This window comes from Streptomyces sp. MAR4 CNX-425 (assembly GCF_048656465.1).
Lineage (GTDB): Bacteria > Actinomycetota > Actinomycetes > Streptomycetales > Streptomycetaceae > Streptomyces.
Genome location: NZ_JBMDLF010000006.1, coordinates 513,903 through 560,731, shown reverse-complemented (window position 1 = coordinate 560,731; position 46,829 = coordinate 513,903). Strand labels below are relative to the sequence as shown.

Annotated in this window: 36 protein-coding genes; 19 read left to right on the top strand and 17 right to left on the bottom strand. The window is 75.4% G+C overall.

Going from position 1 to position 46,829, the window contains the following annotated elements:
• The first annotated feature begins 326 nt into the window (after positions 1-326).
• Positions 327-1,364 (top strand): 4-hydroxythreonine-4-phosphate dehydrogenase PdxA, encoded by a 1,038-nt coding sequence (gene pdxA, locus ACHZ99_RS20215; protein WP_420306050.1) that lies wholly within the window; start codon positions 327-329, stop codon positions 1,362-1,364.
• A 60-nt stretch (positions 1,365-1,424) separates the two neighbouring features.
• A complete protein-coding gene (locus ACHZ99_RS20210; protein WP_420306049.1) occupies positions 1,425-2,213 on the top strand; it encodes a DeoR/GlpR family DNA-binding transcription regulator in 789 nt (262 codons plus the stop codon).
• Positions 2,214-2,233: 20 nt separating this feature from the next.
• Here ACHZ99_RS20210 and xylB read toward each other — a convergent pair whose 3' ends face one another.
• Positions 2,234-3,655 (bottom strand): xylulokinase, encoded by a 1,422-nt coding sequence (xylB, locus tag ACHZ99_RS20205; RefSeq protein ID WP_420306048.1) that lies wholly within the window; start codon positions 3,653-3,655, stop codon positions 2,234-2,236.
• Positions 3,656-3,757: 102 nt separating this feature from the next.
• On the opposite strand from xylB, the gene xylA reads away from it, so the two are divergent.
• From xylA to ACHZ99_RS20190, 3 genes are all read left to right on the top strand, one after another.
• Positions 3,758-4,921 (top strand): xylose isomerase, encoded by a 1,164-nt coding sequence (gene xylA, locus ACHZ99_RS20200; RefSeq protein ID WP_420306047.1) that lies wholly within the window; start codon positions 3,758-3,760, stop codon positions 4,919-4,921.
• Positions 4,922-5,250: 329 nt separating this feature from the next.
• On the top strand, positions 5,251-5,724 hold the full coding sequence (locus ACHZ99_RS20195; RefSeq protein ID WP_420306046.1) for a hypothetical protein: 474 nt from the start codon (positions 5,251-5,253) through the stop codon (positions 5,722-5,724).
• Between the two features lie 45 nt (positions 5,725-5,769).
• Complete coding sequence (locus tag ACHZ99_RS20190) at positions 5,770-6,660, top strand: alpha/beta hydrolase family esterase (RefSeq protein ID WP_420306045.1); 891 nt, start codon at positions 5,770-5,772, stop codon at positions 6,658-6,660.
• Positions 6,661-6,706: 46 nt separating this feature from the next.
• Here ACHZ99_RS20190 and ACHZ99_RS20185 read toward each other — a convergent pair whose 3' ends face one another.
• From ACHZ99_RS20185 to ACHZ99_RS20165, 5 genes are all read right to left on the bottom strand, one after another.
• The gene (locus tag ACHZ99_RS20185; RefSeq protein ID WP_420306073.1) at positions 6,707-7,501 is read right to left on the bottom strand and encodes an amino acid ABC transporter ATP-binding protein; all 795 of its coding nucleotides are present in this window, start codon (positions 7,499-7,501) and stop codon (positions 6,707-6,709) included.
• Positions 7,502-7,506: 5 nt separating this feature from the next.
• Entirely contained in the window at positions 7,507-8,331 is an 825-nt protein-coding gene (locus ACHZ99_RS20180) for an amino acid ABC transporter permease (RefSeq protein ID WP_420306044.1), read from the bottom strand.
• Entirely contained in the window at positions 8,328-9,122 is a 795-nt protein-coding gene (locus tag ACHZ99_RS20175; protein WP_420306043.1) for a basic amino acid ABC transporter substrate-binding protein, read from the bottom strand. Before ACHZ99_RS20175 ends, ACHZ99_RS20180 begins: the two co-directional genes overlap by 4 nt.
• Positions 9,123-9,298: 176 nt before the next feature.
• The gene (locus tag ACHZ99_RS20170; protein ID WP_420306042.1) at positions 9,299-10,663 is read right to left on the bottom strand and encodes an SWF or SNF family helicase; all 1,365 of its coding nucleotides are present in this window, start codon (positions 10,661-10,663) and stop codon (positions 9,299-9,301) included.
• The gene (locus ACHZ99_RS20165) at positions 10,660-13,641 is read right to left on the bottom strand and encodes a DEAD/DEAH box helicase (protein ID WP_420306041.1); all 2,982 of its coding nucleotides are present in this window, start codon (positions 13,639-13,641) and stop codon (positions 10,660-10,662) included. The genes ACHZ99_RS20170 and ACHZ99_RS20165 overlap by 4 nt, the downstream gene beginning before the upstream one ends.
• Before the next feature lie 242 nt (positions 13,642-13,883).
• Between ACHZ99_RS20165 and ACHZ99_RS20160 the strand changes: the two genes are divergently transcribed.
• The 7 genes from ACHZ99_RS20160 to ACHZ99_RS20130 all read left to right on the top strand — a co-directional run bounded on the left by ACHZ99_RS20160 (position 13,884) and on the right by ACHZ99_RS20130 (position 20,856).
• Complete coding sequence (locus tag ACHZ99_RS20160) at positions 13,884-14,933, top strand: fatty acid desaturase family protein (protein ID WP_420306040.1); 1,050 nt, start codon at positions 13,884-13,886, stop codon at positions 14,931-14,933.
• A gap of 121 nt (positions 14,934-15,054) precedes the next feature.
• Positions 15,055-15,237 (top strand): hypothetical protein, encoded by a 183-nt coding sequence (locus ACHZ99_RS20155; protein WP_420306039.1) that lies wholly within the window; start codon positions 15,055-15,057, stop codon positions 15,235-15,237.
• Between the two features lie 195 nt (positions 15,238-15,432).
• Entirely contained in the window at positions 15,433-16,212 is a 780-nt protein-coding gene (locus tag ACHZ99_RS20150; protein WP_420306038.1) for an MHYT domain-containing protein, read from the top strand.
• Between the two features lie 426 nt (positions 16,213-16,638).
• The gene (locus ACHZ99_RS20145; RefSeq protein WP_420306072.1) at positions 16,639-19,389 is read left to right on the top strand and encodes a nitrate- and nitrite sensing domain-containing protein; all 2,751 of its coding nucleotides are present in this window, start codon (positions 16,639-16,641) and stop codon (positions 19,387-19,389) included.
• Complete coding sequence (locus tag ACHZ99_RS20140) at positions 19,386-19,823, top strand: roadblock/LC7 domain-containing protein (RefSeq protein WP_420306037.1); 438 nt, start codon at positions 19,386-19,388, stop codon at positions 19,821-19,823. The genes ACHZ99_RS20145 and ACHZ99_RS20140 overlap by 4 nt, the downstream gene beginning before the upstream one ends.
• An 18-nt stretch (positions 19,824-19,841) precedes the next feature.
• Entirely contained in the window at positions 19,842-20,261 is a 420-nt protein-coding gene (locus ACHZ99_RS20135; RefSeq protein WP_420306036.1) for a DUF742 domain-containing protein, read from the top strand.
• Positions 20,242-20,856, top strand: coding sequence for a GTP-binding protein (locus ACHZ99_RS20130; protein ID WP_420306035.1), 615 nt, complete (start codon positions 20,242-20,244; stop codon positions 20,854-20,856). The genes ACHZ99_RS20135 and ACHZ99_RS20130 overlap by 20 nt, the downstream gene beginning before the upstream one ends.
• 33 nt (positions 20,857-20,889) lie before the next feature.
• On the opposite strand, the gene ACHZ99_RS20125 is transcribed toward ACHZ99_RS20130, so the two are convergent.
• Complete coding sequence (locus ACHZ99_RS20125) at positions 20,890-21,318, bottom strand: PPOX class F420-dependent oxidoreductase (protein ID WP_420306034.1); 429 nt, start codon at positions 21,316-21,318, stop codon at positions 20,890-20,892.
• Positions 21,319-21,423: 105 nt separating this feature from the next.
• Here ACHZ99_RS20125 and ACHZ99_RS20120 point away from each other — a divergent pair, with 105 nt between their 5' ends.
• Positions 21,424-22,383 (top strand): DUF6397 family protein, encoded by a 960-nt coding sequence (locus tag ACHZ99_RS20120; protein WP_420306033.1) that lies wholly within the window; start codon positions 21,424-21,426, stop codon positions 22,381-22,383.
• 151 nt (positions 22,384-22,534) lie between these two features.
• Here ACHZ99_RS20120 and ACHZ99_RS20115 read toward each other — a convergent pair whose 3' ends face one another.
• Positions 22,535-25,063: a DEAD/DEAH box helicase gene (locus tag ACHZ99_RS20115; RefSeq protein ID WP_420306032.1), complete on the bottom strand. Its 2,529-nt coding sequence runs from the start codon at positions 25,061-25,063 to the stop codon at positions 22,535-22,537.
• Positions 25,064-25,210: 147 nt separating this feature from the next.
• On the opposite strand from ACHZ99_RS20115, the gene ACHZ99_RS20110 reads away from it, so the two are divergent.
• Positions 25,211-26,005 (top strand): metal-dependent hydrolase, encoded by a 795-nt coding sequence (locus ACHZ99_RS20110; protein WP_420306031.1) that lies wholly within the window; start codon positions 25,211-25,213, stop codon positions 26,003-26,005.
• A gap of 72 nt (positions 26,006-26,077) precedes the next feature.
• Here the strand turns inward: ACHZ99_RS20110 and ACHZ99_RS20105 are convergent, their stop codons facing one another.
• The gene (locus ACHZ99_RS20105; RefSeq protein WP_420306030.1) at positions 26,078-27,859 is read right to left on the bottom strand and encodes an ABC transporter ATP-binding protein; all 1,782 of its coding nucleotides are present in this window, start codon (positions 27,857-27,859) and stop codon (positions 26,078-26,080) included.
• On the bottom strand, positions 27,856-29,757 hold the full coding sequence (locus tag ACHZ99_RS20100) for an ABC transporter transmembrane domain-containing protein (protein ID WP_420306029.1): 1,902 nt from the start codon (positions 29,755-29,757) through the stop codon (positions 27,856-27,858). The genes ACHZ99_RS20105 and ACHZ99_RS20100 overlap by 4 nt, the downstream gene beginning before the upstream one ends.
• A gap of 188 nt (positions 29,758-29,945) precedes the next feature.
• Between ACHZ99_RS20100 and ACHZ99_RS20095 the strand changes: the two genes are divergently transcribed.
• The gene (locus ACHZ99_RS20095; RefSeq protein ID WP_420306028.1) at positions 29,946-30,695 is read left to right on the top strand and encodes a hypothetical protein; all 750 of its coding nucleotides are present in this window, start codon (positions 29,946-29,948) and stop codon (positions 30,693-30,695) included.
• A 28-nt stretch (positions 30,696-30,723) separates the two neighbouring features.
• Here ACHZ99_RS20095 and ACHZ99_RS20090 read toward each other — a convergent pair whose 3' ends face one another.
• The 3 genes from ACHZ99_RS20090 to ACHZ99_RS20080 form a co-directional block, all read right to left on the bottom strand.
• Positions 30,724-32,181: a Gfo/Idh/MocA family protein gene (locus ACHZ99_RS20090; RefSeq protein ID WP_420306027.1), complete on the bottom strand. Its 1,458-nt coding sequence runs from the start codon at positions 32,179-32,181 to the stop codon at positions 30,724-30,726.
• A gap of 137 nt (positions 32,182-32,318) precedes the next feature.
• Positions 32,319-35,249 (bottom strand): FAD-binding and (Fe-S)-binding domain-containing protein, encoded by a 2,931-nt coding sequence (locus ACHZ99_RS20085; protein WP_420306026.1) that lies wholly within the window; start codon positions 35,247-35,249, stop codon positions 32,319-32,321.
• Positions 35,250-35,262: 13 nt separating this feature from the next.
• Positions 35,263-35,718, bottom strand: coding sequence for a MarR family winged helix-turn-helix transcriptional regulator (locus ACHZ99_RS20080; protein ID WP_420306025.1), 456 nt, complete (start codon positions 35,716-35,718; stop codon positions 35,263-35,265).
• A gap of 88 nt (positions 35,719-35,806) precedes the next feature.
• Between ACHZ99_RS20080 and ACHZ99_RS20075 the strand changes: the two genes are divergently transcribed.
• Entirely contained in the window at positions 35,807-37,645 is a 1,839-nt protein-coding gene (locus ACHZ99_RS20075; protein WP_420306024.1) for an ABC transporter ATP-binding protein, read from the top strand.
• A 151-nt stretch (positions 37,646-37,796) separates the two neighbouring features.
• Positions 37,797-38,549 (top strand): YqjF family protein, encoded by a 753-nt coding sequence (locus ACHZ99_RS20070; protein WP_420306023.1) that lies wholly within the window; start codon positions 37,797-37,799, stop codon positions 38,547-38,549.
• A gap of 45 nt (positions 38,550-38,594) precedes the next feature.
• Here the strand turns inward: ACHZ99_RS20070 and ACHZ99_RS20065 are convergent, their stop codons facing one another.
• From ACHZ99_RS20065 to ACHZ99_RS20055, 3 genes are all read right to left on the bottom strand, one after another.
• Positions 38,595-39,263: an HNH endonuclease family protein gene (locus ACHZ99_RS20065; RefSeq protein ID WP_420306022.1), complete on the bottom strand. Its 669-nt coding sequence runs from the start codon at positions 39,261-39,263 to the stop codon at positions 38,595-38,597.
• A gap of 322 nt (positions 39,264-39,585) precedes the next feature.
• Positions 39,586-40,344, bottom strand: coding sequence for a S1 family peptidase (locus ACHZ99_RS20060; protein ID WP_420306021.1), 759 nt, complete (start codon positions 40,342-40,344; stop codon positions 39,586-39,588).
• A gap of 258 nt (positions 40,345-40,602) precedes the next feature.
• Positions 40,603-41,568 carry a transcriptional regulator TrmB gene (locus ACHZ99_RS20055; protein WP_420306020.1) on the bottom strand — a complete coding sequence of 322 codons (966 nt, stop codon included), beginning with the start codon at positions 41,566-41,568 and terminating at the stop codon, positions 40,603-40,605.
• Between the two features lie 87 nt (positions 41,569-41,655).
• Between ACHZ99_RS20055 and ACHZ99_RS20050 the strand changes: the two genes are divergently transcribed.
• Both ACHZ99_RS20050 and ACHZ99_RS20045 read left to right on the top strand, forming a co-directional pair.
• A complete protein-coding gene (locus ACHZ99_RS20050) occupies positions 41,656-45,054 on the top strand; it encodes a S8 family peptidase (protein ID WP_420306019.1) in 3,399 nt (1,132 codons plus the stop codon).
• A 134-nt stretch (positions 45,055-45,188) separates the two neighbouring features.
• A complete protein-coding gene (locus tag ACHZ99_RS20045; protein ID WP_420306018.1) occupies positions 45,189-46,055 on the top strand; it encodes an alpha/beta hydrolase in 867 nt (288 codons plus the stop codon).
• On the opposite strand, the gene ACHZ99_RS20040 is transcribed toward ACHZ99_RS20045, so the two are convergent.
• Positions 46,029-46,679, bottom strand: coding sequence for a TetR/AcrR family transcriptional regulator (locus tag ACHZ99_RS20040; protein ID WP_420306017.1), 651 nt, complete (start codon positions 46,677-46,679; stop codon positions 46,029-46,031). The genes ACHZ99_RS20045 and ACHZ99_RS20040 overlap by 27 nt on opposite strands.
• Positions 46,680-46,829: the final 150 nt, after the last annotated feature.

Here is a 46,829-nt window from a genome sequence, read left to right as displayed (position 1 = left end):
CACGAGGAGGAACCACCGTTGACCTCTCCCCCGGCTGAAGCAGGGGGATTCAGCCCTCGCGGGTTGAGCTTTCTGCTTCATCGACAGCAGCTGCCCCGAACTAACGGCGGGGGACGTGGGTACGCCCAGCAGTCTTACGCCAGCTCCACAGACCTGACATCCCGCCAGCCCGGCGGTAGGCCCCGCCAGCTTGGTTGCCGCCGACCGGGCGGCGCCGATGCTACACGCCTGTTCACCCGAGGGGCGAACCGGCTTTTCCTGCCCTGCTCTGCAGGGGTCCGATTCTTCCCCCGCCTGGAGGCGGGCGTATCCACGGAGGAAACCCGATGACCCGCCCCGTCCTCGCCGTCACCCTCGGCGACCCCGTCGGGATCGGCCCGGAGATCACGGCGCGCACCCTCGCCGAGGTCGCCGGGCAGACCGGGCACCACGGCGTCGCCGTCGGCGACGCCGAGGCGCTGCGCCGCGGCGCCCGCGCCGCCGGCCTGGACGTCGAGGTACGCCCGGTGACCGGCTTCGACGCCGAGCCCGCGGGCCCCGGCGTCATCGACGTCCACGACACCGGCGAACTCGGCGCGGACGTACCCGAGTGGGGCCGGGTCGACGCCCGCGCCGGCCGGGCCGCCGTCACCGCCATCGAGGTCGCCACCCGCGCCGCGCTCGACGGACGGGTCTCCGGGATCGTCACCGGCCCCATCAACAAGGAGGCCATCTGGCAGGCCGGTTCGAAGCACCTCGGCCACACCGAGATGCTCGGCGAACTGACCGGCGTGACCCGCCAGGACACCATGTTCGTCGTGCGCAACACCGCCGCCGAGGGCCACCACCTGCGCATCTTCTTCACCACCCGGCACGTCGCCCTGCGCACCGCGCTCGACCAGATCACCGCCGAGCGGGTCGGCGCGTCGATCCGCGAGGCCGTCACCGCGCTCCAGGTCTTCGGCACCGAGTCGCCCCGGCTGGCCGTCGCCGCGATCAACCCGCACGGCGGCGAGAACGGCGCGTTCGGCGACGAGGAGATCGTGCACATCGGCCCCGCCTGCGAGGCGGCCCGCGCCGAGGGTCTGGACGTCAGCGGCCCCGTCCCCGCGGACTCGGTGTTCCACCAGGGCCTCGTCGGCCGCTACGACGGCGTGCTGTCCCACTTCCACGACCAGGGCCACATCCCCGCCAAGACCTACGACTTCGACGGCACCATCTCCGTCACCGTCGGCCTGCCGATCCTGCGCACGTCCGTCGACCACGGCACCGCTTTCGATATCGCGGGCACCGGCCGCGCCGATCACGGCACAATGCTCTCGGCGTATCTCGCGGGCGTGGACTACAGCCCGTTCGCGGAGCGGATCCGCCGGACGTACGGCTGACCCACCCCGCCCGCCGCCGGCGTGGCGCGCGGCGGGCGGACCCGATGGACGGAGGCACGTGTGGCCCACCCGACGGCGCGGCGCGGCACCCGCGAGCGGCACGAAGCCCTGCTGCGGCTGCTCCGCGAAGGCACCACGCAGGTGGAGGAGCTGGCCGCGGCGCTCGCCGTGTCACCGTCCACCGTGCGGCGCGACCTCGGCCGGCTCACCGAGGGCGGCCGGGTGACCCGCACGTACGGCGGCGCGGTGGTGCCCGAGGCGTTCGCCGAGCGCCCGGTCGGGGAGAGCGCGCTGGTACGGCTGCACGCGAAGGCGGCGATCGCCGAGTCCGCTTTGGCGCTGGTGCCGGAGAGCGGCGCGGTGTTCGTCGACGCGGGCACGACCTGCGCGGCGCTCGCCCGCCAGCTCCTCGACACCGACGTGCCCGCGGGCGGCGTCGTCGTCACCCGCGGCCTGGAGACCGCGCAACTGCTCGCCGGCGCCCCGGACGTCGACGTGGTGATGCTCGGCGGCAGCGTCCGGCCGCTGAGCCACGGCCTGGTCGGGCCGCTCACCGACCTGGCGCTGGAGCGGCTGTCGTTCTCGGTGGCGTTCCTCGGCGCGGACGCGGTCGACCCCGGACGCGGCGTCGGCGAGCCGACGCTGGAGGAGACGGCGGTCAAGGAGCGCGTCGCGGCCCGGGCGCACCGCGTCGTGGTCCTGGCCGACGCCACGAAGCTCGCGGTCGCCGACGCGCCCGCCTGGGCCCGGCTGCCCGCCGGCTGGACCCTGGTGACCGACGCCGAGGCCCCGGACGGGCTGGACGCCCGCTGCGCGGCGGCGGGCGTCACCCTCGTCCGGGCCGGCTGAGCCGGCGCGGCCGTACGGGCTCAGCCCGCCCGGCGCAGCAGCGCGCCCGCGTCGGCCAGCACCGCGCCGATCCGCTCCAGCGTGGCGTCGTCCCGCGCCACCGGCTCGTACGCCCGCCCCTCCGAGGTCGACCAGCGCCGCGCCACCGCCGCCGGGTCCTCGTTCAGCAGCAGCCCCGCCGCCTGCGCCGCCGCGCCGAGCGCCACCAGCTCCTGCGCCCGCGGCACCTGCACGGCCCGCCCCGACAGCCGCCGCACCGTCTCGCGCCACGCCGAGCCCTGCGCCCCGCCGCCGATGAGCAGCAGCGGCGCGTCCGGGTCGGCGTCCGGCCCGGAGACCTCCGCCAGCGCCGTCAGCAGCGCGTGCACCGCCCCGTCGTACGCGGCCTGGAGCACCTGCCCGGGGGTGGTGTCGTGGCGCAGCCCGTGGATCACGCCGGAGGCGTGCGGCAGGTCGGGGGTGCGCTCGCCGTCGAGGAAGGGCAGCACGACGGCCGAGCCGCCCGGGCGCACCTCCTCGCGGAAGCGGCCGAGCAGCGCGGCGATCCGGTCCACGGCCTGCGTGCAGTTGAGGGTGCAGGCCAGCGGCAGCCAGTCGCCGCGGGCGTCGGCGAAGCCGGCGACGGTGCCGGTGGCGTCGGCGGGACGGTGCCGGGAGACCGCGTAGACGGTGCCGGAGGTGCCGAGGCTGAGCACCGGCTGCCCGGGCTGGAGGCCCAGGCCCAGCGCGGCGGCCATGTTGTCGCCGGTGCCGGCGGCGACGAGCGCGCCGCGCGGGACGGGCAGGTCGTCGCCGCGGACGGTGCCGGCCGCCTCGCCGGGCCGCAGCACCCGCGGGAGCAGGGCGGGGGAGAGGCCGACGCGCTCCAGCGTCGCGGCGTCGTAGTCCTCCGTCCCGGCGTCCCACCAGCCGGTGCCCGAGGCGTCGCCGCGGTCGGTGACGGCCGCGCCGGTGAGCCGCTCGGTGAGGTAGTCGTGCGGCAGCCGCACGGCCGCCGTGGCGGCGGCGGAGTCCGGTTCCTGGGCGGCGAGCCACGCCCACTTGGTGACGGTGAACGAGGCGGCCGGCACGCTGCCGGTGCGTTCCGCCCAGCCCTTCGGCCCGCCCAGCTCCGCGACCAGCCGGTCGCGCTCGGCCGCGGAGCGCACGTCGTTCCAGAGCAGCGCGGGACGCACCGGACGCCCGCGGGCGTCCAGCGTCACCAGCCCGTGCTGCTGCGCGCCGACGGCGACGGCCGCGGCCTCGCGCGCCGGGTCGCCGCAGGCGGCGAGGGCGGCGCCGAGCGCCTCCCACCACTGGTCCGGATCGCTCTCCCGCCGGCCGCCGGTGCTGACGGCGTGCGCGGCCTGGCCGTGCGCCACCACCTGCCCGGTCTCGCTGTCGACGACCAGCGCCTTGGTGGACTGCGTCGAACTGTCGACGCCGATGACGAGGGGCCCCATGCTTTGTCCTCCGCGACTCGTGGGCCGGCTCTTCCCTCCGGCCCGGTCGGCATCCTATTTTGTAAAGCGGCCTTACGAAATAGATCCGCCGAAGGAGCCAGCATGTCGTACACGCCTACCCCCGAGGACAGGTTCAGCTTCGGTCTGTGGACCGTCGGCTGGCAGGGGCGCGACCCCTTCGGCGACGCGACCCGCGCGGCCCTCGACCCGGTCGAGAGCGTGCAGCGCCTCGCCGAGCTGGGGGCGTACGGCGTCACGTTCCACGACGACGACCTCATCCCCTTCGGCGCCTCCGACACCGAGCGGGAGTCGCACGTCAAGCGCTTCCGGCAGGCGCTCGACGCCACCGGGATGGCCGTCCCCGCGGCCACCACGAACCTCTTCACCCACCCGGTCTTCAAGGACGGCGCCTTCACCGCCAACGACCGCGACGTCCGCCGCTACGCGCTGCGCAAGACGATCCGCAACATCGACCTGGCGGTGGAGCTGGGCGCCAAGGTCTACGTCGCCTGGGGCGGCCGCGAGGGCGCGGAGTCCGGCGCCGCCAAGGACGTGCGCGTCGCGCTCGACCGGATGAAGGAGGCGTTCGACCTCCTCGGCGAGTACATCACCGGCCAGGGCTACGACCTGCGCTTCGCCATCGAGCCGAAGCCCAACGAGCCGCGCGGCGACATCCTGCTGCCCACCGTCGGCCATGTGCTGGCCTTCGTCGAGCGGCTGGAGCGCCCGGAGCTGTACGGCGTCAACCCCGAGGTCGGCCACGAGCAGATGGCCGGGCTCAACTTCCCGCACGGCATCGCCCAGGCGCTGTGGGCGGACAAGCTGTTCCACATCGACCTCAACGGCCAGAACGGCATCAAGTACGACCAGGACCTGCGCTTCGGCGCGGGCGACGTGCGGGCCGCGTTCTGGCTGGTGGACCTGCTGGAGTCGGCCGGCTACGCGGGCCCGAAGACCTTCGACTTCAAGCCGCCGCGCACCGAGGACAAGGAGGGCGTGTGGGCGTCGGCCGCCGGCTGCATGCGCAACTACCTGATCCTCAAGGAGCGCGCCGCCGCCTTCCGCGCCGACCCCGCCGTGCAGGAGGCGCTGCGCGCCTCCCGCCTCGACCAGCTCGCGCAGCCCACCGCCGACGACTCGGGCCTCGCCGGGCTGCTCGCCGACCGCGGCGCGTACGAGGACTTCGACCCGGAGGCGGCGGCGGGGCGCGGGATGTCCTTCGAGCACCTGGACCAGCTGGCGATGGACCACCTGCTGGGCGTCTGAGCCACGCACGCCGCGGCCCGTCCCCGGACCGCGCACGGGCGCCGCCCCGGACCGCGCACGGACTGATCCCACCCCACCCGTCCCCTCACGCCCGCCCAAGGGTACGAGCCCCCACTGACAAGGCCGGGCGGGCCCGTACGCGGCCGTGGGCCCGCCGTTACCGCCCCCGGGCCGCCGTACCGCCCAGGGGCCGCCCCGGGCCGCGTACGGCGCCGTGGGCCGCCCCGCGGGCGGCCCGACCCGCTCTGACCGGCGGCGGAGTGTCGCAACCCTGTCACGACCCCGGCGGAGCCGTCCCTTCCGCCGCTGCGCCGGGTGAAGCTGGGGCCATGAGTTTCCCGCCGCCCGAAGACACGCCGCCGCCGGGCCACACCCCGCCGGACGGCAGCACCCAGCAATGGCCCGCGCCGCCCCCGCCGCCGCCCGTGAGCGGCGGCAGGAACCGGAACAAGCTGATCCTGGCTGTGGCCGCGTCGCTCGTCGTGCTCGGCGGCGGCGTCGGCCTGACGTACGCGGTCGTCGGCGGCGGCGGCGAGGACGACGACCCGCCGTGCGCGTGCACGCCCGCGCCCACCGAGAGCCCCTCCGCCGGTACGGACGACCTGCCCAGCGGGCTGGACCCCGAGGACATCCCGACCGAGCTGCTGCCCAGCGGCCTGGACCCCGAGGACCTGCCCAGCGGTCTGAACCCGGAGGACATCCCGACCGAGCTGCTGCCCAGCGGCCTGGACCTCGACGAACTGCCCAGCGGCCTGGACCCCGAGGACATCCCGCCCGGGCTGCTGCCGGAGGAGGTTTCCTAGACCGCCGCGGCCCGCCGCCCGTACCCCGCCGTAGGATCGATCGTCATGACCACCCCGGCGGACATCGTACGGCGTGCCGAGCGGCACGAGTTGACGTTTCGCGGGCGCCGCCGGCGCTTCCTGCTGCTCCGCCCCGGGCCCGGCAGCGGCACCGCCGCGCGGCCCGCGCCGCTCGTCGTCGACCTCCACCCCAGCGCCCTCGGCCCCGCCGCCCAGCTGCGCGGCAGCGGACTCGGGGAGCTGGCCGCGCGCGGGTACGCCGTGGCGGCGCCGCAGGGCGCCCTGCCGTACCTCGGCGGCTGGGCCTGGTCGCTGCCCGGGGTGCCGCTGGCGGGCGAGGAGCGGATACGGGACGAGGCCGCCGGCGTCGACGACGTGGCGTTCCTCGGCGCGCTGCTCGACACCCTCGACGGGATGCTCCCCGTCGACCCCGCCCGCCGCCACCTGGCCGGCTTCTCCGGCGGCGCCCGGCTCGCCGGCCACGCCGCCGCCCGCTTCGGCGACCGCCTCGCCTCGGTGGCCTGCGTCGGCGGCGTCCGCCGGCCGGGCGGCGCCGACGACCCCGCCCCGCCGCTGCTCGCCGTCCACGGCCTGCGCGACGACACCAACCCGTACCGCGGCGGCGCCGGTCCCCGCTGGGACGAGCCGGTGCCGGACGCCGTCGCCCGCTGGGCCGCCGCCGCGGGCTGCGCGGCCGATCCCGTACGGACCGAACCCGCCCCGGGCGTCACCGAGTTCCGGTACCGCGACGGCGCCGGGCGGGAGCCCGTGCGCCTCGTCGCCGTCGCCTCGCTGGGCCACGCCTGGCCGGGCACGCCCGACCCGCTGCTCGGCGGGCACCTGAGCGGCGCGGGCAGCGACGCCTACGACGCCTCCGCGGCCGTGCGCCGCTTCTTCGAGGAGACCGGCCGCGCGCCGGCCGCGGGCACGCCCTGAGCCGTACGGCCGCGGCGGTGCACGCCCGCGCCCGTACGCCCCGCCCCTACCGCTCTCCGACCTCCGCCGCCGCCGGGTCCAGCACCCGCGCCAGGAACGTCCGCGTCCGCCGGTGCTGCGGGCTGCCGATCACCTGCTCCGGCACCCCCTGCTCCACGATGGCGCCCTCGTCCATGAACACCACCCGGTCCGCCACCTCCCGCGCGAAGCTCATCTCGTGCGTGACCACCAGCATCGTCATGCCCTCGTCCGCGAGGTGCCGCATCACCGCCAGCACGTCGCCGACCAGCTCCGGGTCGAGCGCCGAGGTCGGCTCGTCGAAGAGCATCAGCTCCGGCTCCATCGACAGCGCCCGGGCGATCGCCACCCGCTGCTGCTGCCCGCCGGACAGCTGCGCCGGATAGGACTTCTCCTTGTCGGTGAGCCCGACCCGCACCAGGTTGGCCCGCGCGACCTTCTCCGCCTCCGGCCGGCTGCGGCCGAGCACCCGCCGCTGCGCGATGGTCAGGTTGTCCAGCGCCGTCAGGTGCGGGAAGAGGTTGAACGACTGGAAGACCATGCCGATCCGGCGGCGCACCCGGTCGATGTCGACGTCCGGGTCGGTGACCTCCGCGCCGGCCACGAAGATCCGCCCCGCGCTCGGCTCCTCCAGCATGTTCACGCAGCGCAGCAGCGTCGACTTGCCCGAGCCGGAAGGGCCGATCACGCAGACGACCTCGCCGCGCGCGACGGTCAGGTCGATGCCGCCGAGCACCTCCAGGTCGCCGAAGGACTTCCGCAGCCCCTCGATGCCGATCGCCGGGGCGTCCGGGGCGGCGGCCTGCGCCGCGTCCTTGTCCAACGAGGTCACTTGGCCTTCGCCGCCTTCGCCTCTAGCCGCCGGACGAGATGCCCGAGCGGAATGGTGATGATGAGGTAGCACAGCCCCGCGACGAGGATCGGCGTCAGGCTCAGGTTGTCGTTCAGCGCGTCGCGCCCGAACTTCGTCAGCTCCTGCTCGTCCACCGACAGCCCCAGCACGTAGACCAGCGACGAGTCCTTGGTGAGGAGGATCAGCTCGTTCGTCAGCGGCGGCAGCACGATCCGGAACGCCTGCGGGATCACGATCGTGACCATCGCCCGCGTCTGCGACATCCCCAGCGACCGCGCCGCCTCCAGCTGCCCCTTCGGCACCGCCTGGATGCCCGCGCGGATCGTCTCCGCCATGTACGCGGCCCCGACCAGGCCGAGCGCGAGCATCGTGGTGAAGAGCAGGTTGATGTTCACCTGGAAGGCCAGCGGCACGCCGTAGCCGAGGGCGATGAACACCAGCAGCGCGGGCACGCCGCGGAAGAACTCGATGTACACCGTCGCCAGCCACCGGTTCGGCGGCACGGACGACAGCTTCATCAGCGCCAGCAGCAGCCCGAGCGCCAGCCCGAAGGCGAAGCCGAGCGCGGTGTACGTGACCGTGTTGACCAGCGCGGTGGTGAGGACGTCGGGGAACTGGTCCCGGGCGACGTCGAGGTTGAAGAACGCGTCCTTGACCTCGCCCCAGTCCGCGAGCAGGCCGACGGCGGCCGCCGCCGCGAGCAGCACGCCGTACTGCGCGCCGCGCGCCGCCTTCGCCCGCTGACGGGGGCTGAGGGACCGGCCGCGGCCGCCGTCGCGCTTGGTGCCGGACTCCTTCACTGCGGCGCCTCGCCGAACCACTTCTTGTAGATCTTGTCGTAGGTGCCGTCGTCCTTCGCCTTCGCGAGCACGTCGTTGATCACCTTGAGCAGTTCCTTGTTGTCCTTGCCGACGCCGATGCCGTACTGCTCGCCGGTGTCGAACTCGGTGGAGACCTCGAAGTCCGGGCGGTCCTTGACCCAGTCGTAGAGCACGCCGTTGTCGTTGATCGCCGCCGGGATCTGCCCGCCCTCCAGCGCCTGCAGCAGCAGCCCGAGGTCCTCGTAGTCCTTGACCTGGACGTCGTCCGCGTTGTCCTCCGCGTACTCCTGGCCCGTGGTGTCCATCTGCACACCGAGCCGCTCGCCCTTCAGCGACTCCAGCGAGTCGAAGCCGGAGCCCTTCTTCGTCGCCAGCGCCTGCGTGGCCTCGAAGTACGGGTCGGAGAAGGCGAACTTCTTCTTGCGCTCCTCCGTGATGGTCATGCCGGCCGCGGACAGGTCGCACTTGTTCGAGGCGAAGACCGCGCCGGACTCGATGCCCTCGAAGGGCGTGTCGATGACCTCCTGCTCGACGCCGAGCTCCTCCGCGACCAGATCCATCAGCTCGATGTCGAAGCCGACGATGTCACCGCTCTCCTTGTCCTTGAACTCGAAGGGCTCGTACGGCAGTCCGGTGCAGTTGAGGAGCTTCCCGTCCTCGACGAGCGACACGTCGCCGCTCGATCCGGACTTCTCCGTGCTGCTGCACCCGGCGAGGAGTACGGCCGCCGCGCCAATGGCTATGAGCGGCAGCGGGGGGCGGTACGACACGATGCCTCCTGGGCAGGGCGGCGCTGGTTGCGCGCTGCTGGAATGCGCATCCTGCCACCGGTCTACGCGCGTGTCTCCGCCCCGGTCATTTCGAGCGGGTAACGGACCCGGGCGCATGATCCCGAACGCTCCCTATGGGAGGGGTTGTGCGGGGGCGGCGGGCCGTGCGGTGCGGGTCAGCCGTCCTCCAGCACCGCCGCCAGCGCCGCCGCCGGGTCCGGGGCCGGGGGGCCCGCCGGGGACCAGGCGGTGCCCTCCTTGCGGTACGGCCACCAGCGGCCGTCGCGGCCGTAGCGGAGCTGGGCGCCGGTGCCCACCGCCGTCCAGCGGGCGCCGGCCGCGCGGAGGCGGGGGCGGGTGCCCGGCTCCCAGGCGGCGGCCAGCTGGTCCGTGGCGCGGGCCAGCGCCGCCGCGTCCGGCGTCCAGTCGTCCTCCAGCACCGCGAGCCCCGCGGCGCCGCCGTGCCGCCAGGCCCGTACCGCCCGCTCCATCGCGCCCCGGTCGCGCCCGCTGCCGCGGGCGAGCCGGACGGCGATACGAGCCCCCGCACCGCCGCCCGCCGCCGCTCCGGCCCCGGCCCCCGCTCCGGCCGCCCCGCCGTCGTCGGCGCCGCCGCCCGCCGCGGGCGGGGTCGCGGGCCGTGCCGCCGCCGCCATCCGCACCGCGTCCTCGGCCACCGTCAGCTCCCCCGGCGGCGGCGCCCCGGCGTGGCCCGGGGCCAGCGCGTCGGCGAGCAGCCGGCGGGCCCGTACCGCCGTGTCCGCGACCAGGAACTCCAGCGCCGCCACGTCCACCCCCGGCGCCGGCTCCGCGCCGCCGGTGAGCACCGGGGGTGTCCCCGGCTCCGCGACCGGCCCGAGCGGCGGCGGCACCGGCGGCAGCGAACCCGCCGCCGCGTACGCCTCGTCGGCGCGCACGCCCGGCGGCTTTGGCCGCGCCCCCACGGCACCCGCGGGCACCGCGGAAGCCCGCGCCGAGCTCCGCTCCTGGAGGTCCGTCAGCAGCCGCGCCTCGCCCCGCCCCCGCATCAGCAGCAGCACGAACGGATCCGCGTCCAGCAGCCGCGCCACGTGGTAGCTCAGCGCCGCCGTGTGCGCGCAGTGGTCCCACTCCCCGCAGCCGCACTCCGGGTGCAGGTCCCCGATCCCCGGCAGCAGCGCCACCCCGGCCGCCGCCGCGTCCTCGTCCAGCTCCGGCGGCATGTCCCGGTCCAGCAGCGCCGCGATGTGCCCGGCGCGGTCCGCGATGGTGTCCAGCAGCCGATCCCAGTCGGCGTCGTCGAGCTGCTGCACCAGCACGTCCGTGCGGTACGGGGTACGGTCCGCGCCCAGCACCCGCGCCGTGATCCGCCCCGGCCGCACCGCGACGGCGCCCACCGCGCCCGCGCGCGCGTGTCCCCGCCCGCGCCGCAGCAGCGTGCCGTCCAGCACCGTGTCCTCCAGCGCCTTCAGCCACGCCCGCCCCCACCAGGTCCGGGCGAACCCGCGGCCCCGGCTCGGCGGCAGCGCCTCGAACGTCAGCTCCTCCGGCTCCGTCATCACTCGCCCCCTCGCGGCCCGGCCAGCCGGACCAGCTCCGCCAGCTGCTCGTCGGACAGTTCGGTGATCGCGGCCTCGCCCCCGCCGCCGAGGACGGCGTCGGCGAGGCCCTGCTTGTGCTGAAGCATCCGGGCGATGCGGTCCTCGATCGTGCCCTCGGCGATCAGCCGGTGGACCTGCACGGGCTGGGTCTGCCCGATGCGGTACGCGCGGTCGGTGGCCTGCGCCTCGACCGCGGGGTTCCACCAGCGGTCGTAGTGCACGACGTGGCCGGCGCGGGTGAGGTTGAGGCCCGTGCCGGCGGCCTTCAGCGAGAGCAGGAAGACCGGCGGGGCCTCGCCCGGGGGGCTGTCCTGGAAGCGCCGCACCATCTCCTCGCGCTCCGGCACCGGTGTGCCGCCGTGCAGCAGCTGGGTGTTCACCCCGCGGGCCGCGAGGTGGGCCCGGAGCAGCCGGGCCATCTGCACGTACTGGGTGAAGACCAGCACGCCGCCGTCCTCGGCGAGGATCACGTCCAGCAGCTCGTCGAGGAGTTCGAGCTTCCCCGAGCGGCCGGGGATGCGCGGATCGTCCTCTTTGAGATATTGCGCGGGATGGTTGCAGATCTGCTTCAGCGCGGTCATCAGCTTCATGATCAGTCCGCGCCTGGCCATGTCGTCCGCGCCCTCGATCGCCGCGAGCGTCTCGCGCACCACGGCCTCGTACAGCCCGGCCTGCTCGGCCGTCAGCGCCACCGCCCGGTCGGTCTCGGTCTTGCGCGGCAGCTCCGGCGCGATGCCCGGGTCGGACTTGCGGCGGCGCAGCAGGAAGGGCCGGACGAGCCGGGCGAGCCGCTCCGCGGCGTCGGCGTCCCCTTCGCCCCCTTCCACCGCGTCGGCGTAGCGCGTGCGGAACCGCCGCAGCGGGCCCAGCAGTCCGGGGGTGGTCCAGTCGAGGATCGCCCACAGCTCGGAGAGGTTGTTCTCCACCGGCGTGCCGGTCAGCGCGACCCGCGCCCGGGACGGGATGGCGCGCAGCGCCTTCGCGGTCGCGGAGAAGGGGTTCTTGACGTGCTGCGCCTCGTCGGCGACGACCAGCGACCAGCCCGCCTCCGCCAGCCGCTCGGCGTCGAGCCGCATCGTCCCGTACGTCGTGAGCACGAACCCGCCGTCCGCCGCGTCCGCCAGCGACCGGCCGGCGCCGTGGAAGCGGCGCACGGGGGTGCCGGGGGCGAAGCGCTCGATCTCCCGCTGCCAGTTGCCGAGGAGGGAGGCCGGGCAGACCACGAGCGTCGGGCCCGCGGTCTCCTCGTGCTCCTGCCGGTCGAGGTGCAGGGCGATGAGCGTGATCGTCTTGCCCAGGCCCATGTCGTCGGCGAGGCAGCCGCCGAGGCCGAGGGAGGTCATGCGGCGCAGCCAGCCGAGGCCGCGCAGCTGGTAGTCGCGCAGGGTGGCGGCGAGGGCCGCGGGCGGGGCGGCCGGCCCGTCCGTGCGCTCCGGGTCGGCGATGCGCTCGCGCAGCGTGTCCAGCCAGCCGCTCGCGGCGACCCCGACCCGCCCGCCGGGCACGGCCGGGTCGTCGACCTCGCCGGTGAGCGCCGCGCCGAGGGCGTCGACGGGGGTCAGCTCGGCGTCCTTGCGGTCGAGCGCGCGGCGCACCGACTCCGGGTCGACCAGCACCCAGCGGTCGCGCAGCCGCACCACCGGGCGGGCGGCCTCGGCGAGCCGGTCCAGCTCCGCGCGGGTCAGCTCCACGTCGCCGACCGCGTAGCGCCAGCCGAACGCGACGAGGGCGTCGGCGGACAGGTAGGAGGGCCCGGCGGACCGGCCGGCGGGATCGTCGGTCCCGCCGGCGGGGCCGACGACGGCGCGGGCGGTGAGGTGGCGGGTGAGGTCGCGGGGCCAGTGGATCTCGACGCCGGCGGCGGCCAGGCCGCGGGCGCCGGGGCCGAGGAGGGCGGCGAGGTCGTCGTCGCCGAGGTCGACGGCGTCCGGTACGGCGGCCGAGAGCAGCGGGGCGAGGGCGTCCCAGGCGTGGGCGGCGCGGCGCAGGGTGAGCAGGGCCTGCATGCGGGCGCCGGGGCCGAAGTGCGCGGCCGTGCCGGCCCACACGTCGGCGGCGTCGGCGAGGAGGGTGGGGTCGGCGGTGCCGTGCAGCTGGACGACGGCGCGGAAGGCGGGCCGGGCGCCGGTGGTGTCCATCTCGACGCGCAGCGAGACCCGTACGCCCGCGTCGTGCCCGGCGGCCACGTCGTCGGCCCAGGCGCGCTGCTCGGGGACGTGCCGCGGCTCGGGCGCGGCGAAGGCGCGGCCCCCGGCGGCGAGGACGGCGGCGGGGGAGCGGGGGAGGCCGTCGGCGACGGCGTCGAGGAAGGCGCGCAGCAGCAGTCCGGGCTCGGGGAGGAGTACGGGGGTGTCCGCGCCGGAGCGCGCGCCGTGCGCGCTTCCGCCCGCCGCCTCCGCACCGTACGGGCCGGGCGCTCCGCCCGCCGCCGCCTCCGCCTCGGCCGCCGGCCGCGGCGCCGCGTGCGCCTCCGGCGGCATCGCCGCCGCCAGCTCCCGCAGCTGCCGCACGTCGTCCTCGCCCAGGGGGCCGCAGCGCCAGGCGTCGTAGCTGCCCTCGCTCAGCCCCGGCAGCAGCTTGCCGCGAGCCGCGAACCGCAGCGCCAGCAGCGCGGCGGTGCCCCAGAACACCGCCGCCGGGTGCACGCCGTCCGCGCCGGCGGCGTGCGCCGCCCGGGCGCGGGTGAGCACCGGAACCGCGTCCGCGGCGGGCAGCAGCAGCGCGGGCACCTCGCGGGTGCCGCCGCCCGGGACGGCGACGGTCAGCGGGGCGCGGGTGCCGCGGGCGTGGCCCGGCGGCCCGGCGGCGGAGGCGCCGTCCGCCGCGGGGCCGCCGCGTCCGCCGGGCTCCGGGAGCCAGAAGGCCATCCGGCCGGTGCGGGCGGGGTCGGCGGGCAGGAAGACGGCGGCACAGCGGGAGAGCGGGGGAAGGGCGGTCACGAACGGACGCACTCCTCAAGTTTGACTACCGGGCGGTCGAGAGTACCCCAGGCCAGGCGGCCCCGGACGCCGTCCCGGCGTGATCAACTTCACTTTTCCGCGAGCGTTTCCGCAAGGGGTGTATCTGGCACTACCTTGTGCCGGGTGGATTGCACCCGGGCGTTCCGGGTGCTGACGTCATCGCGCCGCGCTGTCCGGTTCCCGTAGCGTCGAGGTCCTCGCACCGAGAGACCGGAGGCGCCATGCAGCAGGCCACTGCCACACCGTCCGCCAAGGGGGCACCGAACCGCAGGAGTTCGGAGTTCACCCCGCTGCTGCGGGAGGTGAAGGCCGCCGGGCTGCTGCGGCGGCGCCGTGGCTGGTACGCCCGCTGCACGGTGCTGACGCTGCTGGCGCTCGCCGCCACCGGCGTCGGCGTCCACCTCGTCGGGAACACCTGGTGGGTGCTCCTCCTCGCGGTGCCGGCCGCGGTCTTCTCCACCCGCGCCTGCTTCATCGGCCACGACGCGGGCCACGCGCAGATAGCGTCGACCCGGCGGGTGAACGGGCTGATGGGCCTGCTCGGCGGCAACCTGCTGATCGGCATGAGCCGCGGCTGGTGGAACGACAAGCACAACCGTCACCACGCCAACCCCAACCACACCGACAAGGACCCGGACGTCGGCGTCGGCGTCCTGGTCTGGACCCAGCGCCAGGCCGCGTCGCGCGAGGGCTTCTCCTGCTGGCTCACCAGGAACCAGGCCCGCCTGTTCTTCCCCCTGCTGCTCCTCGAAGGCATCAACCTGAAGGTGTCGAGCTGGCGCGACCTGCGGCGGCAGAAGCCGGGCGAGCGCTGGGTCGAGGGTCTGCTGCTGGGCGCCCACCTCGTCGGATACGCGGCCCTGCTGCTGACCGCCATGTCGCCCGGTAAGGCGGTGGTCTTCGCGCTGGTGCAGCACGCCCTCTTCGGCCTGCACCTGGGGATGTGCTTCGCGCCCAACCACAAGGGCATGGAGATGCTCGACGACGGCGACGACTGGGGCTACCTGCGCAAACAGGTGCTGACCTCGCGCAACGTGCGCGGCGGCGCCGTCACCGACTGGCTCATGGGCGGCCTGAACTACCAGATCGAGCACCACCTCTTCCCGAACATGCCCCGCCCCCACCTGCGCCGCGTCCAGCCGCTGGTGCGTGCGCACTGCGCGGCGCTCGGGCTGCCGTACACGCAGACCAGCGCCGTGGAGTCGTACCGGCTGGCGCTGGAGCACATGCACGAGGTCGGCGAGCCGCTGCGCACCCCTCCCGTCCCGTAATGGGTCCCTCATCCACATGTATGACGCCCTCCGGCTCCGGTCATGGGATAAAGGAACCGGGGGAGCGGCGCGACCGTTCCCCAGTCGAGGGCGGTGTGCCGCCGCCGTGGGAGGCAGGAAGATGTCGAATCGAGGAAAGATCGCGGCCGGCGGGGTGGCGGTCGGCCTGCTGCTGTGGGTGCTGACCTCCTTCTGGATCGCCGTGCTGGTGATCGTCGGTGTGCCGGTGGCCGCCTACCTGACCCTGGACTCCGGGCAGCGGCGCCGGCTGCGCCGGGTGACCCGCAAGGAGCTGGGCCGCTGACCGTCGGCGCCGTGGCGCCGACTGCGCCGAGGTGGCCGACGGCGCTGATGGCGCTGGCGGCGCCGTAAGAAAACCGGCAGGGATGTGCCTGATGAGGCCGGTCCTGATCGGCCGAGGGTATGACTCTGTCAAATTCAGTCAGGTTTGGGCGGTGGCCCGGTCATACGCCCCCAACCGGACTAGCGTCCCTGAAATATGGGACACCTCGACCACGCAGCCTACGGGTGGCTGACGCCCGTCCTCTCGTACGGGATGGCGTGCATCGGCGCCGCGCTCGGGCTGCGCTGCACCATCCAGGCGCTGGCGGCCCCCACCGCCCGCTCCCGGCGCAACTGGCTGCTCACCGCCGCGTCCGCCATCGGCACCGGCATCTGGACGATGCACTTCATCGCCATGCTGGGCTTCACCGTCAGCGGCACCGAGATCCGCTACGACATCCCGCGCACGGTGCTCAGCCTCGTCGTCGCCATGGCCGTCGCCGGCGCCGGTGCCTTCGCGATCGGCCACGGCGGCGCCCGCGGCCCCGCCATGGTGGCCGCCGGCCTCGCCACCGGCCTGGGCGTGGCCGCCATGCACTACATCGGGATGTCCGCCGTGCGGCTGCACGGCTCGATCGGCTACGACCTCCCGGCCGTCTCCCTCTCCGTCCTGATCGCGGTCGCCACGGCCACCGCCGCGCTGTGGGCCGCGCTCAACATCCGCACCCCGCTCGCGGTGGGGCTGGCCTCCCTGGTCATGGGGGCGGCCGTCACGAGCATGCACTACACCGGGATGGCCGCCGTGACCGTCTCCGTCGCCCCCTCGGCCGCGGCGCTGGGCGGGGCCACGGCCACGCAGTTCGTCTTCCCGCTGACCGTCGGCCTGGGCTCGTACCTCTTCCTCACCTCGGCGTTCGTCGCGCTCACGCCGACCGCCGCGGAGCGCGCCGCGAGCGTCTCCGCGCAGCGCCTGACCAGAGCGCCCGGCGCGGGCTAGCAGGCCGCGCCGCGCCCGCACACCGGCCGGAACGGACCCGCGGGTCGGACCGGTCCCCGCAAACCCCGACAAGAGGTGGCCATGCGAACACCGGACAGCAACCCGCCGAGCGGCCCGTCCGGTTCCCCGTCCGAGCGGCCGGGCGGGCGCCCCGCGGGCGGGGCGGCTCCGCCGGTGCCGGCGCCGCCGCGGGGCCGCCGGGCGCACGCGGGGCCGCCCGCCGACGAGCCCGGGCCGGCGGGGCCGGGCGTCTGGGAGCGGGCGTATCCGCCGGACGGTCCGGACGGTCCGGGCGCGCAGGACGGGCGGGGCGCGCCGGGCGGCGCGGGGGACGCCGGCGGCCCGGGTACCGCGGCGACGGCCCCCGCGCCCGGGCCCCCCGCGCCCGGGCACCGCGGGCGGCGCCGGCGCCTCGGGCCCCGTACCGTGCGGGCCCGGGTCATCTGCCTGCTGACCGTGCCCGTCGTCTCGCTGATCGCCCTCTGGGGCTACGCCACCGTCGGCACCGCCCAGGACGTCTCCCGGCTCCGCCAGCTCGAACAGGTCGAGCTCCGGGTCCGGCAGCCGCTCGTCGCCGCCGTCGCGGCGCTGCAGGACGAACGCCGCGCCGCCGCGAGCTACCTCGCCCGCCCCGGCGACGACCACCGCGGCGCCTACGGCGAGGCGGCCGCCCGCACCGCCCGGGCCGTCGACCGGCTGCGGCTCGGCGACGGCCACACCGTCGCGGACGGCATCGCCCTGCCCCGGGACGCCGGCCGCCGGCTCGACGAGTTCGTCACCGGGGCGGATTCGCTGGCCCGGCTGCGCGGCGAGGTCGAGGCGGGTACGGCGGGCTGGCGCCGGACGTACGCGCGCTACAGCGGAGTCGTCGACGACGCCTTCGACGTCTCCGGCGCGCTGACGGACGTCCAGCGCGGCGGGTCGGGGTCCGAGGCCCGCGCCCTGCGGGAGTTCGCCCGGTCCGGCGAGATGCTCGCCCGCGAGGACGCGCTGCTGACCTCCGGGCAGCTGCGCGGGTCGCTCAGCGCCGCGCACCACCGCGCCTTCGCCGACGCCGCGTCCGCCCGCGCCGTGCTGGAGCAGGGCTCCGCCGCCGACCTCGACGGCGCCCAGGCGGAGGTCTGGCGCGCGGTCCGCGGCAGCGACGCGTACCGCGTACTCGCCGGGCTGGAGGAGGCCGTGGCCGCCGCGGACTCCGGCGACGCCGCCGTCGCCGCCGCCCCCGCGGGCGCGTGGGCGGGCCCGTACGCCGAGGTGGCCGGCGCCTTCCGGGAGGTGGAGCGGGAGACGGCCGCGGCGGCCGGTGACGTCGACCCCTTCGCGGACGGCGTGCTCACCCCCTCGGGCATCGCCGCGCTCCTCGGCCTCGTCGCGGTGGCCGGCGCGCTCGTCATCTCGGTGCGGATAGGCCGGGAGCTGATCGTCGAGCTCGTGGACCTGCGCAACTCCGCGCTCGAACTCGCCCGCCGCAAGCTCCCGTACGCGATGCGCAGGCTGCGCGCCGGGCAGGAGATCGACATCGCCGGCGAGGCGCCCCGCGGCGAACCGGGCGACGACGAGATGGCGCAGGTCCGCGGGGCGCTGACCACCGTGCACCGGGCGGCGCTGCGCGCCGCCGTGGAGCGCGCCGAGCTGGCGAACGGGATCTCCGGGGTGTTCGTCAACCTCGCCCGGCGCAGCCAGGTCCTCGTCCACCGCCAGCTCGCCCTGCTGGACAGCATGGAGCGGCGCGCCGAGGACCCCGAGGAGCTGGACGACCTCTTCCGGCTCGACCACCTCACCACCCGCATGCGGCGGCACGCCGAGAGCCTGATCATCCTCTCCGGCGCCGCCCCCGGCCGGGCCTGGCGGATGCCCGTGCCGTTGCAGAGCGTGGTGCGCGCCGCGGTCTCGGAGGTGGAGGACTACGCGCGGATCGAGGTGCGGGCGCTGCCCGACACGGCCGTGGTGGGCGCGGCCGTGGCGGACCTGACGCACCTGCTGGCGGAGTTGGTGGAGAACGCGGCGCAGTTCTCGCCCCCGCACACCAAGGTGCGGGTCTACGGCGAGCAGGTCGGCAACGGGTTCGCGATCGAGGTCGAGGACCGCGGGCTCGGCATGGGCAAGGAGGCGCTGACCGCCGCGAACCAGCGGATCCGGCAGTCGGAGGCGCTGGACCTCTTCGACAGCGACCGGCTGGGGCTGTTCGTCGTGAGCCGGCTCGCGGCACGGCACGGCATCCAGGTCAGCCTGCGCGAGTCGGCGTACGGCGGCACGACCGTCGTCGTGCTCCTGCCCACGGCGCTGTTGCAGGCGCCGGTGGAGGGGCCGGCGGAGCCGCCGCCGGGGGCGCCGGGACGGGCGCCGGCGCGGCCGTTCTCGCCGGTGCCGGGGAGTGCGGGGACAACGGGGACTCCGGGGGTCCCGGGAGGGCCGGCGCGCAACGGGGGCGGGGGCACCCGGGTCACGGAGAACGGGCTGCCGGAGCGGCGGTCCGGCCGGGCGCTGCCGGGGCCGCGGAGCGCGCCGCCGGTGCCCCGCGGGCTGGCCGTCGGCCCGGTGGGCGACCGGCCGGCGCTGGCGTCGCGGGAGGACGTCGTGCTGCTGCGGGCCCGCCTCGGCGCCGAGCCCGCCGGCGCCGCGGGGGACGGGCCGGCGGAGGGCGCCGGGGACGGCGCGGAGAGCGCCGCGGAGAACGGCGCGGGGGAGCGTACGGGGGACTGCGCGGTGCCCGGGGCCGGCGCGGGGGCGCTCCCGGACGGGGCGGCGGAGGCGGACGCGTGCGAGACGTACGCGGGCCGCGCCGGGCAGGAGGCCGCCGCCGTCCAGTCGCCCGGGGACGTCAGGCACCTGCCGCGCCGGGTACGGCAGGCGAGCATGGCGCCGCAGCTGCGGCTGGAACCCGCCCCGGCCGACGCGGACGCGGAGGCCGGGGACCGGGTGGCGAACGGAGCGGGGAACGGGGCGGAGAACGGCGACCGGGACGCCGGACCGCGCGGGGAGCCCGGCGCCGCCGGTCCGCCCGCGCCGCGGGAGCGTACGCCGGAAGAGGCGCGCGCACGCATGGCCGCCTATCGCAGCGGCTGGTTACGCGGCGGCGGGCTCCCCGCGGGCCGCCCGTCCGGCGGCGAACCGGACGGCGGGCGCCGGGAGCCGGACGAGACCGCGCACACGTCGACGGAAGGAGATCGCCCATGATCGAGCCGGACACCGTGAACACGCAGAGATCCGGAGGGCTCGACTGGCTGCTGGACGACCTCGTGAAGCGCGTCGCCCACGTGCGTCACGCCGTGGTGCTCTCCGGCGACGGCCTCGCCGTCGGCAACTCCCGGACCCTCGCGCGCGAGGACGCCGAGCACCTGGCGGCGGTCGCCTCCGGCTTCCACAGCCTCGCCAAGGGCGCCGGCCGGCACTTCCGGGCCGGCGGCGTACGGCAGACGATGGTCGAGATGGACGACGGCTTCCTCTTCGTGGCCGCGGCCGGCGACGGCTCCTGCCTCGCCGTGCTCAGCTCCGCGACCGCGGACATGGGTCTCGTCGCATACGAGATGGCCCGTCTGGTCACCCGTGTGGGTGAGCATCTATACACCCCGCCGCGAACGGCCGCAGCGAAGCCGCGGAATCCGGGCTGAGCACGGCGGTGACACGTTATGACTGAAGATATGAGTGGCACCCCTCCGCACCACGGCAGTCACTGGTACGACGCCGAGGCGGGCCCGCTGGTCCGCCCGTACGCGATGACCGGCGGCCGGACCCGGCCGGTGACGACCACGGTGCGGTTCGACCTCATCGCCCTCATCGACCTGGAGGAGGAGACACTTGAGGTCGCGGGGAAGGAGGTCGAGACGCTCGGGCCCGAGCACCGGGCGCTCGTCGACCTCTGCCGGATCGAGACCCAGTCCGTCGCCGAACTGGCGGCGGAGACCGATCTGCCGGTGGGGGTGGTGCGGGTGCTCCTCGGCGACCTGGTCGAACTCGGCTGCGTACGGGTGAGCAGGCCCGTGCCGCCCGCGCAGCTTCCCGACGAGAAGATCCTGAGAGAAGTGATCGATGGACTCCGCGCCCTCTGACCGCAGGGTCGACGACGCGCTGGCGCTGAAGATCCTCATCGCCGGCGGCTTCGGGGTGGGCAAGACCACCCTGGTCGGCTCCGTCAGCGAGATCCGTCCGCTGCGCACCGAGGAGCAGTTGAGCGAGGTCGGCACGGCCGTCGACGACACCGGCGGGGTGGACGAGAAGGCCACGACCACCGTGGCGATGGACTTCGGCAGGATCACGATCCGCGCCGGGCTCGCGGTCTACCTGTTCGGCACGCCCGGCCAGGACCGCTTCTGGTTCCTCTGGGACGAGCTGGCCACCGGCGCGCTGGGCGCGGTGGTGCTGGCGGACACGCGCCGGTTGCAGGACTGCTTCCCGGCGGTGGACTACTTCGAGCACCGCAGCATCCCGTTCATCGTCGCGGTGAACTGCTTTCCCGAGTCGCGCAGCTACGGCGCCCACGAGGTCGCCCGTGCCCTCGACCTCGATCAGGGCACGCCCGTCGTGCTGTGCGACGCCCGCGACCGGGACTCCGGGAAGGAGGTGCTGATCCGGCTGGTCGAGTACGCCGGACGGGTGCACAGCGCCCGGCTGCTCGACACCGTCGGCACGGAGCCGGTGGGCTGAGCCGGGGCCCGCGCGCCGGCGGGCCGGCGGGAGTCAGTCGGCGACGCGGCTCTCGGAGACCACCTTGTCGATGCCGACGCGGACAAGGAGTTCCCCGGGGACGGCGTTGCGCGCGCCGAAGCTCTCGGCCTGCTCTTCGCCCATGTAGCGGGCGGCGATGGCGGTGGCCCAGCGGCGCATCTCGGCGAGGTCCTCGGTGATCCTTGCGCGGCCGGAGAGCACGGCGAACGAGAACGGCGGGTGCTCGTCGTCGACGCAGAGGGCGGCGCGGCCGTCGCGCGCGAGGTTGCGGCCCTTGACGGTCTGCGCGCCGGTGTTGAAGACGAAGTCGTCGCCGTCGAGCAGGTACCAGATCGGGGCCACGTGCGGGCTGCCGTCGGCGCGGACGGTGGCCAGCTTGCCGGTGCGCGTACCCGCGGAGACGAAGGCACGCCACTCTTCTTCGGTCATCTTCTCGCCCATGGGAGCAGGTTATCCACAGGGGGAGGCGGGGAGGGTCGCGACGCGCTAGGCTCGTCACCGAGAGTAATCGAAACGGGTTTTCGAGTGACGACGGGGGAGATGGTCATGGCGGTACGGGCTGATGCGGCCGCGGGTGCGGAGCTGCTGCCGTTCGGGCGCGCGGCGACGGAACTGGGGCTGCTGCCGCGGGAATTGGCGCTGGCCGTGCAGCTGGGGCTGGTGCTGACGGAGCCGCCGCAGCGGGCCGGCGGGCGGCGCCGGGTGGCGCAGGCCGAGGTGGCGCGGCTGCGGGCGGCGGAGGGCGCCGGCGGCTCCGGGGCGGCGGCGGTCGCGCTGCGCGAGCGGCTGCGGCTGGTGGGGACGATGTCGGGGGCGGAGGAGCTGGGCGTCTCGCCCGCGCGGTTCACCCGCCTGGCGCGGGCGGGGTGCTGCACGCCGGCCCGGTTCTACGTGAACCGGTATCGCCGCGTCGTCTGGCTGTATCTCGCGGTGGAGGTGGCGGAGTTCGGGGACCGGGAGCCGGGGCTGCTGCGGGGGCCGCTGCCGCCGGCGATGCGGGCGGAGCTGGCCGACGGCGCGGACGCCCGCGCCCGCGGGTGGCGGCAGCGACGGGTGGAGCAGCTGCTCGCGGAGCGGGTCGGCCCGTGGGAGCGGGCGGGCGCGTATGCGGCGGTGCTGGGCGACGAGGAGCTGGCGGAGGAGGTACCCGACGCCGGGGAGCGGGCGCGTGTCGTCGAGCGGCGGGCGGAGCTGGTCACCCCGGTGCGGGGAGGCAGCGAGACGGCCCGCCGGGTGGTGGAGGGCCTGCTGCTCGCCGGGACCGACGAGGAGTCCCTGGGCTACCGGCTGGGCCTGGCGGTGGAGCTCCAGGCCGCGCGGGCCGAGCACGCGACCCCGCCCGCGAGCCCGGTCCCGGTCCGGGCCCCCGCCGCGGTCGCGCCACCGGGAGGCGCGCCACCGGGGGGCGCGCCGCCGGCGCGGCCGGCGGGTGCGACGCGGCCACGGCGCGGCAGCCTCGCCTGGCTCCGGCGCGGCCGCCGGCGCCGCACGGGGCTGCCCCGCTGAGGCGGGCCCCGGTGCCCGGGGCACGGGTGCGCGGCGTGGAGGCGGCGTTCCAGGGGCCCGCCGGACGGACCGGCCGGGACGCCGGCCCGCGGCGCCCCGCCCGGGGACGGTCAGCTCGCGGGCCTGCCGGCCGGCGGCGCCCCGGGGACGGTCAGCTCGTCGCGCCGCTCAGCGGGCCGACGCCGGTGACGCGGACGACCGCGCGGCCCTCGGCGTCGGAGGCGGTCAGGTCCACCTCCGCGGAGATGCCCCAGTCGTGGTCGCCCTCCGGGTCGGCGAAGGTCTGGCGGACGCGCCAGAGGGCGTGCTGCGGGTCCTCCTCGATCCGCAGCAGCCGCGGTCCGCGGGCGTCCGGGCCGGTGCCGATGTCCTCGTACTCCTCCCAGTACGCGTCCAGCGCCTCGCCCCAGCGCTCCGCGTCCCAGCCGGACTCCTCGTCCAGCGCGCCCAGCTCGTCCGCGTCGTCGAGCGCCGCCAGCTCCACCCGGCGGAACAGCGCGTTGCGGACGAGGACCCGGAAGGCGCGCGCGTTGGTCGTCACCGGCCGCACCTGGTCGGCGTGCTCCAGGGCCTCCTCGGCGGTCTCCTCGGCCGGGTTGGCCAGCTGCTCCCACTCGTCCAGGAGGCTGGAGTCGACCTGGCGGACCATCTCGCCGAGCCAGGCGACGATGTCCTCGAAGTCCTCGGACTTCCGCTCGTCCGGCACGGTGTGGTCCAGCGCCTTGAACGCGCTCGCCAGGTAGCGCAGGACGATGCCCTCGGTGCGGGCGAGTTCGTAGAAGGAGACGAACTCGCCGAAGGTCATGGCCCGCTCGTACATGTCACGGATGACCGACTTCGGGGAAAGGGGGTGGTCGCCGACCCACGGGTGGCTCTTGCGGTACAGCCCGTAGGCGTGGGACAGCAGCTCCTCCAGCGGCCTGGGGTAGCCGATGTCCATCAGCCGCTCCATCCGCTCCTCGTACTCGACGCCGTCCGCCTTCATCTGGGCGACCGCCTCGCCGCGCGCCTTGTTCTGCTGGGCGGCGAGGATCTGCCGCGGGTCGTCGAGGGTGGACTCCACCACGGAGACCATGTCGAGCGCGTAGGAGGGGGACTCGGGGTCGAGGAGGTCGAAGGCGGCCAGGGCGAAGGTCGACAGCGGCTGCTGGAGGGCGAAGTCCGACTGGAGGTCGACGGTCAGGCGCACGATGCGCCCCTGCGCGTCCGGCTCGTCGAGCTGCTCGACCACGCCGCCGTCGAGGAGGGAGCGGTAGATCGCGATGGCGCGGCGGATGTGCCGCAGCTGCTTCCTGCGCGGCTCGTGGTTGTCCTCCAGCAGCCGGCGCATCGCGGAGAAGGCGTTGCCCGGGCGGGCGATGACCGACAGCAGCATGGCGTGGGTGACGCGGAAGCGGGAGGTGAGCGGTTCGGGATCGGCGGCGATGAGCTTCTCGAAGGTGTTCTGCGACCAGTTGACGAAGCCCTCCGGCGGCTTCTTGCGCACCACCTTGCGGCGCTTCTTCGGATCGTCCCCGGCCTTGGCGAGCGCCTTCTCGTTCTCCACCACGTGCTCCGGCGCCTGCGCCACCACCAGCCCGGAGGTGTCGAAGCCGGCCCGGCCGGCGCGCCCGGCGATCTGGTGGAACTCGCGCGCCCGCAGCGTGCGCACCCGGCTGCCGTCGTACTTGGTCAGCGCGGTGAACAGCACCGTGCGGATGGGCACGTTGACACCGACGCCGAGGGTGTCGGTGCCGCAGATGACCTTCAGCAGCCCGGCCTGCGCCAGCTTCTCCACCAGCCGCCGGTACTTGGGCAGCATGCCGGCGTGGTGGACGCCGATGCCGTGCCGGACGTAGCGGGAGAGCTGTTTGCCGAACCGGGTGGTGAAGCGGAAGTTGCCGATGAGGGCGGCGATCTCGTCCTTCTCGGCGCGGCTGCACATGTTGATGCTCATCAGCGCCTGCGCCCGCTCCACCGCCTGCGCCTGGGTGAAGTGCACGATGTACACCGGTGCCTGCCGGTTCTCCAGCAGCTCCGTCAGGGTCTCCGTGAGCGAGGTCGTCCGGTACTCGTACGACAGCGGCACCGGCCGGGTCGCCGAGCGGACCACCGCGGTGGACCGGCCGGTGCGCCGGGCGAGGTCCTCCTCGAAGCGCGAGACGTCGCCGAGCGTCGCCGACATCAGCACGAACTGCGCCTGCGGCAGCTCCAGCAGCGGGATCTGCCAGGCCCAGCCCCGGTCCGGCTCGGCGTAGAAGTGGAACTCGTCCATCACCACCTGGCCGACGTCGGCGTCCCGGCCGTCGCGCAGCGCGATGGACGCCAGCACCTCGGCGGTGCAGCAGATGACGGGTGCGTCGGCGTTGACGGAGGCGTCGCCGGTGAGCATGCCGACGTTCTCCGTACCGAAGATCTTGCACAGGTCGAAGAACTTCTCGGACACCAGCGCCTTGATCGGCGCGGTGTAGAACGAGACCTCGTCCCGGGCCAGGGCCGCGAAGTGCGCACCGGCCGCGACCAGGGACTTCCCGGAGCCGGTGGGGGTGGACAGGATCACGTTCGAGCCGGAGACGACTTCGATCAGGGCCTCTTCCTGCGCCGGATAGAGGGAGATGCCCCGCTCCTCGGTCCAGGAGGAGAACGCCTCGAAGAGGTCGTCGGGGTCGGCGGCGGGCGGCAGCTGATCGATAAGGGTCACCCGTCCATACTGCCTTCCGCCGCCCCCGAAGTGTGAACCCCGCGAACGTCCGAAGATCAACCGCGCTAGGCTGTGCCGCCGACGGGCGGTGTGCGTGGGGCCAACGGACGTTCACCACAGGGGCGTACGAGGGGTGGGGGAGCGTTCATGATGGGTCCAGCGCACTCGCTTTCGGGGGCGGCGGCGTGGCTGGGGGTGGGCGCGGCGGCCACCGCGGCGGGCCACGAGATGCCCTGGCCCGTGCTCGTCGTCGGCGCCCTCATCTGCGCCGGCGCGGCCCTCGCGCCCGACCTGGACCACAAGTCCGCGACCATCTCCCGGGCCTTCGGCCCGCTGTCCCGCCTCCTGTGCGAGGTCATCGACAAGCTCTCCGCCGCCGTCTACAAGGCGACGAAGAAGCCCGGCGACCCGCGCCGCACCGGCGGCCACCGGACCCTGACGCACACCTGGCTCTGGGCAGTGCTGATCGGCGTCGGCTTCGCCGCCCTCGCGGCGCTCGGCGGCCGGTGGGCGGTCCTCGGGATCCTCTTCGTCCACATGGTGCTGGCCATCGAGGGGCTGCTGTGGCGGGCCGCCAGGGTCTCCAGCGACGTGCTCGTGTGGCTGCTCGGCGCCACCAGCGCGTGGATCCTCGCCGCCGTCCTCGACGAGCCGGGCAACGGCTCCGGCTGGCTCTTCACCGAGCCCGGCCAGGAGTACCTGTGGCTGGGCCTGCCCATCGTCCTCGGCGCGCTCGTGCACGACCTCGGCGACGCGCTGACCGTCTCCGGCTGTCCCGTCCTGTGGCCGATCCCGGTGGGCCGCAAGCGCTGGTACCCGATCGGCCCGCCGGACTTCATGCGCTTCCGCGCCGGCAGCTGGATCGAGCTGAAGATACTGATGCCGGCCTTCATGGTGGCCGGCGCGGCCGGCGGCCTCACCGCCATGGGCGTCATCGGCTGACGGCGCCCGGCTGACGGCGGCCCGGCCGCGGCGGCGCCCCGCGGCCGGGGGCCGCCGGACGCGCCGGGCCCGTCAGCCGTGCCAGGAGCGCCACAGCGCGGCGTACGCGCCGTCCGCCGCCACCAGCTCCTCGTGGCTGCCCAGCTCGCTGATGCGGCCGTCCTCGACCACCGCGATCACGTCCGCGTCGTGCGCGGTGTGCAGCCGGTGCGCGATGGCCACCACCGTCCGGCCGTCGAGCACCTTCGCCAGCGAGCGCTCCAGGTGCCGCGCCGCCCGCGGGTCGAGCAGCGACGTCGCCTCGTCCAGCACCAGCGTGTGCGGGTCCGCCAGCACCAGCCGGGCCAGCGCGATCTGCTGCGCCTGCGCCGGCGTGAGCGCCTCCCCGCCGGACCCGACCTCCGTGTCCAGGCCGTCGTCCAGCGCCCGCGCCCACTCGCCCGCGTCGACCGCGGCCAGGGCCGCCCACAGCTCCGCGTCGTCCGCCCCGGTACGCGCCAGCCGCAGGTTGTCCCGCAGCGAGCCGACGAACACGTGGTGCTCCTGGTTGACCAGCGCCACGTGCTCGCGCACCCGCTCGGCCTGCATCCGCGCCAGCTCCGCGCCGCCGAGCCGGATCTCGCCGCGCCGCGGCGCGTAGATCCCGGCGAGCAGCCGGCCCAGCGTCGACTTCCCCGCGCCCGAGGGCCCGACCAGCGCCAGCCGGCTGCCCGGCCGCAGCCGCAGCGAGACGCCGTGCAGCACGTCGGCCCCGGCGCGGTAGCCGAAGCGGACCTCGTCGGCGTGCACGTCCCGGCCGCCCGGCCGCAGCGCCGCGTCGCCGGGGTCCGCCTCGATGTCCCGTACGCCCACCAGCCGGGCCAGCGACACCTGCGCCACCTGCAACTCGTCGTACCAGCGCAGGATCATGCCCACCGGCTCGGTGAGCATCTGCGCCAGCAGCGCGCCCGTCGTCAGCTCGCCGACGCTCATCCAGCCCTGGAAGACGAAGGCGCCGCCGAGGAGCAGCACCGAGCCGAGGACGACGATGTGGGTGGCGTTGAAGACGGGGAAGAACATGCAGCGCAGGTAGAGGGTGTACCGCTCCCACGCCACCCACTCCCTGACCCGCCGGTCGGACAGCGCGACCCGGCGCGCGCCCAGCCGGTGTGCCTCCACCGTCCGGCCGGCGTCGACGGTCTCGGTGAGCGCCGCGGCCACGGCGGCGTACCCGGCGGCCTCCGAGCGGTAGGCGCGGGGGGCCCGTTTGAAGTACCAGCGGCAGCCCGCGAGCAGCACCGGCGCGGCCAGCACCACCGCCACCGCCAGAGGGGGCGCCATCACCACCATGCCGCCCAGCACCAGACCGACCCACACCACCGCGATCGTCAGCTGCGGCACGGCCTCGCGCATCGCGTTCGCCAGCCGGTCGATGTCGGTGGTGATACGGGACAGCAGGTCGCCGGTCCCGGCCCGCTCCAGCACGCCCGGCGGCAGCCCCACGGACCGGACGAGGAAGTCCTCGCGCAGGTCCGCGAGCATCCGCTCGCCCAGCATCGCGCCGCGCAGCCGCACCAGCCGGATGAAGACGGCCTGGAGCGCCAGCGCGACCGAGAACAGCACCACCGCGCGCGTCAGGGGGAGGTCCTCCACCCCCGCCGACAGGTCCTCGACCAGGCCGCCGAGGAGGTACGGGCCGGCCATCGAGGCGATGACGGCGACCGCGTTCACCGCGATGAGCAGCAGGAACGGGGTCCGGTGCCGGCGCAGCAGCTCGGCCACGTAGCCGCGGACAGTCGCGGGCGCGCCCACCGGCAGGGTGGTCGCGGTGCGCGGTGCGGCCGGGTCGTAGTCGGGCGGTCGCACGCCGATCATGCGGTCTCCTCCATCATCCGGGGCACGCCGCCCCCGTCGCGTACGGCGGGGCCGCCGTCGGCTCCGCCCGGTACGCCCCCGGCCGCCGCGGGCGCCTGCTTCTCGTCGTCCGTCTCCCTGGTGACCACCGCGCGGTACGCGGCGTCGCCGTGCAGCAGCTCGCGGTGCGGGCCCTCGGCCACCACCGCGCCGTCCTGGACGAACGCCACCGTGTCGGCCCGGTCCAGCAGCAGCGGGCTGGACGTGAACACCACCGTCGTACGGCCCGCGCGGATCTCCCGCAGGCCCTCGGCGATACGCGCCTCGGTGTGCGAGTCGACCGCCGAGGTCGGCTCGTCGAGCACCAGCACCTCCGGGTCGGCCACCAGCGACCGGGCCAGCGCGAGGCGCTGGCGCTGGCCGCCGGAGAGCGACCGGCCGCGCTCGGTGATCGGCGCGCCCATCGGTTCGCCGTCCGCGTCCGGCACCCCGGCCGCCGCCTGCGCCAGCGCGGCCAGCACGTCGCCGCACTGGGCGGCGGCCAGCGCCGCGGCGGGCGTGACGGCGCCGGAGGCCGGTACGTCCAGCAGGTCGGCGAGCGTCCCGGACAGCAGCATCGGGTCCTTGTCCTGCACCAGCACCGCCGCCCGGGCCCCGGCCAGCGGCAGGTCGTCCAGCGCCGTGCCGCCCAGCCGCACCGACGGCAGCCCGCCCGGCTCGCCCGGATCGGCCGGGTGCCCGCCGAGGCGGTCGGCGAGGCGCCCGGCGGTGTCGGGGTCGCCGCAGACCACGGCGGTCAGCCGGCCGGCCGCGGCGCGCAGCCCGGTCGCCGGGTCGTGCAGCTCCCCGCCGAGCGCCCCCGCGCCGGCGGCACCGTCATCGGCGTCGTCGTCGCCGTCGTCGGTGCCGGTGCCGCCGGTCGCGGTACGGGCCAGGCCCAGCACCCGCGCCGCGCGCTTGGCCGACGGCCGGGAGAAGGAGTACGCCATGGCCAGCTCGGCGAAGTGGTGCATCGGGAAGAGCAGGAACGTCACGGCGCCGTACACGGTGACCAGCTCGCCGACCGTGATCGTCCCGCGCTGCACCAGCCCCACCCCGTGCCCGACGACGACCACCAGCAGCACGCCCGGCAGCGCCACCTGCACGGCGTGGATCAGCGCCCACATCCGCGCGCTGCGCACCGCCGCGGTCCGCACCTCCTGCGACGCCGCCCGGTAGCGGTCCAGGAACAGCTCCTCGCCGCCGATGCCGCGCAGCACCCGCAGCCCCGCCACGGTGTCCGCGGCCAGCTCGGTCGCCCGGCCCGCCTTGGCCCGCTGGTCGTCGGCGCGGCGGGTGGCGTACGGCAGCAGCGGCAGCGGCGCCAGCGCCAGGACCGGCAGCGCGACCGCGACGACGACGCCCAGCTCCGGCGCGTAGACGACCAGTCCGGCGGTGACGGCGAGCGCGGTGACCAGCGCGGCGGTGAACCGCGAGAACGACTCGACGAACCAGCCGATCTTCTCCACGTCGCCGGTGCTCACCGCGACCACCTCGCCGGCCGCCACCCGCCGGGTCAGCACCGAGCCCAGCTCGGCCGCCTTGCGCGCGAGGAGTTGCTGCACGCGCGAGGCGGCGACGATCCAGTTGGTGACGGCCGCGCGGTGCAGCATGCTGTCGCCGAGGGCGATGAGGGCGCCGAAGACGATCAGCAGCGCGCCGGACACCGCCAGCCGCCCGCCGTCCCGGTCCACGACCGCCTGCACCGCCATGCCCACCGGCAGCGGCATCGCGCCGATCGGCAGCATCCACACCAGCCCCCACAGCAGCGCGGCGAGCTGCCCGCCGAGCTGCATGCGGCCGAGCCAGACGAGGAAGTGGCGGCCGGACCGGACGTCCGGTTCTCCGGGGTCCGTATGCGGCAGGTCGCGCAGCTGCATGGCATCCCAACGGGTCGTCTCGGACGGGGGTGAGCCGTGCAAGGCTGTCGGTTTTCGGGGCGTGAATTCAACCCGTTTTCGCCTGTGAGGCGACATGGAGGCCATGCTCGGGGGCGGGTCCGGGCGGTCCCGCCGGTTCCGCCGGACCGCCCGGCCCGCCGCGCGGCGGGGCGTGTGACCATGGGCGTATGGGCGCGTACGGGACGAGGGCGCGGACGGCCGCCGCGGCCGCCGCGCTGCTCCTGCTGGCCGGCTGCGGCGCCGCCGGCGGCGGCGGCGATTCCGGCGGACGTACGGGCGCCGGCGGTGGCTCCGGCGGCGCGAGCGCGTCGCCGAGCGCCCCGCCCGGCCCCCCGCCCGGTGGCCTTCCCGGCGTCGGCGCCCGGCTCAACGACGAGGTGCCCGCCGGCTCCCGTCAGGCCGTCGCCGTGTACGGCGAGGGCCCCGACTCCCCGGACGCCACCGTCGTGCTCTACGAGAAGAGCGGCCGCGACTGGCGGCGCCTGGGCAGCTGGCCCGGGCACAACGGCAAGAAGGGCTGGACCCCCGACCACCGCGAGGGCGACAAGCGCAGCCCGGTCGGGGTGTTCACGCTCTCCGACGCCGGCGGGGTGCTCGCCGACCCGGGCGCGAAGCTGCCGTACACCCGCTCGCCGGCCTTCGCCGCGCCGCGCTCCTGGCCGGAGTCGTACTGGAACGACTTCGACCTCGTCATCGCCATCGACTACAACCGCGTCCGGGGCACCTCGCCGCTCGACCCCACCCGCCCGCGCGGGCAGGAGGAGGGCGGCTCGATCTGGTTCCACCTGGACCACGGCAGCGGCACCTCCGGCTGCGTCAGCATCCCCAGGGCCGGGATGACGGAGCTGCTGACCACGCTGGACCCGGAGAAGGACCCGGTCGCCGTGATGGGCGACCGGGCCTCCCTCGCCGGGTGAGCGGTGGGCTCCGCTCAGCCGGCGGCGCTCACGCCTCCTCGGGCTTCTCCGAGTCGATGCCGGGGCGCTCGTGCCTCCACCCGCCGCGGGTGAAGTCCGGGATCCGCTGCGGCCGCCCGCCCGCCTTGATCGACCGGTGGCTGAGCGGCACCGGCGCGGTCCACACCGCGGCGTCGTAGACGTCGAAGTCGGGGACCAGCCCGAGGCGCATGCACTGCATCAGCCGGAAGACCATGATGTAGTCCATGCCGCCGTGCCCGCCGGGCGGGTTGGAGTGCTCCTTCCACAGCCAGTGGTCGTGGTCCGCGAACTCCGCGAAGTCGTGCCACCGGTCGTCCGTGTGCGCCGGCTCCAGGTAGATGCGCGGCTCGTAGTCCTCGAAGACGCCCTTCGTGCCGCCGAGGGAGTTGATGCGGCTGTACGGGTGCGGGGTCGAGACGTCGTGCTCCAGCCGGATCACCCGCCCCCGGGCCGTCTGGATCATGCTGAAGGTGCGGTCGCCCTTGATGTACGTCTCCTTCCAGCTCGGGTCCCCGGGCGGCATGTTCGCCTCGCGGTACTGGGCGAGGGTCAGGGCCGGGGTGCCGAAGCTGGAGATGTGCGTGACGCGGTCGCCGCGGTTGACGTCCATGTAGTTGGCCGTCGGGCCGAAGCCGTGGTTGGGGTAGAGGTCGCCGAGCAGGCGGGTGTGCCACAGTCGGCGCCAGGGGCCCTCGTAGTAGTCGGGATCGAACATCAGCCCGCGCAGGTCGTGGTTGTACGCGCCGGCGGCGTGCAGCAGGTCGCCGAAGAGCCCTTCGTGCGCCATGCGCAGCACCCGCATCTCGTTCCGGCCGTACGCGCAGTTCTCCAGCTGCATGCAGTGCCGGCGGGTGCGCTCGGAGAGGTCGACCAGGTCCCACAGCTCGTCCAGGCGCATCGCGATGGGGCACTCGACGCCGACGTGCTTGCCGTGGGTCATCGCCGTCTTCGCCATCTCGAAGTGCCAGTCCCAGGGGGTGGCGACGTAGACGAAGTCGATGTCGTTGCGGGCGCAGAGCTGCTCGAAGTCGTGCTCGCCGTTGGTGTACGTGGCGGGCGCCGGCTGGCCGGCCTCGACGACCTTCTTCGCGGCCCGCTCCAGCTTGTCCACGACCGGGTCGCACAGCGCGGTCACCCGCACGCCCTGCTGGGCGAGGAACAGGTCGATCATGCCGCCGCCGCGGTTGCCGAGGCCGACGATCCCGACCCGTACGGTGGCGTGGCGCTCGAACGGCACGCCGATCATCGTCCTGCCGCGCCGCGGGCGTTCGGCGTCGGCGTCGGTGTCGGCGCCGGCCGCCGCCGCGGTCCCCGCGGCCCCGCCCTCCGCCGCGTGGGCCTGCGAGGCGCCGAAGGCGCCCAGGCCGAGCCCGGCGCCGGCGACGCCCGCCGAGCGCAGGACCGATCGGCGGGAGTAGCCGTCGTCGGTTTCGCCGGATCTCGGGGTGGCGTTCTCCTCGCGCATGCGTCCTCCGGATGGTGTGCGGTCGGTTCGCCGCCACCCTCGCCGGACCCGGACGCGTCGACAAGAGGTCTGCACCACTGGGAGGTTGGACTTACGGCGCGGGCCGGATGGACTTCTCGCCGGCCCGGTCCCCGGCCCTATCGGGTGGCCCGCTCCAGCTCCAGCAGCACGGAGCGGTACGAGCGGCCGGTCGCACGGTCCATGCCGATCTCGCACATCCGGTTCGCCGACAGGTGCGCGCCGAAGTCGCGGGCGGTGACCTCCGCGGCCTCGCGCGCGGTCGCGGACGCGGTCAGCTCCTTGTGCAGCATGCCGCGGTCGCCGGCGAAGGCGCAGCAGGCGGCGTCGTCGGGCACCACGACCTCCTCGGCGACCGCCGCGGCCAGCGCGGTGAGCCGGCCGGTGTTGCCCAGGTGGCGCATCGAGCAGGTCGGGTGGACCACGGCGGAGGCGGTCCGCCGCCCGATCGTCAGCCGGGGCAGCAGCTCGTCGGCGGCCCAGTCGAGGGAGTCCAGCACGGTCAGCCGCGCGTGCAGCTTGCGGCTGGACTCCGTCAGGTACGGCACCACCTCGTGCGCCAGGCCCAGCGTGCAGGACGAGGCGTCGACGACGACCGGCAGCCGGGCGCCGTCCGTCCACCGCCAGGCGGCCTCGACGATCCGGTTGGCCATCAGCCGGGTGCCGCCGTCGTAGCCCTTGGAGTGCCAGATGGTGGCGCAGCAGGTGCCGGTGACGTCGTCGGGGATCCACACCGGGCGGCCGGCGCGGGCCGAGACGGCGACGACCGCCTCCGCCAGGTTCGGGCCGTGCGCGTCGCCGGGGCCGCCGAAGATGCGGTTGACGCACGCCGGGAAGTAGACGGCGGCGGCGCCCTCGCGGACGGTGCCGGGCAGCCGGCGCGCGGCCGGGCCGGGGATCTCCGGCAGCCACTCCGGTACGAGGTCGGGGCGCACCGCGCGGCGCGCCAGCCGGGTCGCGGCGCCCGGCACCCGGTCGCCGAGCCGGTGCGCCGCGGCGACGGCCAGCCGGGCGGCGCGCTCGACCCGGCCGAAGCGGCGGGCGGCGGCGGTGGCGGCGCGCTCCTCCCGGGCGGAGTGCCGGGCGTGCCGGAAGTCCTTCATCAGCTGTCCGGTGTCGATGCCGACGGGGCAGTCCAGGCTGCACGTCGAGTCGCCGGCGCAGGTGTCGACGGCGTCGTACCCGTACGCCTCCAGCAGGCCGCGGGTGACCGGCGCGCCGGGCGGCTGGCGCAGCATCTCCCGGCGCAGCACGATGCGCTCCCGCGGGGTGGTGGTCAAATCGCGGCTGGGGCAGGTGGGTTCGCAGAAGCCGCACTCGATGCACGGGTCGGCGATGTCCTCGATCCGCGGGATGGTCTTCAGCCCGCGCAGGTGCGCCTGCGGGTCGCGGTCGAGGAGGACCCGCGGGGCGAGGATGCCGCGCGGGTCGACCAGCTCCTTGATCCGCCACATCAGCCCGGTGGCCCGCTCGCCCCACTCCAGCGCCAGGAACGGGGCGATGTTGCGGCCGGTGGCGTGCTCGGCCTTCAGCGAGCCGTCGAAGCGCTCGACGGTCAGCCGGCAGAAGTCGTCCATGAAGGCCGCGTAGCGCTCGACGTCGGCGGGCCGGGCGGCGTCGAAGGCCAGCAGGAAGTGCAGGTTGCCGTGGGCGGCGTGGCCGGCGACGGCGGCGTCGAAGCCGTGCTCCGCCTGGAGTGCGAGCAGCGCCTCGCAGGCGTCGGCGAGCCGGGCCGGCGGCACGGCGAAGTCCTCGGTGATGAGGGTCGTACCGGCCGGGCGGGAGCCGCCGACGGCGGTGACGAACGCCTTGCGGGCCTTCCAGTAGCCGGCGATCCGGCCCGGGTCGCGGGTGAAGGCGTTGCCGCCGTCGGCCACCGACCCCACCGGCGCCACCAGGTCCAGCCCCGCCAGCACCCGGGCGGCCGCCTCCTCGTCACGCTCCTGCGCCGCCTCGTCGGGCGCCCGGAACTCCACCAGCAGCGCCGCCGTCTGTTTCGGCAGCTCCGCCCAGTCGGCGGGCACGCCGGCGACGCTCACCGAGGCGCGCAGCGTGTTGCCGTCCATCAGCTCCACCGCGCGCGCCCCGGCCTCGTTGAACGCCGGCACCGCGGCGGCGGCCGCGTGGAGGGTGGGGAAGAACAGCAGCGCGGTGGAGGTGTGCCGGTCCAGCGGCAGGGTGTCGAAGACGGTGTCGGCGATGAAGCCCAGCGTGCCCTCGGAGCCGACCATCAGCCCGCGCAGGATCTCCACCGGGGTGGCGCCGTCGAGGAAGGCGTCCAGCCGGTAGCCGTTGGTGTTCTTGATCTCGTACTTCGCGCGGATCCGGGCGGTAAGCTCCGCGTCCGCCTCGACCTCCGCCTTGAGCGCGAGCAGTCCGCGGCACAGCTCCGGCTCGGCCGCGGCCAGCCGCTCGTCGGCGTCGGCCGCGGCGGTGTCCACGACGGTGCCGGAGGGCAGCACGAAGGTCAGCGAGGCGAGGGTCCGGTACGAGTTCCGGTCGGTGCCGGCGGTCATGCCCGAGGCGTTGTTGGCGACGACGCCGCCGAGGGTGCAGGCGAGGGCGCTGGCCGGGTCGGGGCCGAGGACGCGGCCGTGCCGGGCGAGGGTGGCGTTGGCCCGTACGACGGTGGTGCCCGGGCCGACCCGGGCGCGCCGGGCGTCGCCGAGGACCTCGACGCCCACCCAGTGCCTGCGGACGTCGACGAGGATGTCCTCGCCCTGCGCCTGGCCGTTGAGCGAGGTGCCCGCGGCCCGGAAGACGAGCTTGCGGCCGTGTTCGTGGGCGAACCGGAAGAGCGCCGAGACGTCCGCGACCGACTCGGCGACGGCCACGGCCCGCGGCACGAACCGGTAGGGGCTGGCGTCCGAGGCGTACCGCACCAGGTCGCTCACGCCCGTCAGCACCTTCTCCGCGCCCAGCAGCGCCGTCAGCTCGCCGCGCAGCGGCTCGGGCGTGCCCGCGGCGAGGTCGTCGGCGACCCGGTCCGGCGCGGGCGCCGCCCCGCGGCCGGGGCGCAGGGCCGAGGGCTTGGGCTGGAGCAGCGGCATGGGAACGGACTCCTCAGCGGGTGTGGCCGTGCGTGTCGACCAGGGGGGCGATGAGCTCCAGCAGCTTCGCACGCTGCTCTTCCGACAGCGGCTTCAGCACGTCCGCGGCGGCGGCGAGCCGCGCCCGGTGCAGCTCGGCGAGCGCGGTGCGGCCCGCCTCGGTGGTCTCGACGCGGATCACCCGCCGGCTGGCCGGATCGGGTACGCGCCGGACCAGGCCGCCCGCCTCCAGCGCGTCCACGTGGGTGGTGACCGCGCGGGGCACGACGCCGAGGTGCTCGGCGAGGTCGGCCATGCGCGGCGGCTCCTCGTGGCGCTCCAGGGTGCGCAGCAGCCTGGACTGGGCCGGGGTGATGCCCAGGGGCTTGAAGTAGCGCTTCTGGGCGTGGTGGATCCGGCGGGTGAGCAGCAGGAGCTGCTCGGCCAGCTGGCCGGTCACGTCTGCGGGGGGCGGGGGCGACTGGGGCACGCCCCGAGACTATCAGGAGGATATTCAGTGTGCATATAGGTAACAGTGAGCTACGCTCTCTTATAGGTCGTATCTTCTGAGGAGGCTCATGCCGCACGATCCCCTCGACGGGTGGACACCCCCGCCCTCCGATCCGGAGCAGCCCGCGCAGGTGCGCCGGATCGTCGCGCTCTTCCGCCCGTACCGCGGCCGGCTCGCCGTGGTCGGGCTGCTGGTGGCCGCGTCCTCGCTGGTGTCGGTCGCCTCGCCGTTCCTGCTCCGCGAGGTCGTCGACACCGCGCTGCCGCAGGGCCGCACCGGCCTGCTGACGCTGCTCGCGCTCGGCATGGTCGGCGTCGCCGTCCTCGGCGGCGTCTTCGGCGTGCTCCAGACCCTCATCTCCACCACCGTCGGCCAGCGCGTCATGCACGACCTGCGCACCGCCGTCTACGCCCAGCTCCAGCGCATGCCGCTGGCCTTCTTCACCCGCACCCGCACCGGCGAGGTCCAGTCCCGCATCGCCAGCGACATCGGCGGCATGCAGGCCACCGTCACCACCACCGCCACCTCGCTGGTCTCCAACCTCACCAGCGTCGTCGCCACCGTCGTCGCCATGCTCGCGCTCGACTGGCGGCTCACCGTCGTGTCGCTGCTCCTCCTGCCGCTCTTCGTCTGGATCGCCCGCCGCGTCGGGCGCGAGCGCAAGCAGATCACCTCGCAGCGGCAGAAGCAGATGGCCGCCATGGCCGCCGGCGTGACCGAGTCGCTGTCGGTCAGCGGCATCATGCTCGGCCGCACCATGGGCCGCTCCGACAGCCTCACCCGGGGCTTCGCCGAGGAGTCCGAGCGCCTGGTGGACCTGGAGGTACGGGCCAACATGGCGGGCCGCTGGCGGATGGCCGTCATCGGCGTGGTGATGGCCGCGATGCCGGCCGTCATCTACTGGACCGCCGGACTCGCCTCCGCCACCGCCGGGCACGGCGTGTCCATCGGCACCGTCGTCGCCTTCGTCTCGCTCCAGCAGGGGCTCTTCCGGCCCACCGTCAGCCTGCTGTCCACCGGTGTGCAGATGCAGACCTCGCTCGCCCTCTTCCAGCGCATCTTCGAGTACCTCGACCTGCCCGTCGACATCGCCGAGCCCGAGAACCCGGTGCGGCTGGCGAAGCCCCGCGGCGACGTGCGCTTCGAGCACGCCGGCTTCGCGTACGAGCCGGGGCGGCCGACGCTGCGCGACGTCGACCTCACCGTGCCCGCCGGCACCAGCCTCGCGGTCGTCGGCCCCACCGGCGCCGGCAAGTCCACCCTGGGCTACCTGGTGCCGCGGCTGTACGACGTCACCGGCGGCCGGGTCACCATCGACGGCACCGACGTGCGCGACCTCGACTTCGACTCGCTCGCCCGCGCCGTCGGCGTCGTCGCCCAGGAGACGTACCTCTTCCACGCCTCCGTCGCCGACAACCTGCGCTTCGCCCGCCCGGACGCCACCGACGCCGAGATCGAGGCCGCCGCCCGCACCGCGCAGATCCACGACCACATCGCCGCCCTCCCCGACGGCTACGACACCCTCGTCGGCGAGCGCGGCTACCGCTTCTCCGGCGGCGAGAAGCAGCGCCTGGCCCTCGCCCGGACGATCCTGCGCGACCCGCCGGTGCTCATCCTCGACGAGGCCACCAGCGCGCTGGACACCCGCACCGAGCGCGCGGTGCAGGAGGCGGTCGACGCGCTGGCCGAGGGCCGTACGACGATCACCATCGCGCACCGCCTGTCCACCGTCCGCGACGCCGACCAGATCGCCGTCCTGGACGACGGCCGGGTCGCCGAACTCGGCACGCACGACGAGCTGATCGCCGCCGGCGGGCGGTACGCCGCGCTCGTCCGGCGCGACGCCGACGCGGCCGCCGGCCACGGCGGCGCACCGGTCGCACCGGACGCGTCGGTCGCGGTCTGACCACGAGGCCACGGGCCGCCGGGACTTCGACGAGGTGCGGCTCGTCCACGTCGGCGACCGGACGTACGAGGCGTTCGTCCGGCGGCCCGGCCGACGGCCCCGCGGCCGGGGCGCCGCTCCGGGCGGCGGCGGGGACTGCCATCCTGGCGTCGTGCAGAAACCCGCGTCCGTCACGCCCGTCGCCCCGCACACCGTACGGTTTCCGCTGCTCACCCAGGAGTGGCTGGACCTCGCCTTCGTCCACTGGGCCGTCGACCCGGCCGCCGTGGCGCCGCTGCTGCCCGGCGGGACGGTGCCCGACACCCACGACGGGGTCACCTACGTCGGGCTCATCGCGTTCCGGATGCACCGCGTCGGGTGGCTCCGGCTGCCCGGCGTGCCGTACCTCGGCACCTTCCCGGAGACCAACGTGCGGCTGTACTCGGTCGACGCGCACGGGCGGCGCGGCGTCGTGTTCCGGTCGCTGGACGCCGCGCGGCTGATCCCGGTGGTCATGGGCCGGGCCGGCTTCGGGCTGCCCTACCTGTGGTCGCGGATGACGGTCCGCCGGGCCGGCGACACCGTCCGCTACACCAGCTCCCGGCGCTGGCCGGGACCGCGCGGCGCGTACAGCCGGCTGGTCGTCCGCCGGGGCGAGCGCATCGCGGAGGCGACCGACCTGGAGCACTTCCTCACCGCGCGCTGGGGCCTGCACAACGTGTTCTTCCGCGGCACGGGTTACCTGCCCAACGACCATCCGCGCTGGCCGCTGTACCGCGCCGAGCTGCTTGAGTGCGAGGAGAACCTGATAGCGGCCGCCGGGCTGCCCGCTCCGGCCGGCGCCCCGGTCAGCGTCCTGTACTCGCCGGGCGTTCCGGTACGCCTCGGCCTCCCGGCCCGGCCCGCCGGCATCCCCACGCCGTAGCGCCCGGGGCACCCCGCGCGGCGGGGTGCCCCGGCGGCGCGGGGGTCAGTAGTAGCAGCGGTCGAGCATGCTCTGCACCGCGGACTTCTCCGCGGAGTCGATCGTCAGGTTCCAGCGGTACTTGGTGTGGATCCAGAACTTCGCGTAGCCGCACCAGGAGGAGGTGCGCGGCGGCCGCCAGTCGGACGGGTCGCGGTCGCCCTTGGAGCTGTTGACCTCGGTGGTCACCGCGATCAGCTGGGGGCCGGTGACGTCGTTGGCGAACGCCTCGCGGCGGGAGGTGCTCCAGCCGCGGGCGCCGGAGCGCCACGCCTCGGCCAGCGCCACGATGTGGTCGATGGAGATCTGCGAGGGCGCGGTGCGGGTGACGCCGTCGAAGTAGCTGTACCAGCTGCCGGAGTCGGGGTAGCAGTCCGCCCCGGTGGTCACGTCGTCGCCGTCGCGGCGGAGGACCCACTCGCGGGTGTTGCAGTTGCCGGAGACGGCGTTCCAGTGGGGGAACTTCTCGCGGTCGTAGCCGGTCATCGAGCCTTCCCGGGCCACGGTCAGGCGGTCGAGTTCGTACTGCACCCGGGCCTTGGACGGCACGTCCGGCGGGAACGCCGACGCCGGCGGCGCCGCGCCGAGCGCGGCGCCGAGGACGAGCGCCAGAAGGGCGAGCACCGCGGTCCAGCCGCGGGGGGATATCGCTGACGATCCGAGCGACCTGAACAAGCTGGCCTCCGAGGGGTGAGGACGAGCACCGGGGGCCGGGCGCGCGCCGGCGGGCCGCGGGCGAACCGCCCCGCGGCGGACACGGGTTGGGCGCACAGGCCCGACTGTCGACGCGTGTAGACATGCCCACGACAAGGGCCTCTATGCACGAAAGTTCGACAACCGCGAGCTGTCGCGCAGGTGTACGGCAGCGCCCCCGGGCGACGGGAGCGGGCCGTCGCGCGGGGGCGCGGGTGCGGGGCGGGCGGTCGGCGGGCGCGGGTGGCGGTGGCGGTGGCGGGTCCGGCGGGGCGGGTGGCGTGGTGCGGTGGGGGCGGACGGGTCAGCGGACGCCGCCGATGATCGCGTCGATCCGCGACTTCACGGAGGTCACGTCGCCGTAGATCGCGGGGGAGACGGCGCAGGTGCCGGCCGTGCCGCGGCTGGTGGCGCCGACGAGCCGCCAGTCGCCGGGCCCGCCGACCACCGCCGGGCCGCCGGAGTCGCCGTAGCACGCGCCCCGGCCGCCGCCGCCGTTGACGCACAGCTCGTACGTGCCCCGGATGCCGGCGCAGGAGAAGTCACCGAGGATCGTGGTGTCGAGCTGGCGCAGCCGCACCGGCGGGGCGCCGCAGCCGCGGGTCGGGCAGGTCTGGCCCCAGCCGATCAGCCGGGTCGCCGCGCCGGGCGGCGCGGAGCCGGCGATGGGCACGGGCGTCTGCGCCGAGGGAGAGGCGAGGCGCAGCAGGGCCATGTCGGCGGCGACCTGGCGCCGTTCGACGACCCGGCGGACCTCGCCGCCCGAGGTGCGGTCGGTGGTGCCGATCCGCACCTGGTACGGGGTGCCGCAGTGCGCGGCGGTGACGACCCAGCGGGGGTGCACCAGGCTGCCGCCGCAGGTGTGGCTCCCGGACGCGCTCTGCAGGGACGCCATGAAGGAGTACGTCTCCGAGGCCGGCTGGCCGCCCACGATCTTGGTGCCCGGCGGCGGCGTGGGCTGGGCGGAACCGGCGGCCGCGGCCGCACCCGACATGGACAGGACGGCGGCGACGGCGGTGGCTAACCCGCCGAACCGCATAAGGGCGCGTATTCGTCTCTTCATTTTGCGTGTTCCTCCCATGGGGGCTTCGGTGTGTTCATGCCGAAGGGGGCCGCACGAGCGTAAGCGCGCATCCCGGGACACGTAAACAGTGCGCCGGGCCGGCACGCGAATTCACGTACCCGCAACTAAGCGCTCTGACCTGGACGTTCATCATCCGGAGTCAACGTCTCCGGGTCCGCTCGAAGAAATCGCTTGCATAGCGCGGTGATATGGCCGTCGAATAATGGAAAGGTGTCTGGACGCCGGGAATTGCGTCGCTCAGGCGCGGGGTGAAGGGTCCGGAAGCCAGCCGCGGCGCTGCGCCAGAATTCCCGCCTGGAAGCGGGTGCGGGCACCCAGCTCGTCCAGCAGCTCCGCCACCCGGCGGGTGACCGTGCGCGGGCTCACGCCCAGCTGCCGGGCGATCGCCTCGTCCTTCACCCCCGCCGCGAGCAGCGTCAGCAGCCCCAGGTCGGAGCACGACGGCCGGTCGGGCCCGGCCTGCGGCAGCAGCGGCGCGGCCTGCTGCCACAGCAGCTCGAAGAGGCCGACGAGCGCGTCCAGCAGCGCGCACGGGCGGATCACCAGCGCGCTGTCCACCTGGTCGTCGAGCGCGATCGGCAGCAGCGCCAGGGCCCGGTCGGCGACCGCCAGCTTCATCGGCACCTGCGGATGGACGCGCGACCGCTCGCCGTTGGCCGCCGCCCGCCGCGCCGCCGCCAGCGCGCCGGGGTACTCCAGCGACTCCGGGGCGTAGATGCCGCGCACCACCACGTCCTCGTGCAGCCGCGCCGTCACCCCCTCCTCGGAACCGGTCGCGTCGGCGGCGTAGGGCGGCCGGTCGAAGACCAGCAGCTCCCGCTCGCAGCCGCGGACGAGCTGGGCGAAGCGCTCCGCGATGGCCTGCCGGCCGGTGAGGATCTCCAGCAGCTCGTCGGGCTGCCGGCCGGTGCTCAGCGTCGCCGCCAGCGCCCGTGCGTTGCGCTGCAGTTCGCCCAGCTCCCGGCGGCGCCGGGCGACGAGCAGGTCGACGGCGGTGTCCGGGCGGGTGGCCAGCAGCCGTACCGGACGCCCCGGCAGCCGGCTGACCAGGCCCAGCTCCGCCAGCTCCGTCACGCCGCGCCGCGTCGCGCGCTCCGAGCGGCCCAGCCGGCCGGCGAGCTCGGCGACGGTCCGGCCGGGCGCCGCCAGCAGCGCGCGGTAGACGGACTCTGCGTACGACGGTACCCCCAGGACCTCAAGCATCCGGCCATCGTGGCCAGTTATAGACGTGGCGACAAGACGCCACGGAGATCCGTTCCGCGGCGCGGCCGCCCGCGGTAAGACCTGATCATGTCCTCTCGACGGCTTCCCCAGCACCTCCGCGCTGCCGTGACGGCCCTCCTCCTCGGCGGGCTCACCCTCCCGGCCCTGTCGGCCACGCCGGCCGCGGCCGGCCCCCCGCCCCCGGCCGCGTCGCCCGCCGGCGGCGCGGCGGCTCCGGCCCCGGCCGCCTCCGCCACGGTCACCCTGATCACCGGCGACGAGGTCACCCTCGACGAGACGGCGGACGGCCCGCCCGCCGTCTCCGTCACGCCCCGGCCCGACTCCGCCGGTACCCGCTCCTTCACCACCCTGCGCGACGGCGAGGACGTCTACGTCGTCCCCGACGACGCCGCCGGGCTCGTGCCCGAGGTACTCGACCTCGAACTGTTCAACATCACCGCTCTCGTCGACATGGGCTACGACGACGCCACCACCGGCGCGCTGCCGCTCATCGTGCAGGGCCCGCGCCCGCTGGCCGCCACCGGCACCGCGGCGCGCGCCGACGCGCTGCCGCTGCCGAGCATCGGCGCCGTCGCCGTGGAACTGCCCAAGAAGGACGCCGACGGCTTCGCCGCCACGCTCGCCCGCCCCGCCGGGCCCGCCGCGGCCGGGGTGCGCCGGGTGTGGCTGGACAGCCGGCTGGAAGCCGCCGAACTCGACGGCAACCTCCGCCAGATCGGTGCCCCCGAGGTGTGGGACGCCGGGCTGACCGGCGCCGGCGTGGACGTCGCCGTCCTCGACTCGGGTGTCGACGCCGACCACCCCGACCTGCGCGGCAAGGTCGCCGAGGCCGCCGACTTCACCGGCGAGGGCACGACCGCGGACCGCAACGGCCACGGCACCCACGTCGCCTCGCTCGTCGCGGGCAGCGGCGCCGCGTCCGGCGGCGCCCGCCGGGGCGTGGCGTACGACGCCCGGCTGCTGTCCGGCCGGGTGCTGGACGGGGCGGGCCAGGGCCGGGCGTCCTGGGTCATCGCCGGCATGCAGTGGGCCACCGAGCAGGGCGCCGACGTCGTCAACCTCAGCCTCGGCGGCACCGCGCCCGAGCGCCCGGAGAACGACCCCGTCGCCCGAGCGCTGGACAGCCTGGCCGCCGAGACCGGCACCCTCTTCGTCGTCGCCGCGGGCAACTCCGGCCCGTACTCCGGCACCATCGGCACCCCCGGCGTCGCGGAGAGCGCGCTGACCGTGGGGGCCGCCCGCGCCAACGGCGGTACGCCCCGGTTCTCCAGCGTCGGGCCGGCCACCGGCACGTTCCTCGCCAAGCCCGACCTGACCGCCCCCGGCGTCGACATCACCGGCGCCCGGGCCGGCGGCGGCACGGCCGACCCGTACACCGCGATGAGCGGCACCTCGCAGGCCACCCCGCACGTCGCCGGCGCCGCCGCGCTGCTGCTCCAGAAGCACCCCGGCTGGGACGGGCCGCGGCTGAAGACCGCCCTCATGACCACCGCGGACGGCGACCCCGCCGAGCCCCGGCCGCACGTCGCCGGCGCCGGCGTCCTCGACCTGCCCGGCGCCACCGGCCAGACGCTGCGGCTGAACCGCGGCAACGTCGACTTCGGCTACCTGCGCCACCCCGACGGCGACCGCCCGGCGACCGTCGGGCTGACCCTGACCAACACCGGCGCCGAGCCCCGCACCGTCTCCCTCACCGACCTCGCCGCCGAGCGCGCCGGCGCCCCCCTCGCGGACGACGCCGTCACCGTCAGCCCCGGCACGGTGACCGTCGCGCCCGGCGCCACGGAGGCGGTGACGGTCACCCTGCGGCCCGCGGACGTCGCGCCCGGCGTCTACTCCGGCGCCGTCGTCCTCACCGAGAGCGGGCACGACACCGTCACCCTGCCGCTCAGCTTCTACCGCGAACCGCCCCGCCACGACGTGCACCTGACCGTCCTCGACCGGCACGGCCGGCCCTGGGCCGGCGGCAGCCTGTGGCTGCTCAACATGGCCGAGACCTACCCGGAGACCGGCGGCGGCTTCCGCACCGTCCACCTCGACGGGAACGGCCGCGCCACCGCCCGTATGCTGCCCGGCCCGCTGACGATGCTGGCCAAGGTGGAGACGCCCGCCGCGGACGGCGAGCCCGCCACCGTCGCCTTCGCCGGCTCCCCGGAGGTGCGGGTGGACGCCGACATGGCGTACACCATCGACGCCCGCAAGGCGCTGCCGCTGCGCCCCGCGACGGTCGCGGGCGCGGACACCCGGGTGCGGCACGCCTCCGTCCACTACGCCCGCCACGACGAGGCCGGCACCGGCGGCATGGACGAGGGGATCTACGCCACCGGCGAGGAGATCGAGCAGGGCCGGGTCTTCCTGCAGCCGACCCGGCCGGTGCGGCACGGCACCGCGGCGTTCGAGACCCGCTGGCGCCTGGAGGCCGACGGCCGGACGCACGGGCGGCAGGCCGACGTGTACGAGCTGGTGCTCGGCCGCGGCGAGACGATCCCCGACCCACCGCGCTACCACGTCACGCGCGCGGAGACGCGCAGGCTGGCGCGGGTCGAGGCGGACTACCGTTCGCTGCTCGGCCGCGACGACACGTACATCGAGACCCGCGAGGCGCGCAGCGACGGCGTCGAGACCGCCATCGTCTTCGAGCACCCGATCGCGGTGCCGCAGCGCCGCGTGGAACTGGTCACCGCGCGGCCGGACGTCAGCTGGCGCCACTGCGTCCGCGGCCCCGGGACGGCGCTCGCGCGCCTGTGCGCCCCCACGCTGCCGTACGAGCCGGGGGAGCGCGCCGCACCGGTCTGGTTCGGCGCCCCGGCCCCGGCGGTCATCTCCGGGGTGCACTACGGCGACCTCCTCGACCTGCCGGTCTCGCTGAGCGACGGCGAGCACCAGGGATCGGTGTGGAACGTGCCGGCCGCCGGCAACGAGAGCCTGCGGCTCTTCCGCGACGGCGCCGAGATCCCGGCCCGCCCCGGCACCAGCTACTTCCCCGTCACGCCGGAGCCCGCCACGTACCGGCTGGAGCACATCTCCCGCCCCGACCGCGAGGCGCTGCCGATCGGCAGCGAGACCCGCACGAGCTGGACGTTCCCCGCCCGCGGCCCGGCGGATCCGGCGACGGGGCAGGAGCGGGTGCGGCTGCTGGGCGTCGACTACGCGCCCCGCACCGACCGCGACGGCGACGTCCCCGCGTACCGGCCGCTCACGGTCGGCCTGCGGCTGACCTCCACCGCGGGGCCCGAGGACGCGATCAGGACCGAGCGCGGCGGCGTGCGGTTCTGGGCCTCCACGGACGGCGGCCGGCGGTGGCGCGAGGGGGTGGTCCTCGGGGGCCGGGACGGGGAGCTGACCGCGCTCGTCCCGGGGGTGTGGCCGCGCCCGGGCCAGGAGGTGTCCGTGCGGGTACGTGCCACGGCGGCGGAGGGCCGCGCGATCGACCAGACGATCGTCGACGCCTACCGCGCCGGCTGAGGCGCCGCCCCGCTCCCGCGCCGGCCCCGGGTCGAACCCGGGGCCGGCGCGGTGTCCGGCGCGGTGTCCGGCGGCGGAGAGGAACCCCGCCCGGCCAAGAAAAGTGAGCGAACGGTCGTGCTATATTCTGAGCCATGAAGCCAGCCGCCACCGCCCTCATAGCCAGGGTCCTCAACGCCACCGCCGCCGTCCTCCCCGGCCTCGCGGGCCGCGGCGCCCTCGTCCTCTACCGCTATCCGCGCGCCGACCGGACCTTCTCGGACGCCGAACGCCGGCTGCTCGCCGGCGCGTTCACCGGCAGCCTCACGGTGGCCGGCAAGAACGTGGTCACGTACTGCTGGGGCGACGGCGAGCGGCCGGTGCTGCTGGTGCACGGCTGGCGCTCGCGGGCCGCCCACTTCGCGCCGTACATCGCCGCGCTGCGCGCCGCCGGCTACACGCCCGTCGCCTTCGACGCCCCCGCCCACGGCGCGTCCGAGGGGCGCCGCACGACCGTGCTGGAGTACCGCGAGATCATCGCCCGGCTGTACGAGGAGCACGGCCGCTTCGAGGCCGTCGTGGCGCACTCCCTCGGCGGCTCCGCCGCCTTCCTCGCGCTGCGCGGCGCCGCCGCGGCCGACCGGCTGGTGGTCGTCTCCGGCGTCGCCGACTTCGACCACGTCGTCGACGTGTTCTGCGCCGGCCTCGGGCTCGGGCCCCGGGTGAAGGCCGCGCTCCGGCGCCGCATCGAGACCGACATGTTCCCCGGCGAGCACGACCTGTGGCGGCGCTTCGACGTCACGCACCGGCCGGACGAGGTCGTGCTGCCGATCCTGCTCGTCCACGACGAGAAGGACCGCATGGTCTCGGCCCGGCAGGCCGACAAGACCGCCGCGGCCTACGGCGACCGCGTCCGGCAGCACCGCACCAGCGGCCTCGGCCACCGGCGGATCCTGGCGGACCCGGACGTGGTGCGCACGGCGCTGGAGTTCGTCTCAGCCGGAGAGCGCGTCCGGGACTGAGTCCGGGTCCGTGGCCGACGCGCGCAGCCGGCTCACGACGGCGGTGTCCGCCAGCTCGTACGCGTCCGGGGCGCCGTGCAGCAGCGACAGCAGGTTGGCGTGCTCCAGCAGCGCGATCAGCTCGAACGCGAGCCGGCCCGGGTCGGTCTCCGGCCGCAGCTCGCCCGCCGCCCGGGCCTCCTCGGCCGTCTGCGCCACGTACGCCGTCCAGTCGCGGAGCGCCGCGGCCACCGCGTCGTGCACGGGACCGCCGCGGGAGGCGAACTCCGCCGCCGCGCCGTAGAAGAAGCAGCCGCCGGGGAAGACGCGCTCGCGCGAATAGGCCAGCCAGCGGTCGCACAGTGCGCGCAGCCGCCCGACGCCCGGCGGCAGGTCCGCCACCGGCACCACCACGGTCCGGGCGAACACCGCGCCCGCCGCCCGCACGGTCGCCAGCTGCAACTCCTCCTTGGAGCCGAAGAGCGCGAACACCCCGCTCTTGCTCAGCCCCAGCTCGCCCGCGATCCGGCCCAGCGACAGGCCCTCCAGGCCCTCCACCGAGGCGATGTCCATCGTCCGCCGCAGCACGAGCCGGCGCGTCTGGTTGCCGCGCTCGACCCGCCCGTCCACCCGCGTACCGGCCACCGTTGCTCGCCTCCTTCACCTACCCGCCAGTCTATGACCAGCGCCGTCCCCGCCGCGGCCGGCGGAAACGGGAACCGGGCGTCCGGGCCGGGGCCGTTGCCGGTGCCGCCGGGCACACTGGTCGGTACGGGTGACACGCGGACCGCGATC

What these genes read in the sequence shown, in the direction of transcription:
- ACHZ99_RS20105 (WP_420306030.1), bottom strand. Translation starts at nt 27,859, where the DNA reads ATGATCGGCGTGCGACCGCCCGACTACGACCCGGCCGCACCGCGCACC.
- ACHZ99_RS20100 (WP_420306029.1), bottom strand. Translation starts at nt 29,757, where the DNA reads ATGCAGCTGCGCGACCTGCCGCATACGGACCCCGGAGAACCGGACGTC.
- ACHZ99_RS20190 (WP_420306045.1), top strand. Translation starts at nt 5,770, where the DNA reads ATGACCACCCCGGCGGACATCGTACGGCGTGCCGAGCGGCACGAGTTG.
- ACHZ99_RS20075 (WP_420306024.1), top strand. Translation starts at nt 35,807, where the DNA reads ATGCCGCACGATCCCCTCGACGGGTGGACACCCCCGCCCTCCGATCCG.
- xylA (WP_420306047.1), top strand. Translation starts at nt 3,758, where the DNA reads ATGTCGTACACGCCTACCCCCGAGGACAGGTTCAGCTTCGGTCTGTGG.
- ACHZ99_RS20090 (WP_420306027.1), bottom strand. Translation starts at nt 32,181, where the DNA reads ATGCGCGAGGAGAACGCCACCCCGAGATCCGGCGAAACCGACGACGGC.
- ACHZ99_RS20135 (WP_420306036.1), top strand. Translation starts at nt 19,842, where the DNA reads ATGACTGAAGATATGAGTGGCACCCCTCCGCACCACGGCAGTCACTGG.
- ACHZ99_RS20055 (WP_420306020.1), bottom strand. Translation starts at nt 41,568, where the DNA reads ATGCTTGAGGTCCTGGGGGTACCGTCGTACGCAGAGTCCGTCTACCGC.
- ACHZ99_RS20110 (WP_420306031.1), top strand. Translation starts at nt 25,211, where the DNA reads ATGATGGGTCCAGCGCACTCGCTTTCGGGGGCGGCGGCGTGGCTGGGG.
- ACHZ99_RS20160 (WP_420306040.1), top strand. Translation starts at nt 13,884, where the DNA reads ATGCAGCAGGCCACTGCCACACCGTCCGCCAAGGGGGCACCGAACCGC.
- ACHZ99_RS20050 (WP_420306019.1), top strand. Translation starts at nt 41,656, where the DNA reads ATGTCCTCTCGACGGCTTCCCCAGCACCTCCGCGCTGCCGTGACGGCC.
- pdxA (WP_420306050.1), top strand. Translation starts at nt 327, where the DNA reads ATGACCCGCCCCGTCCTCGCCGTCACCCTCGGCGACCCCGTCGGGATC.
- ACHZ99_RS20085 (WP_420306026.1), bottom strand. Translation starts at nt 35,249, where the DNA reads ATGCCGCTGCTCCAGCCCAAGCCCTCGGCCCTGCGCCCCGGCCGCGGG.
- ACHZ99_RS20060 (WP_420306021.1), bottom strand. Translation starts at nt 40,344, where the DNA reads ATGAAGAGACGAATACGCGCCCTTATGCGGTTCGGCGGGTTAGCCACC.
- ACHZ99_RS20045 (WP_420306018.1), top strand. Translation starts at nt 45,189, where the DNA reads ATGAAGCCAGCCGCCACCGCCCTCATAGCCAGGGTCCTCAACGCCACC.
- ACHZ99_RS20125 (WP_420306034.1), bottom strand. Translation starts at nt 21,318, where the DNA reads ATGGGCGAGAAGATGACCGAAGAAGAGTGGCGTGCCTTCGTCTCCGCG.
- xylB (WP_420306048.1), bottom strand. Translation starts at nt 3,655, where the DNA reads ATGGGGCCCCTCGTCATCGGCGTCGACAGTTCGACGCAGTCCACCAAG.
- ACHZ99_RS20095 (WP_420306028.1), top strand. Translation starts at nt 29,946, where the DNA reads ATGGGCGCGTACGGGACGAGGGCGCGGACGGCCGCCGCGGCCGCCGCG.
- ACHZ99_RS20140 (WP_420306037.1), top strand. Translation starts at nt 19,386, where the DNA reads ATGATCGAGCCGGACACCGTGAACACGCAGAGATCCGGAGGGCTCGAC.
- ACHZ99_RS20155 (WP_420306039.1), top strand. Translation starts at nt 15,055, where the DNA reads ATGTCGAATCGAGGAAAGATCGCGGCCGGCGGGGTGGCGGTCGGCCTG.
- ACHZ99_RS20150 (WP_420306038.1), top strand. Translation starts at nt 15,433, where the DNA reads ATGGGACACCTCGACCACGCAGCCTACGGGTGGCTGACGCCCGTCCTC.
- ACHZ99_RS20120 (WP_420306033.1), top strand. Translation starts at nt 21,424, where the DNA reads ATGGCGGTACGGGCTGATGCGGCCGCGGGTGCGGAGCTGCTGCCGTTC.
- ACHZ99_RS20130 (WP_420306035.1), top strand. Translation starts at nt 20,242, where the DNA reads ATGGACTCCGCGCCCTCTGACCGCAGGGTCGACGACGCGCTGGCGCTG.
- ACHZ99_RS20195 (WP_420306046.1), top strand. Translation starts at nt 5,251, where the DNA reads ATGAGTTTCCCGCCGCCCGAAGACACGCCGCCGCCGGGCCACACCCCG.